The 57,671-nt window shown below is 42.2% G+C and carries 50 protein-coding genes, 1 tRNA gene and 4 pseudogenes (2 of these 55 only partly in view); 27 read left to right on the forward strand and 28 right to left on the reverse strand.

Annotated features, from left to right (window positions below):
* The 3 genes from yiaY to R7M92_RS08030 form a co-directional block, all read right to left on the reverse strand.
* Positions 1-895: the 5' portion of an L-threonine dehydrogenase gene (yiaY, locus tag R7M92_RS08020; RefSeq protein WP_318133076.1), read on the reverse strand. 254 nt of this gene lie to the left of the window's left edge; only the first 895 of its 1,149 coding nucleotides appear in the window; its start codon is at positions 893-895; the stop codon falls past the left edge of the window.
* A gap of 333 nt (positions 896-1,228) precedes the next feature.
* Entirely contained in the window at positions 1,229-1,879 is a 651-nt protein-coding gene (gene elbB / locus R7M92_RS08025; protein WP_138939597.1) for an isoprenoid biosynthesis glyoxalase ElbB, read from the reverse strand.
* Between the two features lie 12 nt (positions 1,880-1,891).
* Entirely contained in the window at positions 1,892-2,041 is a 150-nt protein-coding gene (locus tag R7M92_RS08030; protein WP_017634379.1) for a hypothetical protein, read from the reverse strand.
* 120 nt (positions 2,042-2,161) lie between these two features.
* On the opposite strand from R7M92_RS08030, the gene yddG reads away from it, so the two are divergent.
* Positions 2,162-3,064 carry an aromatic amino acid DMT transporter YddG gene (gene yddG, locus R7M92_RS08035; RefSeq protein ID WP_005389394.1) on the forward strand — a complete coding sequence of 301 codons (903 nt, stop codon included), beginning with the start codon at positions 2,162-2,164 and terminating at the stop codon, positions 3,062-3,064.
* Between the two features lie 151 nt (positions 3,065-3,215).
* Here the strand turns inward: yddG and R7M92_RS08040 are convergent, their stop codons facing one another.
* Both R7M92_RS08040 and R7M92_RS08045 read right to left on the reverse strand, forming a co-directional pair.
* A complete protein-coding gene (locus R7M92_RS08040) occupies positions 3,216-4,109 on the reverse strand; it encodes a cation diffusion facilitator family transporter (protein ID WP_154203938.1) in 894 nt (297 codons plus the stop codon).
* A gap of 176 nt (positions 4,110-4,285) precedes the next feature.
* Positions 4,286-5,164, reverse strand: coding sequence for a LysR family transcriptional regulator (locus R7M92_RS08045; RefSeq protein WP_053307827.1), 879 nt, complete (start codon positions 5,162-5,164; stop codon positions 4,286-4,288).
* Positions 5,165-5,335: 171 nt separating this feature from the next.
* On the opposite strand from R7M92_RS08045, the gene R7M92_RS08050 reads away from it, so the two are divergent.
* Positions 5,336-5,911 carry a class I SAM-dependent DNA methyltransferase gene (locus R7M92_RS08050; RefSeq protein ID WP_054728907.1) on the forward strand — a complete coding sequence of 192 codons (576 nt, stop codon included), beginning with the start codon at positions 5,336-5,338 and terminating at the stop codon, positions 5,909-5,911.
* A 155-nt stretch (positions 5,912-6,066) separates the two neighbouring features.
* Here the strand turns inward: R7M92_RS08050 and R7M92_RS08055 are convergent, their stop codons facing one another.
* Positions 6,067-8,034 (reverse strand): acetoacetate--CoA ligase, encoded by a 1,968-nt coding sequence (locus R7M92_RS08055; protein WP_318133077.1) that lies wholly within the window; start codon positions 8,032-8,034, stop codon positions 6,067-6,069.
* Between the two features lie 222 nt (positions 8,035-8,256).
* On the opposite strand from R7M92_RS08055, the gene phhA reads away from it, so the two are divergent.
* Together phhA and R7M92_RS08065 are read left to right on the forward strand one after the other, a co-directional pair.
* Entirely contained in the window at positions 8,257-9,051 is a 795-nt protein-coding gene (gene phhA, locus R7M92_RS08060) for a phenylalanine 4-monooxygenase (RefSeq protein WP_318133078.1), read from the forward strand.
* A complete protein-coding gene (locus R7M92_RS08065) occupies positions 9,041-9,379 on the forward strand; it encodes a 4a-hydroxytetrahydrobiopterin dehydratase (protein WP_005375563.1) in 339 nt (112 codons plus the stop codon). The genes phhA and R7M92_RS08065 overlap by 11 nt, the downstream gene beginning before the upstream one ends.
* 70 nt (positions 9,380-9,449) lie before the next feature.
* Here the strand turns inward: R7M92_RS08065 and R7M92_RS08070 are convergent, their stop codons facing one another.
* Positions 9,450-11,219, reverse strand: a complete 1,770-nt coding sequence (locus R7M92_RS08070) for a choice-of-anchor I family protein (RefSeq protein ID WP_318133080.1) — start codon at positions 11,217-11,219, stop codon at positions 9,450-9,452.
* Between the two features lie 199 nt (positions 11,220-11,418).
* Here R7M92_RS08070 and R7M92_RS08075 point away from each other — a divergent pair, with 199 nt between their 5' ends.
* A complete protein-coding gene (locus tag R7M92_RS08075; RefSeq protein ID WP_005375560.1) occupies positions 11,419-11,763 on the forward strand; it encodes a HopJ type III effector protein in 345 nt (114 codons plus the stop codon).
* A 38-nt stretch (positions 11,764-11,801) separates the two neighbouring features.
* On the opposite strand, the gene R7M92_RS08080 is transcribed toward R7M92_RS08075, so the two are convergent.
* On the reverse strand, positions 11,802-12,110 hold the full coding sequence (locus tag R7M92_RS08080; protein ID WP_080276966.1) for a cysteine-rich CWC family protein: 309 nt from the start codon (positions 12,108-12,110) through the stop codon (positions 11,802-11,804).
* Positions 12,111-12,254: 144 nt separating this feature from the next.
* Here R7M92_RS08080 and R7M92_RS08085 point away from each other — a divergent pair, with 144 nt between their 5' ends.
* Positions 12,255-12,470 carry a DUF3820 family protein gene (locus R7M92_RS08085; protein WP_005375557.1) on the forward strand — a complete coding sequence of 72 codons (216 nt, stop codon included), beginning with the start codon at positions 12,255-12,257 and terminating at the stop codon, positions 12,468-12,470.
* A 40-nt stretch (positions 12,471-12,510) separates the two neighbouring features.
* A complete protein-coding gene (locus R7M92_RS08090; protein ID WP_017821096.1) occupies positions 12,511-12,756 on the forward strand; it encodes a hypothetical protein in 246 nt (81 codons plus the stop codon).
* A gap of 240 nt (positions 12,757-12,996) precedes the next feature.
* Here R7M92_RS08090 and R7M92_RS08095 read toward each other — a convergent pair whose 3' ends face one another.
* The 3 genes and pseudogenes from R7M92_RS08095 to R7M92_RS25080 form a co-directional block, all read right to left on the reverse strand.
* Positions 12,997-14,391: a BspA family leucine-rich repeat surface protein gene (locus tag R7M92_RS08095; RefSeq protein ID WP_318133082.1), complete on the reverse strand. Its 1,395-nt coding sequence runs from the start codon at positions 14,389-14,391 to the stop codon at positions 12,997-12,999.
* A 918-nt stretch (positions 14,392-15,309) separates the two neighbouring features.
* A complete protein-coding gene (locus R7M92_RS08100; RefSeq protein ID WP_318133084.1) occupies positions 15,310-16,317 on the reverse strand; it encodes a DUF1176 domain-containing protein in 1,008 nt (335 codons plus the stop codon).
* Positions 16,318-16,497: 180 nt separating this feature from the next.
* Positions 16,498-16,632 (reverse strand): annotated as a pseudogene (locus tag R7M92_RS25080) (chromosome partitioning protein ParB); the annotation flags it as partial.
* Between the two features lie 351 nt (positions 16,633-16,983).
* Here R7M92_RS25080 and R7M92_RS08105 point away from each other — a divergent pair.
* The 3 genes and pseudogenes from R7M92_RS08105 to R7M92_RS08120 all read left to right on the forward strand — a co-directional run.
* Complete coding sequence (locus tag R7M92_RS08105) at positions 16,984-17,226, forward strand: hypothetical protein (RefSeq protein WP_318133086.1); 243 nt, start codon at positions 16,984-16,986, stop codon at positions 17,224-17,226.
* A complete protein-coding gene (locus tag R7M92_RS08110) occupies positions 17,207-18,127 on the forward strand; it encodes a leucine-rich repeat domain-containing protein (protein ID WP_318133088.1) in 921 nt (306 codons plus the stop codon). The genes R7M92_RS08105 and R7M92_RS08110 overlap by 20 nt, the downstream gene beginning before the upstream one ends.
* A 166-nt stretch (positions 18,128-18,293) precedes the next feature.
* A pseudogene (locus R7M92_RS08120) lies at positions 18,294-18,608 on the forward strand (thiamine biosynthesis protein ThiJ); the annotation flags it as partial.
* 458 nt (positions 18,609-19,066) lie between these two features.
* On the opposite strand, the gene R7M92_RS08125 reads toward R7M92_RS08120, so the two are convergent.
* The 4 genes from R7M92_RS08125 to R7M92_RS08140 form a co-directional block, all read right to left on the reverse strand.
* On the reverse strand, positions 19,067-19,495 hold the full coding sequence (locus R7M92_RS08125; RefSeq protein WP_318133090.1) for a hypothetical protein: 429 nt from the start codon (positions 19,493-19,495) through the stop codon (positions 19,067-19,069).
* On the reverse strand, positions 19,492-20,844 hold the full coding sequence (locus tag R7M92_RS08130) for a TcdA/TcdB catalytic glycosyltransferase domain-containing protein (protein ID WP_318133093.1): 1,353 nt from the start codon (positions 20,842-20,844) through the stop codon (positions 19,492-19,494). The genes R7M92_RS08125 and R7M92_RS08130 overlap by 4 nt, the downstream gene beginning before the upstream one ends.
* Before the next feature lie 4 nt (positions 20,845-20,848).
* Positions 20,849-21,646: a hypothetical protein gene (locus R7M92_RS08135; protein WP_171346317.1), complete on the reverse strand. Its 798-nt coding sequence runs from the start codon at positions 21,644-21,646 to the stop codon at positions 20,849-20,851.
* Between the two features lie 298 nt (positions 21,647-21,944).
* Positions 21,945-22,271 carry a hypothetical protein gene (locus tag R7M92_RS08140; protein WP_171346316.1) on the reverse strand — a complete coding sequence of 109 codons (327 nt, stop codon included), beginning with the start codon at positions 22,269-22,271 and terminating at the stop codon, positions 21,945-21,947.
* Between the two features lie 262 nt (positions 22,272-22,533).
* Here R7M92_RS08140 and R7M92_RS08145 point away from each other — a divergent pair, with 262 nt between their 5' ends.
* The 8 genes and pseudogenes from R7M92_RS08145 to R7M92_RS08180 all read left to right on the forward strand — a co-directional run bounded on the left by R7M92_RS08145 (position 22,534) and on the right by R7M92_RS08180 (position 33,520).
* Complete coding sequence (locus R7M92_RS08145) at positions 22,534-23,784, forward strand: HlyD family efflux transporter periplasmic adaptor subunit (protein ID WP_318133095.1); 1,251 nt, start codon at positions 22,534-22,536, stop codon at positions 23,782-23,784.
* Entirely contained in the window at positions 23,784-25,913 is a 2,130-nt protein-coding gene (locus R7M92_RS08150) for a peptidase domain-containing ABC transporter (protein WP_225474199.1), read from the forward strand. The genes R7M92_RS08145 and R7M92_RS08150 overlap by 1 nt, the downstream gene beginning before the upstream one ends.
* 1,212 nt (positions 25,914-27,125) lie before the next feature.
* Positions 27,126-28,106 carry a porphobilinogen synthase gene (hemB, locus tag R7M92_RS08155; protein ID WP_203498726.1) on the forward strand — a complete coding sequence of 327 codons (981 nt, stop codon included), beginning with the start codon at positions 27,126-27,128 and terminating at the stop codon, positions 28,104-28,106.
* A gap of 396 nt (positions 28,107-28,502) precedes the next feature.
* Positions 28,503-29,373 (forward strand): annotated as a pseudogene (locus tag R7M92_RS08160) (hypothetical protein).
* Positions 29,374-29,377: 4 nt separating this feature from the next.
* On the forward strand, positions 29,378-30,145 hold the full coding sequence (locus R7M92_RS08165; protein ID WP_080996661.1) for a CDP-alcohol phosphatidyltransferase family protein: 768 nt from the start codon (positions 29,378-29,380) through the stop codon (positions 30,143-30,145).
* A complete protein-coding gene (locus R7M92_RS08170; protein ID WP_017635765.1) occupies positions 30,138-31,070 on the forward strand; it encodes a phosphatidate cytidylyltransferase in 933 nt (310 codons plus the stop codon). Before R7M92_RS08165 ends, R7M92_RS08170 begins: the two co-directional genes overlap by 8 nt.
* 9 nt (positions 31,071-31,079) lie before the next feature.
* Positions 31,080-31,724: a lysophospholipid acyltransferase family protein gene (locus tag R7M92_RS08175; RefSeq protein ID WP_318133098.1), complete on the forward strand. Its 645-nt coding sequence runs from the start codon at positions 31,080-31,082 to the stop codon at positions 31,722-31,724.
* A gap of 545 nt (positions 31,725-32,269) precedes the next feature.
* Positions 32,270-33,520, forward strand: coding sequence for a DEAD/DEAH box helicase (locus tag R7M92_RS08180; RefSeq protein ID WP_318133100.1), 1,251 nt, complete (start codon positions 32,270-32,272; stop codon positions 33,518-33,520).
* 151 nt (positions 33,521-33,671) lie between these two features.
* On the opposite strand, the gene R7M92_RS08185 is transcribed toward R7M92_RS08180, so the two are convergent.
* Positions 33,672-34,088: a VF530 family DNA-binding protein gene (locus R7M92_RS08185; RefSeq protein WP_005375544.1), complete on the reverse strand. Its 417-nt coding sequence runs from the start codon at positions 34,086-34,088 to the stop codon at positions 33,672-33,674.
* A 418-nt stretch (positions 34,089-34,506) separates the two neighbouring features.
* Here R7M92_RS08185 and R7M92_RS08190 point away from each other — a divergent pair, with 418 nt between their 5' ends.
* Positions 34,507-35,964, forward strand: coding sequence for a DUF3360 domain-containing protein (locus R7M92_RS08190; protein ID WP_025768982.1), 1,458 nt, complete (start codon positions 34,507-34,509; stop codon positions 35,962-35,964).
* 131 nt (positions 35,965-36,095) lie between these two features.
* On the opposite strand, the gene trpB is transcribed toward R7M92_RS08190, so the two are convergent.
* The 4 genes and pseudogenes from trpB to R7M92_RS08210 all read right to left on the reverse strand — a co-directional run bounded on the left by trpB (position 36,096) and on the right by R7M92_RS08210 (position 39,061).
* Positions 36,096-37,319: a tryptophan synthase subunit beta gene (gene trpB, locus R7M92_RS08195; RefSeq protein ID WP_213871188.1), complete on the reverse strand. Its 1,224-nt coding sequence runs from the start codon at positions 37,317-37,319 to the stop codon at positions 36,096-36,098.
* 400 nt (positions 37,320-37,719) lie between these two features.
* Positions 37,720-37,917: pseudogene (locus tag R7M92_RS08200) on the reverse strand (hypothetical protein); the annotation flags it as partial.
* Between the two features lie 375 nt (positions 37,918-38,292).
* Entirely contained in the window at positions 38,293-38,505 is a 213-nt protein-coding gene (locus tag R7M92_RS08205) for a cold-shock protein (RefSeq protein ID WP_005375644.1), read from the reverse strand.
* Positions 38,506-38,812: 307 nt separating this feature from the next.
* A complete protein-coding gene (locus R7M92_RS08210) occupies positions 38,813-39,061 on the reverse strand; it encodes a hypothetical protein (RefSeq protein WP_005375646.1) in 249 nt (82 codons plus the stop codon).
* 289 nt (positions 39,062-39,350) lie between these two features.
* On the opposite strand from R7M92_RS08210, the gene pcp reads away from it, so the two are divergent.
* The 4 genes from pcp (at position 39,351) to R7M92_RS08230 (ending at position 42,964) form a co-directional block, all read left to right on the forward strand.
* Positions 39,351-39,989 (forward strand): pyroglutamyl-peptidase I, encoded by a 639-nt coding sequence (pcp, locus tag R7M92_RS08215; RefSeq protein ID WP_213910307.1) that lies wholly within the window; start codon positions 39,351-39,353, stop codon positions 39,987-39,989.
* A gap of 198 nt (positions 39,990-40,187) precedes the next feature.
* Positions 40,188-40,451, forward strand: coding sequence for a hypothetical protein (locus R7M92_RS08220; RefSeq protein ID WP_005375648.1), 264 nt, complete (start codon positions 40,188-40,190; stop codon positions 40,449-40,451).
* A gap of 63 nt (positions 40,452-40,514) precedes the next feature.
* A complete protein-coding gene (locus tag R7M92_RS08225) occupies positions 40,515-41,501 on the forward strand; it encodes a CobW family GTP-binding protein (protein ID WP_213893344.1) in 987 nt (328 codons plus the stop codon).
* 170 nt (positions 41,502-41,671) lie between these two features.
* Positions 41,672-42,964: a DEAD/DEAH box helicase gene (locus tag R7M92_RS08230; RefSeq protein ID WP_025768979.1), complete on the forward strand. Its 1,293-nt coding sequence runs from the start codon at positions 41,672-41,674 to the stop codon at positions 42,962-42,964.
* Positions 42,965-43,028: 64 nt separating this feature from the next.
* On the opposite strand, the gene R7M92_RS08235 is transcribed toward R7M92_RS08230, so the two are convergent.
* From R7M92_RS08235 to R7M92_RS08245, 3 genes are all read right to left on the reverse strand, one after another.
* A complete protein-coding gene (locus R7M92_RS08235; protein ID WP_318133103.1) occupies positions 43,029-46,055 on the reverse strand; it encodes a DUF6701 domain-containing protein in 3,027 nt (1,008 codons plus the stop codon).
* A gap of 306 nt (positions 46,056-46,361) precedes the next feature.
* Entirely contained in the window at positions 46,362-47,201 is an 840-nt protein-coding gene (locus tag R7M92_RS08240) for an arginase (protein ID WP_005375657.1), read from the reverse strand.
* 6 nt (positions 47,202-47,207) lie between these two features.
* Positions 47,208-47,942 (reverse strand): IclR family transcriptional regulator, encoded by a 735-nt coding sequence (locus R7M92_RS08245; protein ID WP_005386192.1) that lies wholly within the window; start codon positions 47,940-47,942, stop codon positions 47,208-47,210.
* A 348-nt stretch (positions 47,943-48,290) separates the two neighbouring features.
* Between R7M92_RS08245 and R7M92_RS08250 the strand changes: the two genes are divergently transcribed.
* A complete protein-coding gene (locus R7M92_RS08250) occupies positions 48,291-49,763 on the forward strand; it encodes an EAL domain-containing protein (protein ID WP_167415952.1) in 1,473 nt (490 codons plus the stop codon).
* Here R7M92_RS08250 and modF read toward each other — a convergent pair.
* Positions 49,751-51,205 carry a molybdate ABC transporter ATP-binding protein ModF gene (gene modF / locus R7M92_RS08255; RefSeq protein WP_318133105.1) on the reverse strand — a complete coding sequence of 485 codons (1,455 nt, stop codon included), beginning with the start codon at positions 51,203-51,205 and terminating at the stop codon, positions 49,751-49,753. The genes R7M92_RS08250 and modF overlap by 13 nt on opposite strands.
* Before the next feature lie 285 nt (positions 51,206-51,490).
* Between modF and R7M92_RS08260 the strand changes: the two genes are divergently transcribed.
* Positions 51,491-53,041, forward strand: coding sequence for a PAS domain-containing methyl-accepting chemotaxis protein (locus R7M92_RS08260; RefSeq protein WP_213916936.1), 1,551 nt, complete (start codon positions 51,491-51,493; stop codon positions 53,039-53,041).
* Between the two features lie 161 nt (positions 53,042-53,202).
* Here the strand turns inward: R7M92_RS08260 and R7M92_RS08265 are convergent.
* Positions 53,203-53,293: transfer RNA gene (locus tag R7M92_RS08265), tRNA-Ser, on the reverse strand.
* Between the two features lie 329 nt (positions 53,294-53,622).
* Here R7M92_RS08265 and R7M92_RS08270 point away from each other — a divergent pair.
* A complete protein-coding gene (locus R7M92_RS08270; protein WP_005375670.1) occupies positions 53,623-54,303 on the forward strand; it encodes a MaoC family dehydratase in 681 nt (226 codons plus the stop codon).
* Positions 54,304-54,366: 63 nt separating this feature from the next.
* Here the strand turns inward: R7M92_RS08270 and R7M92_RS08275 are convergent, their stop codons facing one another.
* Positions 54,367-55,191, reverse strand: coding sequence for a phosphate ABC transporter substrate-binding protein (locus R7M92_RS08275; RefSeq protein ID WP_017635752.1), 825 nt, complete (start codon positions 55,189-55,191; stop codon positions 54,367-54,369).
* A gap of 266 nt (positions 55,192-55,457) precedes the next feature.
* On the opposite strand from R7M92_RS08275, the gene R7M92_RS08280 reads away from it, so the two are divergent.
* Positions 55,458-55,811 (forward strand): DUF3024 domain-containing protein, encoded by a 354-nt coding sequence (locus R7M92_RS08280; RefSeq protein WP_017635751.1) that lies wholly within the window; start codon positions 55,458-55,460, stop codon positions 55,809-55,811.
* A 33-nt stretch (positions 55,812-55,844) separates the two neighbouring features.
* Here R7M92_RS08280 and R7M92_RS08285 read toward each other — a convergent pair whose 3' ends face one another.
* Positions 55,845-56,654 (reverse strand): helix-turn-helix transcriptional regulator, encoded by an 810-nt coding sequence (locus R7M92_RS08285; RefSeq protein WP_053307810.1) that lies wholly within the window; start codon positions 56,652-56,654, stop codon positions 55,845-55,847.
* A gap of 71 nt (positions 56,655-56,725) precedes the next feature.
* Positions 56,726-57,671, reverse strand: partial view of an exoribonuclease II gene (rnb, locus tag R7M92_RS08290; RefSeq protein WP_318133107.1) — the final stretch only. It continues 1,058 nt past the right edge of the window; the window shows 946 of its 2,004 coding nt (coding positions 1,059-2,004); its start codon lies off the right edge, out of view — the gene reads right to left on this strand; it ends in the stop codon at positions 56,726-56,728.

Here is a 57,671-nt window from a genome sequence, read left to right on the forward strand (position 1 = left end):
GACGCTCAGGACATACTTGCGCGTTGTAGCGCTGTACGTGAGGTAGAAGAATCGCGTTACAAACACCGTGTGGAAGGTCGTAGAAACCACCTAGCTGGTGTGCCATTGCGTGTACGTAACCTAGAGAAGCGTTGTTGAACGCCATACCCGCCATGAACTGTGCATATGCCATTTGTTCACGAGCTTCTAGATCTTCACCGTTTTTCACGGCTGTGCGTAGGTAAGCTTGGATAAGCTCAATTGCTTTAATTGCTACCGCATCAGTGATTGGTGTTGCCGCGATAGATACGTAAGCTTCAATCGCGTGAGTCAGCGCATCCATACCTGTTGCCGCAGTTAGCGAAGCAGGTTTAGCTAGCATTAGCTCTGGATCGTTTACAGAGATAAGCGGTGTCGTGTGCTTATCAACGATAGCCATCTTGATGTGACGCTCTTCGTCAGTGATGATGCAGAAACGCGTCATTTCAGATGCAGTACCCGCAGTCGTGTTGATTGCGATAAGTGGCATCATTGGTTTTGCAGATTGGTCTACGCCTTCGTAATCTGCGATTTTGCCGCCGTTAGAAGCAACAAGCGCGATACCTTTCGCACAGTCGTGTGGTGAACCGCCACCTAGAGAGATAACGAAGTCACATTCGTTATCAGTAAGAAGTGCCAAGCCGTCGTTAACGTTGTTGATAGTAGGGTTTGGTTGAGTGCCATCGAACACAACAGTTGCTACGTCGCGTTCTGTTAGTAGATCTTGAACCTGCTTTACTACACCGATTTGGTTAAGAATCTTATCCGTAACAATCAAACCTTTTTTAAAGCCTTGAGATTGGATGCTGTCTGCTGCGTCTTTCAGACAACCAGCGCCCATTAGGTTTACGGTAGGGATAAAAAATGCACTTGTCATATTGGATTGCTCCGTCGTTATTTTTAATAATCTTTCTTAATTTGCCATTTACTGTCGCACATTCGTTTCCAGATTGAAGTTGATCTGAGGCAAGTTTACCTACTTAGAGGTACTTGCAAGAGAAAAACTGTGACAGTGATCTTGTTGCACTGCGTATAAGTGCAACACTGATATAAAGTAGAACAAATATGAAACTATGGACGCAAACGATTGGCAGAAATTAACTTCTGACGCGGATATATCTCTAAATTCGACTAAAGTATAAAAAATCCCCATTAATAACTTAATTATCAATGGGGATAGGGAAGTGTTTTATAAGTTAACTACTAATAATTAAGCTATTTTAATCAGCTTTGATACTAACTTTTTGATACCTGAAGCCGCTTGAGAGATATTTTCTGCCAACATGTAAGCAGGGGTTGAAAGTACGAGGTGTTTTTCATCAAAAACGATGTCTTCGACAGGGCACGTGGTGTGTTCACCGCCCATTTGATTAAATGCTATTGAGACTGCCTCATCGTTGCCTACCGTTCCTTTCACGCCTTGCTCATAAATCATCGGAATAATGACAGGAGAAATACACAGATAGCCAGCTGGTTTTTTCGCATTAGCAAACGCGCGACAAGCTTGAGCTACGTGTGTGTTAATGGAGCACTCTGCACCTGAAACGGCGAAGTCGGTTAAGTTTTTCGCAGCACCAAATCCACCTGGAAGCAGTAGGGCATCGTATTCATCAACGTTAAGTTTGGCAACATCGTCAATGTTTCCGCGTGCGATACGAGCTGATTCGATCAAGACGTTACGGGTTTCATCCATTTCGTCACCAGTTAGGTGATTGATGACATGGAGTTGGTCAATGTTAGGTGCAAAGCAGTGCCAAGTTGCCCCTGCTTTCTCGATGGCGTAGAGCGCCAACACTGCTTCGTGGATCTCAGAACCGTCGTAAACGCCTGAACCACTTAAAATGACTGCGACTTTTTTCATGTTTGGATTCCTTTACTCTGAACGTTCCTTAGATTGCTCTTCGCTATCTAGACCATGCGTTTCCGAGTGTGTTTTAACGTTTTCACTCTCGTTGTCATCTTCATCATAGTAGCGCACAACAAAGGGTGTAAGCATAACACTAGAGGGCAGAAAATGTTTCATATCAACTCCAACGGCTTAATAGAATGATTTTTATACTGATTTTTATAAAACAGTACGTTGAACCTGATCATTTTTGAGTTAAGCTGACGTTTCCTTTGGCATTCGTGAGTGGTAGGTCACATGAAATCAGTGCAATTTCGTTTCACACTTTATGGTTGTATCGCGATTCTCTCTTGGAGTTGTCTGCTTGGCATCGCGAGGTTGGTTACGGAGAGTTTAGGTCCTGTAGGCGGGGCAGCCATGTTGTACTCTCTTAGCTCTGTTTTCCTTCTTATCGTGGTCGGTATTCCAAAGTTGTCTTACTTTTCTCCCAAGTATCTTGCGCTTGGTGGTGCGATGTTCGTCTGCTATGAAATATTTCTCGCTCTATCTTTGGGATATTCCAACTCGCGCGCGCAGGCAATTGAGGTGTCGATTGTCAACTACCTTTGGCCTGCACTGACGGTTTTATTTGCGGTCCTTGGCAGCAATAAAAAAACAAACTGGTTGCTTTATCCCGCAGTTACGCTGGCGTTTGTTGGGGTTGCTTGGACTGTGAGCGGTGAGAATGGCTTATCCATAACTCAGATCATGTCCAATGTTAGTAGTAACCCTCTGGTGTATTTTATGGCTTTCGCTGGCGCGGTTATATGGGCTTTTTATTGCAACTTAACCCAAAGGCAGCAATCTAAACATAATGCGATTACCCTGTTTTTCATTGCAACTGCTGTTTCGCTTTGGGTCAAATATGCGTTTACCGATGAGCCACCAATGACATTCAGTTGGGAAGCGATGGGGTACTTAGTGGCTTCTGCGGCTTTAATGGCTGGTGGTTATGGTTTATGGAACATCGCGATCGTTGGCGGCAATATGGTTTTTCTCGCCACCTTGTCTTACTTCACGCCCATTTTTTCCGCTTTATTTTCTTCTATTATTCTTGGCGTAACTCTGAGCCATAGCTTTTGGCAGGGCGTTGTGATGGTAACGGTGGGCTCGCTGATGTGTTGGTTAGTCACCAAAGAGAAGCGCGAAGCGGCTGGGTAAGTTACCAACGAGATCAGAGAATTTAAGTGAGCAACGAACAGATCTCCCTTGCGAGCTGTATTCGAATACGAAGCAACTAAATCGAAAAAATTAAAAAAGCTCCCGAGATTGGGAGCTTTTTATTGAGTTTTAACGGCTCTTTGGTGGCACTCTAATAAGCGACGTTCAAGTGTAGTTGAAGCTTGAATCTGTGCTTCGACAGTCGCTTGATAAGCTGCTTACGAGTGTGCTCTAGTGTATCAAGCTCCAATGTGTCGTCATCAATATGTACGTCCACATTTACTCGTAGCTCTTGGCCCACCTTCGTTACGCCAGCCAGTTTCAATTGATGCTCAGTCACTTTTTCAATCTCAAGAACATCTTTGCCAACGCTCTGACACAGCTCTTTGCTTGGTGTCATCATTAGTAGTTCACGTAGGGCACCTACTAGCATATCGAACGGTACTTTGAGGAAGTAAAAGCCCATTAAAACCATCATCATGGGGTCGGCATATACTGCATACTCAGAAAATGGCGTTAGTGAAACAGCCCAAGCCGAGATAAATCCTACGGTCACCGCCACACTCAACAAAGTATCCATTTGCCACTGTTTTTTCTCCGCTTCAATCAAGCCTGATGAGAAGCGGCGGCTGCGTTTCGCCATAAACCACCAAGCGTAACCACAGCCGATAACATTCACAACGCCGAATAAGGTCGCAATAGAAGCATCGACCTCACGACCTCCAGACATCAATGCTGATATCGCAGAGTAGAGAGAGAAGCTTACAACCACTAAAATGACGGCTGCTTTTATCGCAATAACGATTGGTTCTAAGACCGCTTTTCCAAATGGGAATACAGATTTTGAAGGCTTGTTAATATAGTAAGAAGCGGCCAGTGACAATAAAGTTAACAGTAAGCTGACCAAAGAGTAAACACCGTCAAAAACGATGACAATTGAGCCTACAAGCAAGCCAAGTACCATACCACCAGCAGCAAACCCAGATGCCAAAAGGGCTGAAATGGTTAGAATACGGTTTTCGTTTTTGCTTGTCCTGTCACACATAAAAGATGCCTTTGAATTTTAATACCTTACTATTCTTCGCTCATAAGGTAATTTAGGCAACCACAAAGTGACCAGTAACTAATCTAAAAAATTTCGTTTTTATTTATGTGATTATAAAACAAAGACTTACTGTGGTTCTTGGGTGTCAACAAAATTGACGCTCACTGATAAAATGTTTAGAAGTCAAATAAATACTCGCTCAATTTATCTGCTAACCACGTCATTGCAGGATGCTCAGCATGGCCGTTAGGTGAAAACATACAGTAGTCTTCTTGCGTCAATCCGTATGTGTGTTTGATAACGGCGAGCTTCTGCTGACGAAGGTAATGGCGGATTAATGGTTCAGGAAGCACGCCCCAAGCGTCTTCTTCTAAGATGGTGTTCAGCATGTAGTCAAAACTCGAAAAACCAATATATCGAGTCGAGAAAGGTTGCAGTTCAGGGTTGTCTTTCTCATTTAGGTACACCATTAGTGCTTGCATCTGACTACGTAGATCTTCGTCTGAGACACGGCGCATCTTACTTAGGCGGTGTTCTACACTGCATACTGACATCATACGTATCTTGCCTAAAGGGTTATATACGATACGAGGATCGTCTACTCGCTCATAATCAACGCCGAAAGCAAAATCTACTTGGTGGGTACTGACCAAGTTGGCTAAGTCGCCACTGGATGCCAAGATTAAGTTGAAGGTTGTTGAAGGAAAGCGGTTATTCAATGTATGAGATAATTCTTGCCAGAGATCATCAGGTAAGGAGTCGTCACGTGCTACCCAAACTTCCGCGTTAAACCCTTCCGAGATTTGAGCGCAGGTCTTTCTGACCCGTTGTGCGATGATAAGTAGGTGTTCGCAATCTTTGTAAATGGCTTTCCCTGCTTCAGAGAGGGTGAGCTGGTTGCCAGTTCGGTTAAACAATTCAACGTCGAGATCTTTCTCTAATGCCTTAATCGACATACTGAGTTTGGTGCGATTGCAGTCGAGTTGCCTTGCCGCTTCAGAAACAGAACCACACTCAGCGATGGTGCAGAAGGCTTCTACTTGAGTTAAGTTCATGATTTGACACAACCAATAAATGAATTCAAATAATTTGGGTATTATGCAGATGCGCTCCCAAAGCCATGAAAGATTATCGAAAAAAACGCGAATCCGCCAGATAAGTCTATGGTCTTTTAACGGTTTTGCGGTAATCTATGTGGGTTACAAAAAGTGAACATGGAGGCCACGATGGCACAAGATTGGGACGGCTTAGCAAAAAACTGGGAATCAAATCCAGCAACAGAGCAATTTGCGCAGTCGGTGTTTGAGCAGTTACAACAGCTAACTCAGCTTGATGGCATTAAAGTACTAGATTTTGGATGCGGAACAGGGCAGTTAAGTCAACGATTGTCACCGATGGTTAAAGACATCGTAGCATTAGACGCATCGGAAGCCATGATTGAGGAACTCGATAAAAAAGAGCTCGTCAACGTAGAACCTGTGGTAGATGCACTATCTCGCGGCTTGGTTGCTCAGCACCCTGCGTTTCGTGGACAGTTCGACTTGGTGGTTGCATCATCAGTTTTAGCGTTCGTGGAAGACTTAGACGCGTCATTAACGATCTCGCATTCTCTACTTAACCACGGCGGCTATTTTGTTCATTTTGATTGGATTGCAGAATGTGAACAAGACGGTTTTACCCTTGCGAAGTCTGAGCGTGCACTGAAAGAAGCGGGTTTTACTGAAGTTGAATCGCGACACGTTTTTGACATTACATCTGATGGTAAAACAATGTCGGTATTAATGGGGCTTGGTCGTCGCTAATACCGCTGAATAAAGAACGAAAATTGACAAAAGCGAGCTAACAAGCTCGCTTTTTTCTTATCTGCTGAGGGTATGTGTAACTTCACTTGCTCTAAACAAGTCGTCGTGGTGCAGGCAAGGACATACTCGAACAACTAAGTCTTCGGAGGTAATTTTTAGACGATTATCCTGCGTATCTCCTCCAGCACTTCAGGGTTGGCTATTGCGCCTAAATTTTCGACGTTTCGGTTGTTAACGACTTGCTTAACGGCTAACTCGACCAGCTTTCCTGAGCGTGTCTTAGGTATATCGCTTATTGCGTAAATCGCACTAGGTACATGCCTTGGAGAACATGCAGACTTTAGCTGTGCTTTGATGGAAGCGATCATCTCGTCATTGAGCTCTACCCCTTTGACTAATTGGACAAACAGCCATATTTGTTCGTTGCGATCGACTTCTTTTCCTACTGCGATCGAATCTAGAATACCGTCTATACAGTTCACTTGCTGATAGATTTCGGCCGTGCCGATTCTTACGCCACCGGGATTCAACGTGGTATCACTTCGACCATAAAACACGTATCCCCCAACGCTGGTCTGTTCAACATCATCGCCGTGGTGCCAAATATTGTCGAATTTATCCCAATAAGCGCGATGATATCTCTCACCGGTGTCGTTCCAAAAGCCAGCAGGGAAGTTGGGTAATGAATTGGCGCAAACCAACTCACCGCGCTCTCCCATTACGCTATTACCTTGTGGGTTAAAGACTCGGACATCGACCCCTAACCCTGCTGATTGGCACTCTCCCCGATAAACGGGAGAAATAGGGTTGCCTAATACAAAGCAGCCACAAATGTCTGTTCCGCCAGAAATCGAGGCGAGGTGTACATCTTCTTTAATGTGCTGATAGACATAATCAAACTGTTCTGGATACAGAACAGAGCCCGTTGAGCAAATGGTTTTCAGACTTGGAAATGCATCACTTTTCTGCGGAGAAAAAGATGCTTTTTCCAGCGCCTCTAGGTATTTTGCTGAGGTTCCAAACAGCGTCACTTCGGCTCGTTCTGCGAGGTCCCAGAGCACATCATGAGTGGGGTAAACAGGGCTACCATCAAAAATCACCAAACATGCACCGCTCGCGAGTGAAGAAACGTGCCAGTTCCACATCATCCAACCGCAGGTCGTGTAATAAAACACGCGTTCGTTCGGTTGAATATCGCAATGCAGTTGATGCTCTTTCAAGTGATTAAGCACCGTTCCGCCGACGGAATGAACGATGCATTTCGGTTTGCCTGTTGTGCCTGAAGAATAAAGCACAAATAGCGGATCGTTAAAATTCACACGAGTAAAAGTCAGCGCTTCGGGTGTGTATTGATTCAGGACGTTTTGCCAATCTTGGGTGCAGACATCGCATTCAAAAATGTGTGGTTTAAGGTAGCTAATTTGGCAAACTTGTTTAAGACCATCAAGATGATCCGCAATATGCTGGTTTTTCTCAGACATATCGAAAGTTTTGCCATTGAATGTATAGCCATCACAAGTAAACAGGATTTTGGGTTTCACTTGACCAAAGCGCTCCAAAACGCTTTCGACGCCAAAATCAGGTGAGGTGGAAGTCCAGGTCGCCCCTAAACTAGTGGTTGCTAGCATGGCTATCACCGTTTGAGGTAGGTGAGGCAAATAACCAGCGACGACATCACCTTGCTTAATTCCACATTCTTTCAACCATTGCTGCACACTCGAAACTTCTTCGCACAATTGTTTCCAGGTGTAGGTCTGTTTTTCTTCACGTTCATTTTCAAACCAAATCGCGAGATCATCGGGTTGGTGACACGCGTAGGTTAGCAAATTTTCGGCGTAGTTAATTTGCGCGTTTGGGAACCATTTTATATCCCTATTTTCAACAGGTTGCTGCCAGCGACTTTCTGCTCGCTCTTTTATGGTCTCTCCCTGAGTGCCAATGACGTCGCAGAATAGCCAAACTTCCTGCCAAAATTTTTCTACATGATCGAGTGACCATTGATGCAGATCAGCGAAGCTTTCAAGGGTATTTCCTTGTCGATTAATGTGTTCAATAAACTGTGTAATGTTGGCTTCTTCGATACGACTTTCGCTCGGTTGCCATACTTTGCTGCTCTCGCGCATAGGTCCCTCTATAACAAAGTGATAACAGGTTTTAGTTTGAGAGGAATACACGATAAAGTCAAACAAGCCAGATATTATATCGTGTCATAAAAATCATGCAGTTACGATGAGTTGTAAACAATATGTTACATCGGGATGATGCTGAGAAAATCGCGCAGGGATTGGAAGCTCTTAAGACTACAGATAGGCTTAATGTAAAGGATTTGTTAATGGAGATGAGCCATGACCCAGTATCGTTCTAAACCCGTAAACCAGGAAGGCAGGGTTGAATGGAGCCGTGAAGAAGACGCCATTTGGCGAGATTTGGTAACACGACAAATGGGTGTGATCCAAAACAGAGCTTGTGAGGCTTATTTACACGGTTTGACGCTGCTTGATTTACCTCAAGACCGCGTTCCTCAGTTGCCAGAAATTAATCGTGTCTTGATGGAGACAACAGGTTGGCAAGTGGAGCCCGTTCCCGCGCTTATTGATTTCGACCGATTTTTTAATCTACTCGGTAATAAGCGCTTTCCAGTCGCCACATTCTTGCGTACAAGAGATGAGTTCGATTACTTACAGGAGCCAGATTTCTTCCACGAAATATTTGGTCATTGCGCGATGTTAACCAACCCAGACTTTGCTGCATTTACCGAGCATTATGGTCAACTAGGGCAAGCCGCTACCTCAAAACAAAGAGCCTATCTCGCTCGCCTCTACTGGTTTACCGTAGAGTTTGGCTTGGTGAAAGAAGGGGACAAAACCAAAATTTACGGTGGTGGTATTCTCTCATCTCCTGGCGAAACCCTCTACGCATTAGAGAGTGATGCAGCAATTCGCGACCCATTTGAATTACAAACAGTGCTGAGAACGCCTTATCGTATCGACATCATGCAACCGAAGTATTACGTGATTGATGACTTTTCTCAGCTCTTTAAAATCAGTCAGTTAAATTTATTGAAACAAGCCGATCTAGCGATTGAAGCTGGACTGCTTCCTCCACTTTTTGAACCAAAGGAACCTGCTCATGTTGAATGAACAAAAATGCGAAGCTTGTAGTATCGATGCCATTGCACTAAGCAAAGAAGAACAACAATCTCTGCTGCTGCAATTGTCTGATTGGCAGATCATTGAAAGAGAAGACATACCTCAACTAGAAAAGGTGTATAAATTTAAGAACTTCAAACAAGCATGGGCTTTCAGTAACAAAATCGCGGAACTGGCAGAAGATGAGTTCCACCATCCTTCTATTTTGTTGGAGTGGGGTAAGGTTACCGTAACGTGGTGGAGTCACTCTATCAAAGGTCTGCATAAAAACGATTTTATCTGCGCATCAAAGTGTGACGCGCTAGCATCGGCAGAGTAGGACATTACCTCATACAAAAAACGCCCGGCTTACGTCGGGCGTTTTGGTTCTAAATGACTTTTACATTACTTTATAGATTGATTCGGAAGACGGATGTCGTGCCCGATACCTCATTGCCAACGACGATAAAATGACCACCGTTACGGGTAAAGTAATTAATGGACTCTGGACCTAAATCGCCTGCTTTTGGATTGTATGTGTCGTTCATGCATTCGCCATCTTCGACTTCTGTACATACTGGCTGATTGTAATCACGGCGGTTTACGTAATGCATAAACTGCGCTTGTTTCGGGTCTGTGATGTCATAAATCATGATACCGCCTTGACGCTCCAAGCCGATAAACGTGTAATGACGACCGTTAATTTGTGCTACTTCAATCGCCTCTGGCTCAATACCTTTATCATCACTTCGGTCATCCCCACTACTATTGTTATCGTTGGTGCTGTTGAAGTTCTTGCCTTCATTCAGCAGCGCGATAGTCGCGAAATCGTCACCACTATCGAAGACCAACTTGCCGTTTTCATCCCAAATCGAGAATGAACGCGCGCCAAATGATTGAACATTCTCTTGTGCAGAAAGCGTTTGTTCCGGCTTAATCACTTTTAAACGCGCGAGTTGTTTGTTGTCTTTTAGTGCCTCTGCCAATGGGTGTTCTGCTGCCACTTTCAGCTTCTTACCGCGCACTTCATCAATATGGCTTAAACAGGTTCCTTGCTCAGATGTATATTCATCTGTACCGAGGTAATCGTCTTCATCCCACATAAAGCCAGCTTTGTCGCACAGTTCTTGAGTGGTTTTGAATCCGTACTCACGCCCGTCGCCTTCATTTGCCGATACGATGTAAGTACTCCCATTCACTGAGTAGCTGTCGATGGTGTCAGGCATAAATAAGCCAACCAGTTGTGGGTAGCTTTTCAAGTTCCCAATGATTTTGTCTTTGTTGGATGCATCGAGTTTAGCGCCCGACCAAGACTTCTCACCTAAGCCAACAATTTTTTCTACCGATTTGCTCTCTGGATTGACGATTGCCATGGCGTTATTTTCTTGTAGCGCGACATAGATTTTACCGTTATCTGCAAAAGTGAGGTATTCAGGCTCTAGATCTTGTGCGACGGTGGCGTTTGGCCCCGAAATACGCACATTCATTGGGAGCTCTGCTTTTCGTGAACCATCAAATTCGTTAAAGCCAATTTGTGTCACTTCTGCTTGAGTAACACCAAGGCTCAGATCGATCAAAGTGATACTACCTTCAGGGTCAATGCTGTAATCGCTGTTTGGTTCTCCTTCATTAGCGGTTGCGATGTATCGGCCATCTTTTGAGAAGCCAACCATGTCTGGCAATGCGCCTGTTGGGAAAGTCGTGACTAATGACAAATCGCCGGAGCGGTACAAGCCAACAATACCATTCGCTTGTTTATTACTGTTTTCAATCGCAACTGCTACCAAACCATTGAATACAGCGACACTGTTTGCTGCGCCAATTTCAATGCCCGCTGCTTCGCCAGCGCTGTTGAGATCAATGAATGCGCTTTGCGTTGGTACGCCGTTGTCATCCATAGACATTACATCGATACGTTTTGCTTGAGCATTCACCACATAGAGCTTATCTGTACAGGCGTCATAACTGACGATTTCAGCTGCCGATGTGTCGAATGGAGCATCAGCAACGGATGTCCCGATAAACGTTAACCCTTGAATTGAAGTTTCCCCAGCAACGGGCGCAGTGGTAGGTTTGCATTGTGTAGCGAATGAAGCCACGGTATCTTCGGGTTGTGATGAACACGCGATGGCAAGTGATGACAATGCGAGTGCACCGATTGCCTTTAAAGGGGTGATCATGATATCTCCTTATCAATCCGATAGGTTGTCAATCAGCATGGGTTTTATGCTGCTGTCCATTTCCGCAACTGGAATGATAGAGCGCTGAATGACGTGTGATTTGGTAAGGCTCTGAATATATGTATGATTGATGACTCTTATATTGGCTTTTTATGAAACTAATGTGTCATCAATATGATGAGGTAGGGATAGAGGAATAATGGAATTAAAATCGTTTTTAGATTTATTGGCAGCGTCACCAGAGCAGGTCGAATTTGAAGCAACGATGGCGGTGATCGAAGATAACTATACGTTTGAGCCAACCGCTTTTGTAAATGGTGAGACACAAAACAATGCAGGCGAGAACAACGGTTCGTGTAAGATCTTCGCTTTCGGTTTGCTAAACAACCTAGACAAAGAAGCGACGCTAGCCTGCTTTGGCCGTTTTTATCGTGAAGATGTATTGCAGCATCCAGAGAACAGCGATCACCAGAATATTCGTAATTTTATGGTGACAGGGTGGGAAGGCATTAAGTTTGAAGCGTCCGCTTTAACCGCTAAATAAACACCAGTCAGAAAACGATGATCAGTAAGCCAGTCGTATTACGCGACTGGCTTTTTTTCTAGACATTTTCGGCACAAACACAGCTGGTTGGCGCTTGGCTTGGGTAAATCACGGGTTTCAATAGTAAAGCACCAGCATGTCTCTTTGCCTGCGGCGATATCACAATGGGCTTGAGTCCCGCATTCAGGACAACTGTGTGTTGAATCTTCTCCTGCGATTTGTTCGATAATCGCATCTCGTTGGAGATCGGTTTTGTCTTTCCATTGGATGATTTCATCCATCGTTCGGTGACAACCAGAGCATATTCCGGCGTTATTTTTACATGCTGCTCGACAAGGTGACTTCATTGCTTTCTCGTTCTCATTTTTTATGCCGCGTACTCTAGCATAAAGCGAGTCAAGGCCGCCAAAAATAAACGTGACTGCGATTTGCTGGTGAGGAGGGAGAACCAGTGTTACCCTTGGACGAGTTACCTTAACTCTCTGTCACTTATGTTAGAAAAAGAAAACCTCATTAAACTCGCTAGAATGCAAATGCCATTTGGGAAATATGCAGGGCGAGTGTTGATCGACCTGCCTGAAGAATACTTACTGTGGTTTGATAAAAAGGGCTGGCCAAGCGGCGAGCTAGGGGATTTGCTCAAGCTATGTTTAGCGCTCAAAATTGAAGGCTTAGATAGTGTCGTGAAGCCTTTGAAGCGTATGTAACTAGCCACAGAAACTCCCACTCTTGATGAAAAGACTTATTATGAATTTTGATATCGATGCACTGAAACACCACCAATTGGTCGAAGATGGTAAATTAGAGGGATGTTACATTCATCAGCCAGCTCAAGGTAGCCAGCAAGATGACAAAGCTGTTTTGGCAGAGCGCCAAGCGTTGGAAAAGTTGGGATATAAGGTAATACAGGTTAAAGCTAAAGGCGGGACAACAACGTTTGCCGAGGCGATGCAAAAGCTAGCGAAGGAAACTGGTCACCTGCCTAAGGAGTAAGTGAGTGTAACCTGCCACAGCCTTACAAGTTCTCCCACCAGACTATTTTTTCATTCAAAAGAGCCAGACCGTTAGGCTGACTCTTTTTGGGCCATTCAGTCCTAGCACTGTATCCTTTTGGTGTGTGTACCAATTAGATTATACCGTTTACAATTGAGAACGCTTATTTAGAGAAATAAGTATCCACGCAAATGTACATGCTTTATCAGTGATTTAACTATAGGAAATCTAGAGAAAGGATTAAAGAGTAGATTCTTCAGGATCTGCGTATAAAATAGAATCAAGAGCCCAATCGGATAAATCATAAGAGAAGGACTCTGTACCATGAAGCATTCCCCACATTGAGTTAATATTTCTTATATCCCAACTGCTTATGTCCTGATTAAAAGATTTGGCTCCGTAGAACATAATATAAGTACTATTCACTCCAGTAACATCCCAGTTGGAGATGTCTTGATTAAAATTCTCTGCTTGATAAAACATACCTTTCATGTAGTGCACAGAACCCGTGTTCCAAGATGAGATATCTCCATTAAATTTACTCGCTCCATGAAACATATACGACATATATCGTACACTAGTTGTATCCCATTCTGATAAGTCTTGGTTGAATTTTCTCGCCAGATAAAACATGTAGGACATATTTTCAACATTACTTACATCCCAGAGATTTATGCTATGATCGAATGATACAGCATTAGCAAACATACCTTCCATAGTCTTGACTTTGCTTACATTCCAGCTTGAGATATCCTGATCGAAAGACTTTGCCTTAGCAAACATTCCATTCATATCCTCAACCTTGCCAACGTTCCAGTTTGAAATATCTTGGTTAAAAGAGCTAGCACCACCGAACATAGTTCTCATATTGGTCACATTGGAGACATTCCATTTTGATAGGTCTTGATTAAAAGAGTCTGCTTTCCAAAACATTCCCGCCATGTTGGTTACATTACTAACATCCCAATTAGAAATATCCTGGTTAAAGGAATGCATTTCATAAAAAAGCTTACTCATATCTGTTATTTCAGAAGTATCAACGTTTGATATATCCTCCTTGAAGTAGAGCATCGCCTTAATATCATCGACAGTAACCTTCATTGGAAGAAATTTGGGTCTATGCTCATCCGTCAGCGCTGAAGTCATTTCATCATCATCGTAATTGAAAGTCATATAGTTGGCCACATTCAAGACATTCCAAGCACTCAAGTCCTGATTAAAGGTCCTAGCCGCAAAGAACATGGCTGTCATATCCGTCACATTACTAACATTCCACCCCGATATGTTCTGGTTGAAAGAATGAGTATGGCTAAACATATTGGTCATATTGGTAACGTTACTAACATCCCATCCAGAGATATCCTGATTAAACGCTTTAGCATCATGAAACATATAGGACATGTTAGTAACGTTACTAACATCCCATCTAGAGATATCTTGGTTAAATGTATGCCTATGAGCAAAAAGTCTACTCATATCTTTAATTTTAGAAACATCTACCTGAGTTACATCTCTACCTGCTTTGATCATTTCAACCAATTCTTGCCGCATAAGCGGATGTGTTGGGGTAGCTTCTTTTTCGCAGCCTGCCAGTAAAAATAATCCTATCAAAAGAATTGGCTGTAACTTCTGCATTATCTTCCCTTATTCAATAAAACTTAACCTGTTGTATATTATGTCTATTCTACTATAAAAAACAGACGAAGCTTTCCATATACAAGGTGCCCCTCTAAATTTTAGTTGACCACTACAACACAACTGTTCAGCATATGTTTTATTTTTAAACTCCATATCAGCAATGGCTAACATACTTACAGTATCTGTTTATATTAGCCTCAATGTTGTTTCTAATGACTTATCCCCAATCATCAAATGAATGATTGGTACGTTCACGTCATTATGTTCCAGTCATACTGCAAAAGTGCTTCTACCGATTAGTATGCTAGGATGCTCACCATCTTTTAACCGCAAAGAATTTTGTTAACTGTCCATTCTTCTTCACAATATCACGAACTTGGATGCGGTATATCTCTAGTGTTGTCATTCCACTATCCAAGAATAACCTCATTAGACAAGCATTTAGCTCTGGTATTTAGGTAATGACCTTGAAGAGTCAAGCTTTGCCTTTATCCTCGGTGAGCGTGGGTAGTGCCATGTGTGTTATTTCCTGTTTTACATCAAGAAACACACACGCTAGCAGTGGCAAGCTAAGAAATCAGTGATCTAGATATTGGTGTGATTGGCTTTAAGGGAAAACTGAATGATTGTCATTGCTCATTCATTTGCAATGAATAAAAATTTTTTATAGGCCAAAATTAAGTAACGTCAGGCGGAGCATGTGAACTAAAACGCTTTTGTCCAGAAATTTTACCGTGGGCAACTTCTAACGCAAAAGTGCCCCCAAATCGCTTAGAATCTTAACTCTATAAAACAGAGGCCGCATGTACTTGCCCTACTGAAAGTAATCCTTTTTTATACTCCACCGCTTATTGATGCGAACAACTTAGCAAGCCGCCACCAAGATCGACATTTAAACTCACCTCATTTACAAAATTATTGCTTAGAAGGAAAAGTTACATCAGTGATGTAGGTCGGCATAGGGTCAATACCGCCGGCAATACCTCGGCATGGACCCGTGCTGGATATTAAAGTGGGTACCATAGATTGCCCATCAAACACCCATGCCTGACTTTCCCAGCAATCGCCATATCCTCGTCCCTTGCGGTCTTGGCGCGCCATACCATCTATATAAAAACCATCACTTTCCAATGCAACCAACTGATTGGGGCCATTTTTATCCGCTAACCAATGGTTGCAAAGCGCGTTGTAAGCCATAAGCCAACAAGCACCAATAAAGCGTTTACCCTGACCCAGCTCTGCAGTTTCAAGTGATGCGCTCTGGAGTTCGAAATCCAACTCAGATGCTGGCACATTGGTGGTCAGCAACTGTAACACCTCATTATAAGTTGACGAACCGATTTCAAGGGTAACAGCGTTTGATAGCGGTGCTTGCACAGTCAAACTTGGTGGTACTTTAGCGGGTGGTACTTCGTTCTCAGATTGTTTACCTTTGGCAACCACAGCAAATGGTGTGTTGCTACGCCCTTGATACTCATCCATTTTGCGAAACACAGCGCTGGCGCCATTGTTCGAAATGCGCCAGCGCTGCTTGCCAGCGCCTACTTCAATTACCGCGTTAGTAGTAACCACCGCCAATAATGCCTGTACTTGCATGGCGCTCAGCTGACTCGTTTTATCCGTGTAGATTGGGCCGAGGTCTTGGTTGTCAATCAACAAAGTCACACTTGCTGGCAACGCCTGCTCATCATGTAGCTGCAGAAAAAGCTTTGCCGTGATCTGGGTTGCAGGTCCAGCTTCACGTCTAAACATCATTGCCATACCATAGCCAAGACCAGCTTGCGCGTACCCCGCTGCTCGGCAAGTGCCAGTATTGTCACAAGCCAAATACCAATCTTTGTGATCAAACCTAGCTCCGTCAAAAGCTTGGACAGAAAAAATCGCTACACTCAATGCGATTATAATTAGACGAATATAGCGCATTTTCTTATTCCTTTGAGATAATATATCTGTGAATGTCTGATGGATTCTATGCGTTGAATTTAAGTTAATTTGACTTATTCGAAGGCGATTTTTGACATGAACTACTCCAGCCAGACTGGAGTAGATAATGATTAATCTAAAACCAATCTCATCGCTTGAAATACATTAGTTTTACCAGCTGTTACGCCCCTTCAGGCGCTTGCGTGCAAACATCCCTATAATATTGAATTGGGTTAGGAGCGTAACTTCCGCTTGGTCTGAGCCTTTGTTCGCTTCCGCGACTTTTAGCTCGACTTTGATAGCCGCAGAAATTGCCCATCTCTAGTCTTCTTATGAATATTCATCTTGAATATGGATGATCAAATAGGCAACAGTTTTCTTTATTACAGGAAACTGTTGCCCCTATACTCATTAGATCAAATACCCTGCAAAAAGTTATCCGATAGAATGAAATTCAACACGATTTAAGCGTTTTATATGCTTGTTTGGCTTGTCAAAGTGCCTCTTTTGTTAGAGAAACTATCTAAGCATCTTTTTGGGAGTGATAATCCATTAAAAGTATTGTTATCATCCTTTTATCTCTGAGTAGAGCTAAATTTCTGTGAACATTTTATGCTCTTGCAGAGAAAGACCGATAACGGTCTAATTATAAACCCGAGAGTAGCAATGTCATTATCAAGAATAAAACTCAATAGGCTAACTGGCCAAATCTTTGGCATCTTGCTTAGTCTAGCCCTTCTAACAGGCTGTGAGCATGCAACGGAAGGGTTAGTCTATGCTAAAAAATTAGATGGCTCGCAGAACAAATCAATACTTGTAGAGTATACCGGTAGAGAGACCGATGTCATAATTTCAAGCTCGGTGACCATTATTGGTGAAGGCGCGTTTGTTGGTCACCAACATCACTAATGTAACCATACCGGATTCGGTTACCACAATTGAAGATGAGGCATTTAAGGACAATGAGCTCACCAACCTGACCATTCCAGATTCCGTGGTAGCCATTGGCAAAGGGGCGTTTAGTGATAACAAGCTTACCAGCGTTATACTCTCAGGTTCGTTGAATACCATTGGGGACAATGTGTTTAGTTTTAACCAACTTAATAGTGTGACCCTCCCAGATTCGATTACTATGATTGGTGAGATGGCGTTTGGTTACAACCAGCTTACTAGCGTTACCCTCTCAGATTCAACAACCATCATTGGTGATGAGGCGTTTATGTTCAATAAACTTAATAGTGTAATCCTCCCAGATTCGGTGGTCACTGTTGGAGCGTGGGCTTTTCATAATAACAAGCTCACTAGCGTAGCTCTCCCAGATTCGTTATCCACCATCGGTGCTGGAGGGTTCAATGGTAACGTGTTATCCACATTAAACAATATACCATCAGATGGCTTTATTTTTGCTCGTAATGATGATGGAAATGAGAACAAAAAGGTCGTTGTTTCCTACGGTGGAGCAAGAAGAGATATCGTTGTTCCTGACTCCGTGACTACTCTTGGGAAGGGGGCACTTTATGGAAATAAGCTCACTAACGTAACCCTTCCAAACACGTTGACTACCATTCGGGAGCTGGCACTTAGCCATAATGAGCTCACCAGATTAACTCTACCTGACTCAGTACTTACCATTGGGAGGAGGGCATTTGATGGAAACAAGCTTACTAGCATAACCTTTCCAGATTCGGTGACTGTCATTGGTGAAGAGGCATTTACTGATAACGAGATCACTAGTGTGATCATTCCTGGTTCGGTGCGCGCTATTAGCCCATGGGCGTTTGATCTTGGTGTAGTAACTAAGCGGAATTAAAGCTATTTTGGATGCTGTCGTCTTGAGCTGGTAAATAGCAACTATTGATAAGTTATCCTTGAAACCATATGTATTGAGGCACACAAAACGAGCACTGCCGAATAAAAGGCAGTAGTTCTTTTGACGGTTTGTTTGTATGAGTCTCGAAAAGGCGAAAGTACATAAATGTGCAGGGTCTTTTTTACACGAGCTTCGCTTGCTGAAAGGTAAAAAATTAACGACAGATCCACATGCAAAAGCTATTCAGTAGAGCACGGGAGGAGATGTTTAAGATCTTCCTTTTGTTTTGAAGGTAATATAGCTACCGTCGGAGACGCCTTTCAGTTATTTACTTAGTCGTTTGGGTAGCAGAAAGGCTTTGTGATTCAAACAAACGTAAAGCATACAAGAGCAGTTAACTCCCACAGGGCAGTTCGACTTATTTGGAAATCTCATTTCAGCAACATTTCGTCTGCTCAGTATTTTAGCGCTCATAAATTGAATGACTGTCAAGTGACCGCGCATCTTGGCGGATTTTTGATATCTTAAAAAACTATATTTATGGATCTATCCATACTTCTCCTAATCACCGCCAGCCAAAATAGAGCAGAAAGTTCAACAAGCTTCTGTCCAGAAACGTGTTTGAATGGGACCGCTCAATCTGTGGATGCTCAAGACAACCAGTTTGATACTTTATCACTCAGTTGTAGCGTGAGTCAGACTTTGTAGTAGGAAGTAGTATGAAACTTTATTCCTCTCCTACATATGCGCTTCACTAACGCTTCGAAATTTTCGGAGACATACGCCATGATAAAATAACTCAACAAACTAACAGGAATAGGCATACTCGAAACTCAGTATATCGTTTAAAATGCAGACAATTTTGTTAGTGTTCAATCTCAAGTTGAATTTCGCAAAAAATTCGCTTGGCTTTGAAACTAAACCACGCAATAAAGCACATTATATTTTAAAACAGTAGCTAAGACTTTGTGAGGAGACCCAAAAACTCATAAAGCGAGGACCAACACTGTGAATTTTTGAGCTGTATCCAGTGATATTATCTGCCTTTTTTCTAAGTACTTTGACATAAGAAGATGCTAGTTCATTGAGCGCTGTAATTTGGAACTCTTGGATTTGGTGATGCACAGTATTATCTAACAATTTCCATTGCCCTTTTACTGCTGTCTTGTATCGTAAAACCTCTCCACCGGGGACTTTTAATAGTAGTGTGAATATATCACTTTGAAAGGATTCTTGACTGTAGATGGTCTTATCAATAGTGGCTGCGGCGGGTCCGTCTTTGATGCATTTCCAACTGCCTAAAATGGACTTTTCGTTAGCATACGTATAACTGGAGAAGCTAAATATCAAAATTAGTAATAATCTCATTTATTCATCCAAGAAGAGTTTATGTGTTTGAGGGTGAACATAGTTTGCTCTGAATAAGAAAGACCAAACTGTCTAAGTTTAAAAGCATAGGAGATAGCACTGGGGCTTGCTTCGTTGTCTAGTTTGCACAATTGATAAGCACATCCAATCATGACTTCTAACAATAGTGATGGTCCAGTTAGTATAAGGGTTACTTCTTCATCAACTCCTTTTTTAAGTCCATCATAACGATAGTGCTGGAGTCTTCGGTAATAATCATCGTCATTCATCCTAGTATTAGATAACGCCTCAAATATGTAGCCGTGAGTTTCACAGTGTCGATAGCGTTTTTTCATTTCTCTTAATACTATCCCCAGCGCTTTTGAGTTTGGATGAGCAGCTATGAGATTATTATTAAATTCACCCAAACTGTTCTTAGAAGCTGATATCGATAAAAGGTGCCGGTGTACAACAGGATATTTAAACATTGAAAAATGCAGCCCCTTAGAGATGACTTGTTCTAACTCAGATAAGACCTTCGGGTGATGCGCATTGAGCAGCTCAATACAACCATCTAACTCAGGTTCATTCTTAGGATTGCTACCTAGCAACTGAGATGCGGCGGTGTGACTAAGTACAACATCAACTAAATTTAAAAGAGAAGGGGTCAGTTGGCTTGTATGTTGAAGTAATGTGGAGTTGTATTCCAATTTAGGAAGTGTATCCACATCAATATAAACACCACCATACAACTTAAGGATCAATATTCTTAATATATCGCTTGCAGCTGCGAAATTACCCCTTAAGATCGTTTCATACAAGTAGAACTTTTTGAAATCATCATCAAAAAAAATAGCTTCAAAATCTCCACGTATATCTTTGACTTCAAACTTACTTTCCAAAATTGATAAATTATGACTATATTTATCTTTCTCTAATTGAAGTTTGAATACTAATTCTGGGAAATAAATTTGAGAGTATGACTCTAATGTTTTATCTAAGCTTGAAATCCCATTTTTTGTTGCAAATTGATATAAAATATTTTGTGATTTTATAAGATTACAGCCATTTTTATTGCAAATTAAGGTCAATAATTCATTTCTCAAAGAAGAGTATTGTGTTTGACTGTCTATCCAAAGTGTCAAAGATGAAGTTTTTTTTTGCCAGATATTTAAGTAATCCAAGCTATTTAGGTTAAGGTTACCAAGCCAGATAAAATGACACGAATTTGGCACTTCATACATATTTAAGCTAGAAAGTTCTCTCGTTCTTATGTTTTCTTTGCAGATAATCTCATTGATTAGATCATAGTTCTCTTCATCTATAAATTTATCGAACGTGCAGACCGCTCGTTTAAATAAGTCGACCAATTAATTATCCTCGTACTTTCTCTAGCAATTTTTGCTTCTCTTGAGTAAAAGTAACCCATTGCCTGAGCACCTCACTATTGTTAGCTTCGTTTTGCACTCCACATTGCTGACCACCAATACTAATATCAGGGTTCGAATACAAACCAATCACAAAACCATCTTTTAGGTTCTCATTCATTACTGTACGGTAAGGTCCGCAATGGTAAGCGTGCGCTTGGGATTGTGCTGACTGAAACCATTGGAGTCCGCCTTTCTCATGACCTGCCATTGCAAGGTGGCCTAGTTCATGTTCAAGAACATATTGGTTACCATTTAGTGTAATAGCAGCCATTCGAGCAACGTCTCCAGGATAAGTGTAACCTTTATATTCTGATGGTAGAGTCTTAACGACAACAACTATAAAGTCAGTTAATGACCCTAGATGCTCTTGCTTTTCTTGGTCAGACAAATTGTTTATTAGGCGATCGTATAAAAGTGAAAATTCTTTCGCACTGTGCGGAGTGAAAGCATTATCAACAAAAGTAACACTAGTCAAGAGACGTTCAATAGGTATACATGAACGTTGCAAAACTTGATTGGAGGTGGCCACTAATTCGGAAATCTGGAGTAAAATCTCGTCTTCACTCATATCAATTGAGCGCTCGACGAAAAACTTTAAAGTGGTGGTTAATGTATCATTTTTACTACATTTATGCACTACTAGTTCATTCTCTCTAGAAGTATTTGCGTTAGAAAACAATAACCACGACAAGAAGAACAATAACGCAAAAAATCCCAAAAAGAAGAGTGATTTTTTTTTCATATTAAAAGTTATTAAAGTTTAATTACTTTGACGTAGATAAATCTAATTAGCTATTTGTTAACTAATAATTAATCCGTACAGTCAACCAAAAAATTTTTAGTCTCAATACCAAACAGTATAAGCCAAAGCCTAAAAATCTATAGAATAAGCCAAACTTGATTTGTAACTTTTGAAATGAGAAACATTTTCATATAAAGAACTAAATCAACTATATAATTAACAAAAACAACCTTATTTGGTAAAAATATGGAAAGTTATGGTACAGTTATATTTAAGTTTGGCTATTAGTTTTAAGTTTCTAAGATGCTTTAGCAGCGAAAACGCGAATTACATTTAGGCCAGAACCGCTACTCGAACTGCTACTTGAACCTCGACCTCTGCCACTGGCTCGGGTATTACAGCCTCCGGTTTTAATTGGAGTGCTTTGACCCATATCGTTACCTTTCTTAATGTTTGCTGCATTTGTACCAGAACCACCATACTGACCACCGCCTAACGCACTACCTACAATCTCATTTATTGCATTTGTATAATCATTTGGATTTCTGGGGTCAAAGCCGCCTACAACTTGATTTAAATCTTCTTCACTTAAAGTTTGAACTTTAGAGCAAGTCACTTTCTTCATTATTTATATCCTTGTCAATTTAACTTATATTAGCGTGACCTTAAAAAGCCGGTGCTTTTGCAAACAACACAATAAAACCAGTTTTGTTAATGAAATATTGCGCCGCTGTATGACTTATACGCTCTCAAAGTGAATGATTTCAACATAATTATTACATAAATTCATGATATGTGACATTTGGCACATGTTTTGTGAATTATTCACTATTCCATTTATATGATTAGGGCATACTATAGATATATCTAAATTCTATAATTTTGGAATGGAATCAATGCTGTTTAGGGATGAGGTTGTTAAATCTAAGCGAACCAGAATTACTGGGAATATAATAATTGTTCAGCCTATATCAATTTATACTTCTTCTTTAATGATATTCTTGATATTTATTTTGGTCGTAATGTTTCTCACACATTCTGAGTACTCACGTAAAGAGAAAGTTAAAGGGTACTTAATTCCAGAGAAAGGGTTAGTTAAAGTGTTCTCGGATAGAGAAGGTGTTGTAGATGAACTATATGTTCAAGAGGCCGAATACGTGACCGCTGGGCAACCATTAATCAAGGTCAGAAATAGTCAAAGTTTAGCAACTGGTATGGAACTATCTGATGCATTGAGTAAAGAAATTGGTAAGCAGATATCAACACTTCGGGTAGAGCTTAAGACAAGAGAGAAAATTTTTGGAAATGAACGGTTACGGATTGAGCGACAGATTGTACAATTAAATCAGAGTTTGTCTTCTGTGAAAAAAGCAAGAGCCACGAATAAAAGACGCCTGACTATTAAAGAAGAACAATACTTAAAAAACTTAAAACTATTTAAAAAAAGGTATATTTCTGATACACAGCTTTCTATGTTTCAAGAAGAATATCTCGAAACTAAGGAAACGAATGATCGTTTTGAGAGAGAAATAGCAATAACTATGGTTGATTTATCTAAATTGGAGTCTGAATTAGAAAGCTTGCCAGAAAAGATGTTAATAAAGAAAGCTCTATTAGAAAGACAAATTTCCGAATTGGAGACAAGGCAATACGAGTTAGAAAACCAATATGAATTTGTAAAAATGGCACCAGAATCAGGAGTGGTAACTGCAATTCATCCATCGTTAGGCATGCGTATAAATAACCAATCTCCCATTCTTAGCATCATTCCTGAGAATTCATCGTTGGAAATTGAATTACTACTTCCGACACGTTCTGCAGGTTTTGTTCAGAATGGAGATATAGTACAAGTTCGATTTGATGCTTTTCCTTACCAAAAATTTGGTTTGATAACGGGGGCGGTTGTGAATATGGATAAAGCATTGATCTTGCCAACAGACAAAGTGCTACCGGTTAAAATTAATGAAGCAGTGTACCGTGTTAGAGCAAAGATAAATCAGCAGTCAGTTACCGCCTATGGAAAAGAATTTCCACTTAAGGTAGGTATGATAGCTGATGCAGACATTATACTAGAGAAGAGAACATTGCTAGAATGGCTCCTAGACCCCATTTACGCGCTTAAAGGGCAATTAGGTTAATGGAAGTCTCAAATATATCTGACAAGATCACAACTCAATCCCTAGATCTACTTTCTTTCTCAGGTCTTAAGCGTGTACCTATCATATTACAGTCAGAGGTATCAGAGTGTGGTTTAGCATGCTTGGCCATGATTTCATCGTTCTACGGTCATAAAGTAAACGTTAGCTCTCTGCGTAGTCACATGAAGCTTGGATTACAAGGAATGAATCTCAAGCAAGTAATTCACATAGCAGATCAACTACATCTCGCGGGCCGCGGAGTCAAATGTGAAGCCGAAGATATCTCACACCTTGCATTACCATGTGTTCTACATTGGAATCTTGATCATTTTGTAGTACTTACGAAAGTCTCGTCAAGGCACGTTTATATCAATGACCCTGCTTTTGGTCGACGTAAACTCACTCTCGCACAGTTTAGTCAATCATTTACGGGTATAGCGTTGGAACTCACTCCTACCGCCAAGTTTGAGAAAAATGATACTAGTAAAACAATTCGTATCAATCAGTTGTGGGAAAAGGTGACAGGCCTTAAACGAACTTTAGGTACGTTATTGATACTTTCATTGCTATTACAATTTTCGGCATTGATTTCCCCCTATTACATGCAATGGGTGATAGATAATGTTTTACTCAGTAACGATAAACCTCTGCTATTTGTACTTGCTTCTGGGTTTGCATTACTCAATCTAGTCCAAATTCTAATCAGTGCGTTTCGGAGCTGGATCGTAATTCGCCTCAGTAGTGCCCTTAACATTCAAATGGGTGCAAATCTATTTCAGCATATGATACGTTTACCTTTGTTATATTTTGAAAAACGTCATGTCGGCGATGTTGTTTCACGCTTTAGTTCCCTCAATTCTATTCGAGAGTTGTTTACGACAGGTTTAGTCGAGACATTTATTGATGGTGTCATGGCTATAGTCGTTATTATCATGATGTATTTATATCACCCTATGTTAGCGACCTTAGTTTTAGGGTTTGTATTTACATCGTTTATTATTCAGGTTTTTTTTTACTATCCTTGCCGTCAAGTTACAGAAGAGTCGATTGTTGCTAGTGCGAAGGAAGATTCTAATTTTCTTGAGTCTATTAGGGCGATTCAAACTATAAAATTATTTAGCCATGAGTCGGTGAGGCAAAACAATTGGCTCAACCGATACGCGGAAGTTATCAATACTGACATTCGATTGGGTAAGCTACGTATCTCTGAAGGAGTGTTGGTCAACCTACTATCTGGACTTGAATCAATATTGGTTGTGTACTTTGGTGCATTAGCAACAATGGAGAACGAGTTGACAGTTGGAATGCTTCTAGCATTTATTGCTTACAAAGGACAGTTTACTTCAAGTATGTTCGCATTCATTGATAACGTAATCTCCTTTAAATTACTTGGGCTCCATCTTGAACGGCTCTCCGATATAGCACTAGAAAATCGAGAAAGTACCGATGCAAAAGCTGTCTTACCTACACAAATTCAAGGGCACTTGACAGTGGAAAACCTTGCCTTTCGCTATGCAGATAATACAGAGTGGGTTTTAAAGTCAGTGTCTTTCGATGTAAAACCTGGTGAATGTATCGCAATTACAGGGCCTTCTGGATGTGGCAAAACCACCTTGATGAAGCTTTTATTAGGGTTACTAAAGCCTACTCAAGGGAAGATCTTTCTTGATGGCATTGATATCACTGCTTTTAACTTGAGTGAGTATCGATCCTGTATTGGTTCTGTGATGCAAAATGATAGCTTGTTATCCGGTACGATTGCAGAAAATATTACGATGTTTGATTCTAGCCTTGATGAAAAAAAGATGCTCGATTGCTGCAAAATGGCTTGTATTTCGGATGATATAGACTTAATGCCAATGGGATATCACTCTTTAGTAGGGGACATGGGGAGCGCGTTTTCCGGCGGGCAGTTGCAACGTTTGTTTTTAGCCAGAGCATTGTATAAATCACCAAAGTTATTATGTTTAGATGAATCCTCAAGTCATTTAGATGAAAACAATGAAATTTCGGTCAATAATAACTTAGCTCAACTTGGAGTTACTAAGGTCGTAATAGCACATCGAAAGCAAACTATCGAACGAGCAGATCGTGTTATAGAACTTTCTAAAATTAATGTTCTGTCGTAAAGTTTTTGGGTTTAGGTTTAGGTTTAGGTTTAGGTTTAGGTTTAGGTTGATATTTGTTCCATTATCACCTCAAACTCCAGAATTCAACTTTGTTTTAATTAGCTTAAGCACAAGGCTTAACAGAAGTCGCCCTAATCTTCGAACATGGTTTTCAGTTATTGACCTGTTTTGACAGGCTTTTAGAATCATTGAAACATATTATAACTGAAAGACGTGGAAACAACTCTCCTGAACTTAACTAGAAGGTAGCATTGGCGACAGCTAAAGGTGGCAATAATGTTGTTGAGTAGGTACAGGAATACAACAAAAGTTTATGCACATTTTGAGTACATGTACTAAATCCAGCGTTGCTTTTAGTATTGGCGCTCAAATATACGACACGAAAAGTGTGGAATACCAAAACTGGAGTTAAATTTTGGTATTAGTTTTAAATCATAATACTTTGGGTTGGGGGTACTTCAATTAAGATGTATGTACTCTATATGCGTTGTCCGTTGATAGTGAAGAGGTCCCCTTAATGCAACGTGAGGTAAAAAGCTGCTATAACATAGTTGTTAATGGCGTCGATTAATGCGGTAGAGCGGCACTTCACAATCCACTTTATGACTTTAATGATGAAATTTGGGGGGGCAGATATGTGTTATTGGCAAACGTTTGTGGAACAGTAGCTAGCTAAGTAATCACCTCTGGGAAAAGGGCACTGGCAAAACCTCTGATATGCCTGTGTCACAATGTTTGCGAGTTTGGTTAGTTTCGAGTTGCATTTGTGTATAGACACACTTAAGCAATGTTGTTGAACTAGAGCTCTAGTGGACTTTGAGCTGTGTTATCAAACACGATCTACTTTCCATGCTTTTAATAAATTCATTGCTTGTTAATATTCAAATTCCCGTAAATGATTTCTGTCCAGAACCTTTACAGTTGGCACTTCGTAGCACAGAAGTGCCCCAAAATCATTTGGTGCAAATACTCTTTTAAACTTTGAAGGCATATGTTTTCCATACTAAAAGTTATACGAATCCTAAATATAGAAAAGTATTGCGTTGTGGGCTGCCACCTCATTTCTTAAATAACTATTGACTGATTTTGTATTGAAGAGCAGAGTGAAAAAACTGCATTCTTAGATCAAAAAGTGATTTGTTGCTAAAGAGAAATCATAAGATCTGACTAACGAATCTTTTCATCGAGTAACTTAAATTAGGATATGATATTTTGAATACGGCCCCAATACGACGCCTTAGACGCCTCCGCAGTTCCGAAGCTATGCGAGATTTATTAAGAGAAAATTATGTGCAGCTAGGTGATTTAATTCATCCTATATTTGTCGAGGAACATATAGAGCGAGCTGTGCCAATTTCTACTCTACCTAACATAAGCAGAATCCCAGAGTCTCATTTAGCGGATGAGGTCCGAGAACTTTATGCTTTAGGTATACGCTATGTGATGCCTTTTGGTATATCTCATACTAAAGATGCGCAAGGAAGCGACACATGGAATGATCATGGTTTACTTGCACGTATGATTAAAATAATAAAGTCTGCTGTGCCAGATATGATGGTCATTCCAGATATTTGTTTCTGTGAATATACTGATCATGGACATTGTGGAGCAATAAAGAGTAGTAAAGTGTGTAACGACCTTACGGTTGAAAACTTGGTCAAGCAAGCTTTAACAGCAGCTCGAGCGGGTGCTGACATGTTAGCCCCTTCAGCAATGATGGATGGTCAAGTAAAAGCGATTCGTCTGGGTCTTGATGCTGCCGGTTATCATGACGTGGCAATTTTGGCACATTCAGCTAAGTTTGCTTCTTCCTTTTACGGGCCATTTAGAACGGCAGTAGATTGTGAACTCAATGGTGATAGGAAAGACTATCAACTTGACTATGCCAACGGTCGACAAGCTTTACTCGAAGCTTCACTTGATGAAGCTGAAGGTGCTGATATCCTTATGGTCAAACCAGGTACACCTTATTTAGATGTGCTTTCCCGCTTAAGACAAGAGACTCATTTACCGTTAGCGGCTTATCAAGTAGGTGGAGAGTATGCGAGTATTAAATTTGCGGCTCTGGCTGGTGCTCTAGATGAAAAGTTAGTGGTGAACGAAACTTTTATTGGGCTAAAACGAGCTGGAGCAGATTTAATTGTCAGCTACTACACCAAGCAGTATGCGAAATGGTTAAGTGAAGAAGTTTAGCTGAATATTTGACTATGAATTTTAATAAGTAACATAAGCTCTCTGCCTCAACAGGACTGTGGACTAAAGGAATGCTCTTTGTCCACATTATTCAACTTTCAGATTTGGCATATTCGCAAGTGTTTAAAGCTTTAAGGTTTCAGCCCGTTCTGGCTGAAACACTTCTGCCCCAAAACTCGCTAGACCAAACACTCTAGAAGATCTGTGTCGTTCATTTTACCCTACGAAAAGTTATCCGATAGAATGTAACCCAACACTATTGAGCCTTCATTGTGCCTGTTTGGTCTGTCAAATTGTCTATTTAACTGGTTAAATCATCAGGTAATCTTTTTGAGGATGATAAATAACTGAAAATATTGTTATTATCCTTTTTATTTATCAGTAAAACCGACTCCCATGAGATATGAATCCGCTCCGTAGCCCAAAAAGAAAGACAAGAAACAACTAGAGAACGAGTAGCTCGCCAACGTCGAGAGCGCAGGAAGAGGGAAGAGTTGAGGTATACCGCGAGCGATGAAAAGCGAAGGACAGAAATTAGAGAGAGGGTTCTTAGAGATAGACAAGAGGCTGGATTAGGTCAAATCTCTCAAGGTTTAAAAACGCCTCAAATTCTAAGCGATTCTATCGGGCTACAGTGTTCACTTGACGATGAAATGGCGAAGAATCATCAGCATGTACTTATTACTGATTTAGAAGATGCGCACAAGATATTGCATAACGTTTGGCTAGATTCTGGTAAAGACGTTGCAGCTCTTGCAGCGAGTATTAATACAGCAAAATCATGGTTCAACCACACAGAGCCGATGTTTGACGCCGCGTCTATTGCTAAGCAATTCGGGGATATGAACATTAAGGCGGATCTTGTTGAGAGCAGAGGAAAAATCATTGTCGCATTCAATGGGACAGATCAGAACGGGAAAGCACTCAAACATGCGTTTGTGAATGGCGCTCGTATCAACATGAACCGAAAAAATACTCGCTTAACTCGTTTAAAGCAATGCAACCGGGTTTTAGCCCGAAATCTAGGGTTGCAAACTTTAAAGGTGCAGGAGCTTTAACGTTTGTTGTATCGGCGAGTATTGCTGCCAGTGACCTAGTGTTTAAAGATGATTACCACCTAGTGTATTGGTTTGGGAATGTTCGCTCTGACATGTTCAAATTTATACTCCAGAGCGCACATGGTGAGGCCGCGTTGTTTGCTGCTGCTTTCTTAGGTCAACCGATAATTATATGTGCAATTGCTGTAACAGCGACAAAACTTATTTAAGGACATGGACTGCATGGAATCCAAAAACGAGTCTAATCGACGCCCTCTTGCAGTGCGTAAAATCTCAGTTATCAAACGAATTGCTATTTGGCTGAGCCAAAAAAACATTACCCCTAACCAAATCTCACTGATGAGCATCCTCTTTGCCGCTATTGGCCTTGCTTTTGCAGCTAGTTATCGCTTCTGGCCTACGCCAATTTGGTTAGTGCTGTTCGCTCTGATGGTTCAAATGCGGTTATTGTGCAATCTATTTGACGGAATGGTCGCTGTAGAAGGTGGGAAGAAAACCCCTGCTGGTGAGTTGTTTAACGATGTTCCAGACCGTATTGCCGATCCGCTGTTGATTATCGCTGCTGGTTTCGTTGCTCATTCAGCATTTTCTATGCCTCTAGCTTGGATTGCGGCACTATTAGCGGTACTCTCAGCTTACATTCGCGTTTTGGGTGTTAGCATGGACTGCTCGGCCGACTTTCGAGGACCAATGGCTAAGCAGCATCGAATGGCCCTACTCACAGTAACTCTTTTAGTAATGGCGATTAACCATTGGTTTACGTTATCACTTGGCATTTATTTGATGGACATATCGCTTGCAATCATGGTAATTGGCTGTGCTGTAACTTGTTGGCGTCGTTTGGTATGTATTTTTAATGCTAAAAAAGAACTCGCTAACTTATTATTGAACCATGAAAAAAATCATCAGGCCAAGCATTCTAAGTCTCTAACAGCCAACGAGACAATCGATAAGGCGGTAGGTGAAACTAACCATGATTAATATCCCTACGCATTCGTTATACATGATGGCCGCCATCACACTCGTACTAGTGATTGGCACTTTGGTTTACCTGTATTTGTCACGCCATAATCTTAATAAGGATTACCACGAGCTTAAACTTCGCATTCGTTCTTGGTGGTGGATGATCGGAATCGTCTTTGTTGTGCTCTATCTGCCCACTCAATACACGCTGATTTCTGTCGCCTTTTTGAGTTTTATGGCGCTGAAAGAGTTTCTCTCTGTAGTACCAACGCGCATGACAGATCGACGTGTGATCTTCTGGGCTTACCTTTCGATCCCGTTTCAATACTACTGGTTATCAATCGGTTGGTATGGCATGTATATCATCTTTATTCCTGTCTTCACCTTCCTCTATCTTCCAATGGTCGCGGTGCTGATTGGTGATACCAAAGGTTTCATTCGCTCAGCAGGTATCATTCACTGGGCGCTAATGCTGACGGTATTTTGTGTTAGTCATATGGCATATTTATTGGTATTGCCCAGCAAGAATCCAGAGACCGGTTCAATGGGAATGCTACTGTTCTTATTGGTATTCACTCAGTTTAGTGATGTTTGTCAATACGTATGGGGTAAGAGCTTCGGTAAACACAAAATCGTACCGAAAGTCAGTCCAAACAAAACATGGGAAGGCTTTATTGGTGGTGCGGCAACCATCATCATCACTAGCTATTTTGTGGCACCTTACCTGACACCATTAACTTCAGTTCAAGGTTTAGTTGCAGGGATGATTATCGCCTTGAGTGGCTTTATTGGCGATTTGGTAATTTCATCGGTTAAACGTGACTTACAAATTAAGGATACCAGCCAGTTTATCCCCGGCCATGGCGGCATTTTAGATCGTATTGATAGCCTGATGTTCACCGCCCCCTTATTCTTCCACTATATTTATTACCTCTACTACTAAGAAGACAATATGAAAATTTTAAAAGTTTTGTTCGTCTTGCTGTTTGTGAAACCACTGGTGTTTGTTGGTTTGGGGCTCAACATCATTAATCGGCAAAATCTGCCAAGCAATGGTCCTATGGTGGTCGCGGCTAACCACAATAGTCATCTCGATACTTTGGTATTACTGGCACTCTTTCCTATCAGTATGGTACATAAGGTGCGTCCTGTGGCAGCAGCCGATTACTTTCTCAAAAACAAAGTATCAGCATGGTTATCACTCAATATTTTGGGCATTATTCCCATCCATCGTTCACCGAGTAAAAGCGAGCGGCATACTGTATTTGATGAGTGCCATAAGGCACTTAATCAAGGAGATATCTTGATTATCTTTCCTGAAGGTAGTCGCGGTGAACCTGAAACTATGAGCGTGTTAAAGAAAGGGATTTATCACTTAGTTAATGAACATAAAACTTGTCCTGTCATTCCGGTGGTGATGCGCGGATTAGGTCGAGCGCTCCCTAAAGGAACAGCGATGCTTGTTCCTTTTAACTGTGATGTTGTATTGGGAGTGCCAATCGCGAGGTTTGAAAATGCAGATGACTTTCTAATAACCATGCAAGTTGAATATCAACAGCTTGCACAAGCATGTATTGTGACTAACCACGAAGAGTAGATACGTTCTAGCTCGACAGTACTCCATTATCGTTTAAAGCAAGAGCCCCAAAAACTTAGGGAATCCGTTTGTCTTACTAGATCCGAACCAGCAATTTTGGACACTGAATTAAGTAATTTTCTATACTTGAAGTTACTCGTACATTACTAATTTAAGTAGAAGTTCTAAGTAACTTTGCCCACCTGCAAGCTATGGTATTTTCTCAAGCTATATTAAGCTCTCAAAACCACAGAGCTTAAATAGTGTGGTTAAGCCTTTGATTCGGATGTGGCCTGCCTTTGTAATCTCTTTCCCCAAAATACAATGTGTTTTGTTTTACAGGAGTCAGAATACCTGGCTCCTTTTCCCTTTGCTTGTCGTGAGAGCTACCACTTTGGTCGTAGAGTATTGGTTACCGAAACCATTAACTCATGTTAGTGAAAGGAAATTCCTGAACCCTATAGTGCTTCTTTCACCAATCTTCTGTTTGGGCCATTATCTCTAACATCCAGACGCGAAATAGCATAAGATACACGGCCTTTACTAGCACTGAGCCACTCATCGTAATGACAGATAAAACACAGCAAGCGACATTTGCCGATCTTGGCCTGATTCCAACATTAGTCGAGCGACTAGAAGCGTTGGAATACAGCCAACCGACGCCTATTCAATCCCGTTCTATTCCTGATATCCTTGAAGGGAAAGATATTATTGGTGGTGCCAATACGGGTTCTGGTAAAACCGCTGCTTTTTCGCTGCCAATCTTGCAAAAAATTGTTCAGCAAGACGGAGCAAACAATCGCCGTGGCAACTTCGTTTCCCACCTGATTTTAGTGCCAACTCGTGAGTTGGCATCACAGGTGGCATACAACGTCAAATCTTACTCATACCATCTTAGAGATAAGATCAAAACGGTTGCCGTATTTGGTGGTGTATCGGTGAACCCACAAATGCTAGCGCTTCGCGGTGGCTGTGACATTATCGTAGCTACGCCGGGTCGATTACTTGATCTGGTATCCAGTAACGCGATTAAGTTGAACCAAGTAGAAACGCTCGTCCTTGACGAAGCCGACCGAATGTTGAGCCTCGGATTTACCGAAGAACTGAATAAGATTCTTGCGTTACTGCCAGAGAAGAAACAGACGCTGTTATTTTCTGCAACTTTCCCTGATAAAGTCACGACGCTGGCTCAGCAGTTGCTCCGCGACCCTGTTGAAGTTCAGTTGCAGAGCGCAGAAGCCAGCACTTTGGTGCAGCGCGTGTTTAGCGTAAATAAAGGTGAGAAGACGGCGGTACTCGCGCACTTAATCAAACAGCATCAGTGGCGACAGACTCTGATTTTTGTGAACGCTAAGAATGCCTGTAACCATTTAGCTCAAAAGTTGTCAAAACGCGGTATTACCGCTGAAGTTTTCCATGGTGATAAAGGGCAGGGCGCTCGTACTCGTGTCCTTGACGGTTTTAAGTCTGGCGAGATTCAAGTTCTTATTGCCACCGATATCGCAGCACGCGGCCTTGATATTGAAAAACTTCCAGTGGTGATTAACTTCGATCTTCCGCGTAGCCCTGCTGATTATATGCATCGAATCGGTCGTAGTGGTCGTGCTGGTGAAGTAGGTTTAGGATTATCTCTTATCGATTACGACGACTACCACCATTTCAAAGTGATAGAAAAGAAAAATAAGTTCCAACTTGAACGCGAGCAGGTAGTCGGTTTTGAAGTGGAAGACGATCAGAGTGAAGCCTACTTTTTACCAATGAAGCCGCGAGCGAAGCCGGCAGGTACGGGTAAAAAGAAGAAAAAGCGTAATCAATAGAAAACGTAAACTACATGTGAGTTTACTTACGGGAGTTGTTAGAGAAAGGGAATGCTCACTAGCTTGAGTCTTCGCTTCTAGCCATTCCTTTAAAGAACAATAGAGCCCTGCTGGAGCTACCAGTAGGGCTCTATTGCTTTTCAAGATAGTGTTATTGGCGACGAGCAGGGCGTCCGCGAGGTGAACGCTTTTTAAATGCAGACGCTGCTTTGGCTTGTGACTTAAGAATAGAGTCAACGGTTAGCGGCATTGGCTCTTTAGGTTCAAGGCCATGAGGGAAGGTACGAGCTCTTGGTGGTAAGTTGTATTCTTCTTCGCTCGCGCGTGGCATGCGCTTAAAGCGATAAAGGTAAAAGTTTTCTAATTTTTCTCTCGCCCATTCGGTTTTCTTTAAATACTTCACGCTACTTGCAATCGAAGGCTTAGTGTTAAAGCAATTAAAACGCATTGCTGTATCTAGAATGTCCCAGCCGTAAAAATCCACTAACTCTTGCAACATAGTCTCTAGCTTTAATCCGTGCAGTGGATTGTTCTGTTGCAGCTCGATTCTCTCTTCGTCAGTCATCATTTTTAAGGGCCTTACTCATTAAAGGGCGGAGTTTAACAAAGTATACAATGCAGAGATATCTATAGTTACTTTGCGATGGATGCGAGCACAGTGATCTCTACCTTGAAAGTATAAATCGGAATTGGCCGTTCTACTTGGCTCTCTGCTCAAAAATGACTCATAAAAGTTCAAGCGCCCTAGTTCGATGTTAAATTATTGTGTAATAAGTGAGATTTTTGTTGTTTTTTTACTAATGTCTAATATTCCTACCCATAGCAACACATGCTTAATAAGCTCAAAATCAAAATTGGTTCATGCCGCTTTCTTAGTATGGCCTAGAAGTTTGATGTGGGTGTTGTCTCGTATTGGTCGAAGGCCTGTCTACCAAGCGAAACTCTAGTTGACGTAGTTCAACGTTGAAACATAAAAGGATGACTCAATGTCTGACAAAAGTAAGACTTTTTACAGGGATGTGCGCAAAAAACCGCATGAATTTGAAAACCGAGAAGACTTTCTAAATCATGATTTAACCGTCATGAGTTTCCGTCGCTGGGGAATTCATTTGCCCTCACGTGATTACAGTATTGAAATCGAAGACTGGGTACCGGCATTAGCAGCAACCATTGGTAAAGTGGTTATGGTCACTGCCATGGTTTCCGCTTTTTCTGCTCAGTTTGGTTTATCTCCGGAATTCATTGCAGAAAACGTGCGTTACGAATTACTTATCGCTGGAGCCCTGTTCGTCATCCTGTTTTCTGCCATCCTAAACCCGAATGCAAACTTAGCGGGAACCCATGGCCCAATGATACCGCTGATTCCTATGATTGCAGCTGCAGGAGGGCACCCTCTCGCGCTAGGTTTGATGGTATGTGTTTTTGGGTTAATTCTCGCCTTAACCAAAGGTGGCTCTAAACTCATGACTCTGACTGGTATCGGGGTTCGAGGAGGGTTGTTGATCTACCTTGGTGCTGTTGGGTTGCTCGGGCAAATTAATAAGACGGAAGCGTGGGCTGCAAGTACGGACCAAGGTTACATTTCGTTTGTGGTCATAGGCCTAACCGTTATGGTTTACGCTTACTTAGCCAAGATCAATAAACGTTGGCTCGCTATCCCATTGTGCTCTGCACTCGCGGGTATTGTTGCTTATTTGATGGGCGCTGAGTTTGCTTTTACCACAGAGCCGGGCCTGCCTAATTTCAGTCCATTCTACTGGTGGGGGGAAGATACAGGCTGGCAGCTAGGCTGGCCAACCCTAGAGCACTTTATTGCCGTGACTCCATTTGCTCTACTGGCAGTCGCTATGTGGTCCCCTGATTATCTCGGCCATCGTGTGTTTCAAGAACTTAACTACCCAAAAGAAGCGAAAGGTGTACTCATGGATGTCGACGACACGATGGTCGGAGCATCTGTTCGTCAGGGGGTTGGTTCACTCTTAGGGGGCGGAAACCTAGCTTCTTCTTGGGGAACGTACATGATTCCTGCCGCAATTGCCAAGCGTCCTATTCCAGGTGGCGCTCTGTTGACGGGTTTCATGTGTATTGCGGCGGCGGTAATTGGCTACCCAATGGATCTAGCAATGTGGGAACCTGTTCTGCGCGTTGCTTTGATTGTGGGTGTATTCTTACCACTCCTTGAAGCGGGTATGCAGATGATCCATAAGCATAAAGATTCACTCAGTGCAGGTATCTGTATTTTTGCCTGTGCATTCGTTAATCCAGTCTTCGGTTGGGCAATCACGATGCTGTTGGATAACCTCGGGCTTATCGGCGACCATGAGCGTGCTAACGAACTATCGCGCAAAGATAAATATCTGATTCCTGGCACTGCGTTTATCGTTTGTGCAGGCTCCCTTGCTATTGTTGGTCAGCTTCCAGGCATTCCAGCTCTTATCGGTTAATCGAATTATGCTCTAAAGGTATAGTGAGAGCAGTGAGTAAAGGGACTTGCTTCTTAAAATAGTAGACAAAAACAAAAAGCTACCTAGTACCAGGTAGCTTTTTGCATGTAGGGTTAGGCTACGGAGTTAGGCTATATGAGTGATTCAATGCCGTATTTTGCGCCGTAGTGTTCAACGACAAAATCAATGTCTTTGTCACCACGGCCTGATAAGTTGATCAAAATCGAGCCGGTTTCTCCTTGCTGTGCGAGTTTAATTGCGTAAGCGACAGCGTGTGAGGATTCAATAGCAGGGATTATTCCCTCTTCACGAGACAGCTCAAAGAAGGCATCAATCGCTTCGTCATCACTGATTGAGCCGTAATTGACACGGCCAATGTCTTTTAAGTAACTATGCTGAGGCCCAACCGATGGGTAATCCAAGCCACTTGCTACAGAGTACACTTCCTGAGGTTCGCCTTGCGCATCTTTAAGCATGTAAGACTTAAATCCGTGCATGATACCTGGCTCACCGAGTGTGAGTGTTGCAGCATGCTCGCCAACCTTTTGCAAAGAGCGGCCCGCAGGTTCAACGCCGTGAATGGCGACTTGTTCATCCTCTAAGAAAGCAGTAAATAGCCCCATCGCGTTAGAACCACCTCCAACGCATGCGACGAGATTATTGGGTAACTTGCCGGTCATTTCTTTGAATTGAACTCGTGCTTCGTTACCGATAATTGATTGGAAATCTCGTACCATTTTAGGGAATGGGTGAGGGCCAACGACAGAGCCTATCGCATAAAGTTGTGTATCAGGATCTTTCAGATAAGCTTCGAATGCAGAATCTACCGCTTCTTTGAGGGTTTTGCGCCCATGAGTGGCAGGAATGACATTAGCACCAAGGATTCTCATGCGGACGACATTCGGATGCTCTTTGGCGATATCAACTTCACCCATGTAAATATCGCATTTCAAGCCAACCAATGCCGCGGCTGTAGCAAGCGCAACACCGTGTTGTCCTGCGCCAGTTTCAGCAATCAGTTTCTTCTTACCCATCTTTTTAGCGAGAATGGCTTCCCCTAAGCAGTGGTTAATTTTATGTGCGCCTGTATGGTTTAAGTCTTCGCGCTTTAGGTAGATGTCTGCTCCGTATTTTTTAGACAAGTTTTCCGCATGGAAGATTGGGCTAGGTCGTCCAACAAAGTGCTTATACAGACGAGCGAGTTCCGCTTTAAATTCAGGATCTTTGCTGCATTCCTCATAAGCTGCGTTGATGTTATGCATGATTTGTTCAAGCTCAGGTGGAACAAAGCTACCACCGTATTCACCAAAGTATCCTTCTTCGTTGGGCATAGTGAGATCAAACGAGTTTTTCATTATTTACATCCTAGTTAACGAAAGTATTGATACTTTTATACCCAAAATTTGGAAGAGGTTGTGTGATCAGTTGCTTAAATAACAATTGTCGATCTAGTGAACTAGTTAAAAAGTACAGCTTGTGTAGGGGATAATAGTTGTGATGTAGAATCAGGTGGTTTGAATAGGTGCAAAAAAGCCTCGAGAGATCCTAGGCTGTCATAAGAACCTCTCGAGGCAAACTGAGTGCTGGAAATACACTCTGCGATGGTGTCTGGAAACAAAAATTAGATTCGTTTCCTTTGTCAGATATTAGGGTTTTAGAATGAGTCGATGTCAGCGAAATGTCACAAGTTAACTGCGGTATTAAAAGCTTATTTTTTATTTTTGATTAATGGATTAGAAAGTAACCTAAAACAGGCTAACCTACCGCGTGTTCCGCGTCTTTTAAGTTGAACATGATCTTTCTTTGTCTCGAATCGGCGTCTTTAACCAACACGTGCACTTTGGTCCCTAAAGTAAACGTGGCGCTCTGGCTGGAAATTTTTTGTTTGACTGCATCAAATTCGAACTCACCATTTTGGAAACTTGATAAAGGAATGAGACCTTCGATTCGGTTCCTCTAACTCAACGTCTCAGCTAGGGATTATGTCCTCGTAGTTATTAGAATTTATTGATTGAGCAGATATATTTAATTTCATTTTTTCTCTTATATTCGCCAATCGCTTTTATTTTATAAACTTTATTTTTATGAGCAAAGCATGAGGCGAAGTGATTCAGATATGAATGAGATTAATTTAGTTCCAAACTGGAATTGCAAGGTAGGCCGTGTGATTACCTAAAGATGTATACCAAAGTGACTTTATTGAAAGTGATTAATGATGGTGTGGGAGAGGTAAGTGATTTGGGTATATAAACTTAGATAGAGAATAGTAAGGGCAGTAATAAGTGGAAGGGGATTGTGGCACCAACAACATTGATGCCACACAAAGAATTACAGTGCAGTTACTTCAGCTGCTTGTAGACCTTTGTTACCTTGTTCAACAACGAACGATACTTTTTGGCCTTCAGTAAGAGTTTTGAAGCCTTCAGAAACAATAGAACGGAAGTGAACGAATACGTCATCACCGCCATTGTCTTGAGAAATAAAACCAAAACCTTTAGTTTCGTTGAACCATTTTACTGAACCAGTTAATTTATTAGACATAGATACCTCTATATTTGATTGTTTTAAATATTGAATTTTTAGCTAATATCAAGTGCTACTATATGATTTTAGAGATAACTATTTTGTCGCAGGAACGTAAACGAGGAATTCGATGTGGAACTGAGAGAAACTTTGATCTTTAATTACATTAATAGCTCTTTCCGTAAGAGCTGATGTGCAGTATACCGACAAAATTAATAAAGGCTAGCCTTTTCTTTTTTATTTTTTTGAGTACACCAAGCGCATTGCTTTCAAAGCATACGCTTGGTGTATAAGACGGCGTGATGTTATAGGTGGCGTCGAGCGCTTAGTGTTTTCTGGTTGGGCCGTTACGAACGATGTCTTTACCATTGTCATATACGTGCTGCGAAACCCAGCGGCCAAGGAGCAATTGGTGCTTTTCTCCTAATACGGCAACAAATGGACGGCCATCGGTATTAGAGGTGGCTAGCGCAACGCCAGTGACACCTTCAAGACCCAGAGCGCCGCTTTCTACTAAATGCAGAAATGCCTCTAACTCTTCAATCGTTTCGATTACATGGTTATCAATATTCATTGTATTCAATCTCTTCGAATTGCATTGCGGTCGCGTACTCTACCTAAGTTAAGCGTGGAAACCAAGCTTCTACGTGCGTCATGTAATGAGAGAACCTTGCCCTGCCACTAATCATCAATAAGTTAGTCTCGATAGTCCGGAACTTGCCTAGATTCAATGAGGCAGAAAACACTCTCTGGTTAGACATGAGTCACATAATGTTGTCTGGTTTATCTCATCAATACTTTTGCTATTGGATGGGGTGAAGGGGAGTGCAATAATTTGTAAAACTCTTTTCCTAAAGGCTGTTATGAAGAAAGTCCTGATTACCGGTTTTGAACCTTTTGGTGGTGACGCCATTAACCCCGCCTTAGAAGCGGTCAAGCAATTAGAGGCTGCGGCCATAAAAGGCGGTGTGATAGTTACTTGCCCAGTCCCCGTAGTTCGATATGACTCGGTGAAAGTCGTTATTGAAGCAATAGAAGCGCACCAGCCAGACTGTGTAATTACTGTAGGGCAAGCGGCCGGGCGTAGCGCGATAACCCCAGAACGTGTCGCAATTAATGTCGATGATTTTCGTATTCCAGATAACGTTGGTTATCAACCGATTGATGAACCCGTGGTGGCTGATGGTCCTGATGCTTACTTCTCGACACTACCGATAAAGCGTGTTGTGCAAACATTGCAAACGCAGGGTATACCTAGCCAGATTTCCAACAGTGCTGGAACATTTGTATGTAACCATCTCTTTTATGGGATCCAACATTACTTGAAAGACAATCCGATTCGTCACGGGTTTGTTCATATTCCATTATTGCCAGAACAAGCAGCAGATGGCAGTCAGCCTTCTATGTCTTTGGACATGATAGTCGAAGGGCTAAAGCTGGTGGCGCAAGTTTGTATTGCCAATGATAACGATATCCTGGTAAGCGGTGGAACGATTTGCTAGTAAGTGTTTTAAAGTCCAGTAAGTATCTGAAAGATAATAATAAGCTCGTCGTTTGATGTTGTAGTAAATGTTAGCTTTGTCAAATTTCACAAGTAGCGAAAGGAGTAGCATTGAATAGTCAGGTTGGATGTTGTTCAAACTGACATTCCTCTAGTACAGGAGGTGTTAGGGGGCTAACTTTACGAAAGGCGAGTTATTATGAAAAGCAACAAAAGTAAGTCAATCGCACTTATCTCTGTCGTTGTTTTCGCGTTGGCTATTGCTGCGCTTAAATTCGAAAACACGCTCGGAGTTCTTCCCATCGTAGTCGCTATTATCGCGTTTTTTACTTGCGTTATTTATACCAGTAGATACCTGTCTGATATGAAGCGTTCAGAGTTGATAAGTCAACCCAAACAAGCTCGAAAAATGTGTTCCAACGCATCACGCAATGAGCTTGATGCGTGCGATAAAAAGCGTTGAAGCGAGTCACATTCTCCGTATACTTTGCTGGAGCATTAATGCACTAACGTGTCGGAGATAAGCATGTCAAATCGAGTACCAACCAACATACTGACCGGATTTTTGGGTGTCGGTAAAACGACCACGATTTTAAATCTACTGAAGAACAAACCGGAAAAAGAAAACTGGGCGGTTTTGGTCAATGAATTTGGTGAGATTGGCATCGACGGTGCATTGATGACCGACCAAGGCGTGTTGATTAAAGAAGTGCCGGGTGGTTGTATGTGCTGCACTGCGGGTGTGCCGATGTCGGTAGGTATCACCGCATTATTGCGTCAAAAACCGGACCGTTTATTGATTGAGCCGACAGGCCTTGGTCATCCAAAACAGGTTATCGCGACGCTTACCTCACAGCAGTATGAACCTTACGTTGATCTTAAAGCGACGATTGCCTTGGTTGATCCGCGTAACTTAAGTGATGAAAAGTATCTTTCTAACCAAAACTTCGTGGACCAGTTAGACAGTGCAGATGTGGTTATTGGTAGTAAGGTTGACCTATGTTCCAGCCACGACCTTGATGTGTTTAATGACTGGGTGACGGACCAATCCCCTTCAAAAGTATTCAGTAAGCTTATTCATGACGGTGAGTTGCCGATAGAAGTCTTGGATATTGAGCGGGTTTACGGCAGCGCTTCTTCCCATATCGAGTCACATCATCATGACCATGCTCACCAAGAGCCTCAATTCCAGTTGGCGCCTGGTGAAGCCTTTGTGCGCAAAGAGAACAAAGGGCAGGGTTATTTTAGTTGTGGGTGGTTGTTTGGGGCAGAGTATAAGTTTGATTTTGAAAAGCTTTTCTCTATGCTGTCGGACTTGACCGCAGAGCGTGTTAAAGCAGTGGTCAATACGGATCAAGGTTGTTACGCGTTTAATGTTGCCAACCGAGTCGTGTCGGTGAATGAAATCAGCTTAGAAGGCTTTGAATCACGATTAGAAGTGATAGATTCTCAGCTGTTGCCATGGGATGAGCTTGAGCGAATTCTCCTTCAGTTATCTGGCATCAAACATTAAATCGCGCAAAGGTTAAACGAAAACGGTGAACCACTAATATATCTGTGCTCACCGTTTTTTCTTTTGTAGGATTTCAATGAGAAAAGTGAGATAAATCACTCAAATTCGGGTATAGTGCACGGCTAAATTTTTAAAGCTATTTTTAGTGGTTTGTTTAAGGAATACGCTCAATGTCATTTTCATCTCAAGGTTTTGCGCCAGAAGTGGTTAAAGCACTGGCAGAATGCGGTTATGAAAAGTTAACGCCAATTCAACAGAAGGCGATTCCAATGGCTCGCAAAGGCCATGATATTTTCGCTACAGCACAAACAGGTACTGGTAAAACGGCTGCGTTTTCTCTGCCTATGATTCAGCAGTTGCTAGACAGTAACCGTAGCGCTTCTCGTAAGACTGCTCGCGCACTTATCTTGGCTCCAACTCGTGAGCTTGCTGAACAAATTGCTGACAACATCAAAGCTTACACGAAGTACACGAACCTGTCGGTGGCTGCGATTTTCGGTGGCCGTAAAATGTCTTCTCAAGTAACGGCATTAGAAAACGGTGTAGATATCCTAGTGGCTACACCTGGTCGATTGGAAGAGCACATTGAACAAGGTAATGTCTCGGTCGCACACTTAGAGTTTTTAGTGTTTGATGAAGCAGACCGTATCTTGGACATGGGCTTTATTCACGCAGTACGTAAGATCATGCTAGATGTGGATACTGATCCGCAAATTATGATGTTTTCCGCAACGACTTCGAGCCAACTAAATCTGTTAGCAAAAGATATCCTGCGTAAGCCTAAGCGTATTGAAGTTGAGCGAGCGAATACGACAGCACAGACAGTTGCTCACGTGTTATATCCAGTTGATCAAGAGCGAAAAACGGAACTGCTTTCGGAGCTGATTGGTCGTAAGAACTGGAAACAAGTGTTGGTATTTGTGAACTACAAAGAGACCGCAAACGACGTTGTAAAAGAGTTGAAACTTGATGGTATCAAAGCGGTGGTTTGTCATGGTGACCGTGCTCAAAGTGCTCGTCGTCGTGCGTTAGAAGAGTTCAAGTCCGGTAAAGCACGTGTCATGGTGGCTACCGATGTCGCTGCTCGAGGTCTAGATATTGAAGATTTACCTCACGTTGTGAACTATGACATGCCTTTCCTAGCGGAAGATTACGTTCACCGAATTGGCCGTACAGGCCGTGCAGGTAAACAAGGCCATGCCGTTTCATTTGTAAACCGAGATGAAGAGCTCACGGTTGTTCAGGTTGAAAATCTAATCCAGCAGCGAATTCGCCGTATCGAGCTTGCAGGCTATGAACCAAAACAGCGTGAATCTTACATTGAAAAGCTGCACTCAAAACCAGCATTCAAGAATCGTCAAGGTCGTCGTAATAACCCGAACCAGTCGGCAACAGACCAAGGGTCGGCAGAGCGTCGTCTTGCTATGGTGAAGCGCCTGAAAGCGCGTCGTGGCGCAAAGTAAATTACACAGTCTGTGTGAAAAGAGCCCCTCAATTGAGGGGCTTTTTTTGTTTTGTCGTTTCGCGTTAATTTAGGCCAAGCATATTGGGCTCACCACGATAAATAATGCGATCGTTTCCTCGGTGAATACCAAACGTAACAATGACGGGTGGGTTTTCCTCTTCACTTGTAGAGCGATCCCAATCGTATTTCAGCCAAGGGATGCGATTGCCTGAGCTGTCTAAATCTAGGTGGAATTGTATTTGCTCGCGCGCTGAGTCAATTTGGCTTGCAACGATATCGGTTATCCTGCCAATACTCATCGTTCCAACGCCAGAAAGCAGGGCGTTGTTTGCTGGCGCATGAGACCAAATTGGCGTGCTGAAGTAATATTCACCATTCGCCGTTGTTGAGCTGTCATCGAAGTTAGTTGTAAATCGACCGTTTTGCCAAATTTCCACATCAAGTGGCACTTTGATCACCATGCCTTGGTTGCCACCTACATCTTGAAAGTTCAAACGACCGAATCGAATGTCTGGTTGTTTTGTGAGCACTTCGCTATCGTCGAAGAAGTTTACCTCATCAACGGCTTTTACTGAGACTAAACCTATTTGGCTGATATCACTATTAGTCTCGGTATTGAATGGACCATCAGGATATTGCTTATCTGTCGTGTTCTTTTTCCAGCATGGGCTATTGTTACAAGTCGCATTGGTCGAGGGCTTCTCTATAACAAACGTTCCAACACTCGCGCTACCCAGTAGTTTCCAGTCTACCTTCTTAGGCTTAGGCGGCAAAAACCGATCGGAGTATGAGCTTAGCTCGCCTAAATCGAAATGTTGTTGAAGGTTAGACGAAAAGTGGACGTAATTCTTCACGTTTTCCTTATTCGCATTGAGTGCGACAACATCGTAAGTGACTTTCTCAAAAGGTTGATTCATGTAAGTAAAAGTTTGGCCATGTGGGTAGTGCCATTCTTGGTCTTGCACTTGAAAATATTTTGGGTAAAAACGACCAACGTAACGATAGCCTTCGTTCACAGTCATACCTAGATATTTACTTTCTAGGTTTGCTTTTACTCTCAAGCTCCCGACTTCTTCCCAATATAATCCATTAAAGACGAATTGATCATTCTTGGCTGAATTATGCGCCTGAGCCAGTGAGTCACTACTTTTTAGCAATTTTGAGGTTTGGTTCGTTGTCTCTGATGGCGTATGTTGTTCACTCGACAAGACAACCGATGCTGCTGGAGCGTCATCAAGCATAAAATTACGGGTGATAGAAGCATCACAATAGCGTGCTGATTCAACAGACCCACTTACAGAGCCGTCAGGTTGCCAAATGATTGGTTTCACTGTTAGAGAGAAAAGTTCTCCAGCAGCGATAAACCCATCTCCCTGTTTAGAGGTACCAGAAGGCAAAGCACGTTGGTTGTCACAGATAGCCAGTGTCCATGGTCGCGAGTGCACATTAAATGTTCCTTTCACTTCCACTTTGCCTTCTTCTGGGCACTCTTCAAATCCCTCACATTCAAAATGATCGGACAATGTCACTTCAAATATGCCGGATTCGTTCGTGATAAGGCCATGTTCAGACAAGCCACCTTCAAATTCTGCTGAATAGCTAAAGTTTCCTTCACTTCCTCCTAATGGTTGAACCAATGGATGAAAAACCTTAGGAGTACCATTGTAGTTGCTTGCGACTACAGGTTCGCCGGTGGAAGCACAAGCAAGCAATCGCGTATGCACGTTTTCTGGTTTACCTGCAATAACGCGTATTTCATTTAAAGTGGCGCTTTTCGTCTTTGAGTAGGCCTCAAACATAAATGGCGTAAACATAAAGCTAACCGTTTGATGTTTGCTGGTGTCTTCTGCCATAGTGAAAGTCAGCGTGTAGTTAGTACCTAACGCGATGGTATCAATATCGTTCGGGACCACTCGAACAACGAGCTCACCATTGTCGTCAGACATAAATTGGTTTGCTTTTAATGTCTGCTGACCTTTGATCACCTCTAAAGTGAACAAGTCAGGGTGTGATAGGGCTGCACTGACTTCTGCGCTTACAACTTCTCCATTATTGGTTGTCATTGCTGTAAATTGCGGAAGATCGTCGCCGCACATCAGTGCCATGTCGTCCGATGGTGTGACGCTGAGGTTTAAGTCGTTCTCCGATGGAGGCTGCATGCTGCAATTCGGAACATCTTGAGGGGTGATTGGACAGATTTGGGAAGAGTAGTGACAATCAGCCTGGTCAAATCCACAGTATTGCGTGTATGTGTTGTCTTGTGCTTTCGTTTGTGCACTTCCTGGCGCTTGTTGGATTTCACCACAAACTTGACTAGGCTGATTTGGAGCGTTGTTGAAGTTCAATGTTTGGAAGTATTTAATTGCTGCGGTGGAACTATAGAATGAGCCACTTAATGTAGCTGACGATCCTACAGATTCAGCCGTACCATAGATCGACATATCTTTTATAATCAGAGAGTTGTGCGCAGAAACATCACCGACGACAAAATGGTCTTGTAAAGGATGGTTTGTTTTTAGGTGTAGTGTTTCGCCTTGTGATTCGACCTTACCACAGATGTTTGTATTAAGTATATTGGTCGTGCTGTGTGTCGAAATATCACCAATAATGGTGTTGTACGTTCCATCAATGTTAAGTGTCGAACCTGTTAGCTTAATATTCCCGTCTATGAGAATGTTATGCAGCTTTGTTGGGTATGCCGATAGAAGATCACCATAGATGACAGTGTGTTTGTTTTGGTAATCGTCGAGGTTTGATGCTTTCTCATTGTTAACCGTTAATCCGGTAGCGAGGGCGTGTAGAGAGATACGTTTATTGGGTTCACCAATCGTATTATTCCCCTCTAACACAATTCCATAATCTGCTTTTAACGTTATCTCTTTTTCCGGTAATGAGGAGACAATTTTATCACCCGCGGGTAGGACTAGTTTCCCTGTACAGCGATAAGTCGTGCCATCGCTTTCGATACTAAAACTCTTGTGTGAGCAAAGTTGACCTAACTCAGATAGATCTTTTACGTCATAGGTGGTGGCGTGTGAGGTTAGCGGTAAAAAAAGAACCGCAGTGAAAATACTGCAAAGACGCATCATCAAATGTCCTAATGAGTGGAACAAGATGGCATCAAGCGAGCGTGAGCAAATGCTCACTGAAATTGGAATAGCTGCGGTACTTTTTGTTTTGAAGCCGCTTAGTTATTGAACTTTGGTTGTTTTTTATTTCGTATGTCATACCAAAGTTTAGCGGCCTTATTACAACGTAAGTGTCAGGTTAGTTCAAGAGGCAAGTGTGATGTGTGTCGATTTATATGTGTAACTATTTGTTAGTTAAGGATAATAAGTAAGCATGTTGGTTCAGAATCAGGAAGGACGCGATCCTGATTCTGAATGTTTATAACGCTAGGCAGCGTGAACGATGAGTGGAGCCATCTGATATAACTCTTCTAGTATGGCTTTCGTTTGTCTCGAATAGACCAGGCAATCTCGATCGCCAACGAGCTGAATTGCTCTCACTTTACCTGCAACCAGACATTGCCTAATCGTGCGTAGAACCATTTGGATATCAATTTCTGACGCGCCATCAAGGCTGTTTTTGGTTTTTAGAGATCCAAGGTCGATACTAATGATTATTTGGTCGCAGTGGTCTAGGTAATTGCCGATCTGTTGCTTAACGTTATTACGATGACGAAAAGAAAACTCTTTCTCGGTCACCCAATCACAACCTTGATCTTCCGCGTATTCCCACGTTTCCTGCTTCGTCTCTTGTTCACTGACGCCAGCAAAAAACAATCGTACGTTTTGATAGCGAGAAAGAGCAAAATGGAATGCAGAGCCTAAGCGTGGCTCAAGTGTCGGTTTCAAGTTCATGTTATGCCCGATATTTACCACACCCACTTCGTCTCGATAGGACACGACCACAGGTAACATGGACAAGATTGCCTCGGTACAGTTAGTTACTAAAACAGGAATTGAGTGGCGAGAAAGCGAAAGGCTTAATGCTTCTTGAAACTCGCCATTCTCCAGTTTGTCGTGGTTGAAGTGCCCATAGTTCTCAGCGGTTTCATGATCATGTTGTTGGTAAAGCCAATCACTAGCATTTTCCAAACTTTGATCAGCTAATTCAAACGCGCCCTTAGACATGGGTGGCAAATACTCACACACTGTCATAAAAGAAAAAGGGTAATGCTGCGGCTGTTTCACGGTGTGGTGGAGTTTATAGCGTTTGAAAAAGCTTAACATGATGAATTACCTTTCTGGTGGTAGTGCCCTTGCCGCTTGCAGTACATGTAAAATAATGCGCTGCTTGTCCTTTTCGACTCGGTGGGCCGGAGCCATCACCGAGACTGCGCCAATCAGTTTGCTTCCTTTCATTACCGGTGCGCTAATACCTGACACACCAGGGTCAATCTCAGAAGTACTGACGGCATATCCGTGTTTACGGATGGTTGTGAGCTCTTTTTCCCACTCGTCGCGTCGGTGATCTTGATTAAAATATCTCAAGATTTTCTCGCATCGACTTTGAGGCATAAAAGCGAGCATCACTTTAGATGAGGCACCGCGCAGCAGAGGTTGACTTTGACCCTGGACGAAGCTGCAACGCAGCGCCTGCATACTTTCTTTCTGTCTGACACAAAGCGCACGATAACCAGCTGGTACCATATAAGCGGCCATTTCCCCGGTTTGTTGTACCAACCTAGCCAGTATGGTTTCGACCATGTCGAGCCCATGTTGCGCGGTCTCATAGCTGTGCATGAGTAATAATGCCGCCGGACCAACGACAAATGTCTTGTCGTGAACGCTTTCTTCGATCAAGTTCCACTCTTTAAGCAGTTTTAAGTGTCGGTAAAGGCTGCTTAAAGGAACGTTCAATTGTTCGCTTAGCGTTTTCGCAGAAACTGGGAACGGACTAACTGCAACTTGCATTAACAACTGCAGTGATTTTTCGTTTACCTGGTTAGCATTAGCTTTGTTTGTCGTCATGAGAGTGTTGTAACGTGTTGTAGGAGTTACGACAAATATAATTCTTAATCACTGAGAAAAGAAAAATAATTTTAATGGGTAATTCTTACATGATGAGAAACAGACAGGTAAAGACTTTCGCAAGTACCGATAGACATAACATGGTGTCGAATTAAAGTCTCAGGTTTGAGGCGCTTGATACTAAATTGGAACAGGAGTGAATAAGACATTGTTTAGTTTGCGGTATTACTCAGCGTTTCGCATACTGAGTTAATCCAAACAAATAATGTTAAAAAACGTGAGTTGCGAGCGGGTATCGGAATCGAGGTACCATCTCAGTAAATCGGTTTTATAAAAGGTTACTTTTATATGCTGAATAAGGCGATTTTTAAAAAAGCCATCATTTTTCTTCTGCCTATTCCCTTGGTTATTGGAGAAGTTTTGTATTTAGCTCGTGAAAGCGTGCAAAACAATCTTAATCATTTATTAGAAAAAAATGTGCAAATTGCAGATGAAATTTTATTCCAAATAGAGACAGAAAACCGCACGGCGCTGCTACACCCTGAACGATGTGAAGAGCTCCAGCAAAGCTTAATGTTTGAACGAGATATTGAAGAAATGCTCATTGTGAAAGAGGGAGTCATTACTTGTTCTTCGAAATTGGGAAGTATCTCTAAACCGTTAGCTGAGCACATCACCTTTCCTAAGGGACAAACGCTAGCGTTTGGTAGTGTTGATAGCTTGTACGATCTGTTCTTGCTTGTGGTAACGGAAGGAGAGCGGGGTTATCAAGCCGTAACGATTATCGATCATGACTACTTTAATGCGACAATAGGGTTTAACAACGATTTACGCCTAAAACGCTCTGCGCTGTTTATCCATGAGCAAGTTTCACCCGAAGGAGCATTAAGAGCGGGAAGTAATCCTATCGGTATCAAATCGTCGCAAATGTTTGAGTATGAAGCTTTGAGTGAAGCCAGCGATCTTTTCGTCAAACAGAGAACACTTTCCTATTTTTTGTACTCAATTCCAATTATTTTCGTGATCTACCTTTGTTTGTATGCGTTGAATAAATTTATTGATCCTCATCGCAACTTGATACTGGATCTTAAAAGAGCAATAAAAAGAGGAGAGTTGACCCTGTATTACCAACCGCAAGTTAACGTTGATACCGGCCAGTTATTCGGGTTTGAAGCGCTAGTGCGATGGGAGCATCAAAGTAAGGGGTTCATTTCTCCGGATGAGTTTGTCCCTGCGGCAGAGCAAAGTGGATTGGTTTTTTTACTTACTGATTTCGTTCTGGATAAAGCGGCAGAGGACTTCAGTAAATTAGGCTTTGATCAGCCTGTCCACCTTGGTATTAACGTGCCTCCTGGTTATTTAGTTGGACCAAACGCGATCAGAAAAATTCAATTGCTCGACAGACAGCTGAGCCGAAACAAAGTCTCATTAGGGGTTGAGATAACAGAGCGTCAGCTCATTGATTCAGAGGCGAGAAAATGCATTGCAGCGCTGCGAGTGCATGGTATTGATGTGCTGATCGATGATTTTGGAACTGGCCAAACCTCGTTAGCATTTCTACAGCACATGCGCATAGATTACTTAAAAATCGATAAGTGCTTTGTCGAAACCATTGGTATTCCTAGCCTTAGTGCTTCTGTCTTAAAAGCGATGGTTCACTTCGCGGAAGAATTACAAGTACAATTGATCGCTGAAGGCGTGGAAACCATAGCGCAAGCTGAACACTTAAAGCAGATGGGAGTGAGATATCATCAGGGATACCTGTACTCCAAACCATTACCCTATGAGCAGCTTGCGCAGCGAAGTCATTATGATTGGTAGACGTTAGCTCTGTAACACTGAGCATTTTCATCAAACACAAACTCTAACTCATTTTTGATGCTATCTAAGCGGTCTTCTTGGTAGTGAGACACATACAATAGTTGGCTTAAATTCTCTCTAGCGATGAGTTCAAGTGTGTTCTTAACTAACCGTCTACCCAAAAAATCTAACCCTTGATACGGCTCGTCCAAAATCAATAATGTGGGTTGTTTCACGATGGCTCTTGCAATCAGTAACAGTCGCTGCTGACCGTACTCTAATTGCTTAAATGAGGTTTTTTTGTACTGGCTCATATGTAAGATATCGAGCCACTCGTTTGCAATATCCATTTCTTTGCGAGTTGGCTGGTTATACAACCCAATCGAATCGTAAAATCCTGACAAAATGACTTCTAATGCGCTGCAATTGACTCGATATTGGAGGTGTAGCGCTGAAGACACCATACCGATATGCTGCTTAATTTCCCAGATTGTCTCGCCAGTACCACGCTTTTTACCAAAAATATCAATGTCATTGCTGTAGCATTGCGGATGATCGCCAAAGATCAATCCAAGTAAGGTACTCTTTCCACAACCATTTGGACCTTTGACCTGCCAATGTTGGCCCTTGTCTATGCGCCAGTTCAAGTCAGTAAAAATCTTCTTATCGGTGTATTCGACAGCCCCATTCTTTAGTTCAAATATTGGGTTGTTGAATGGCGTAGAGTGCTGATGCTGACGTATCAAGCTCATCATTTCGTCACTCTGTTGCTTTGACTGAGATTTAATTTGTCCAATGATTGGATGATTATCCCAACTGGACTTATCCATTGTACTATCAAGCTTTCCTGCACTGAAAAGCGCGATGCTATTGATCCACTCAGGCATGTCAGATTCGCGAGAGAAGGTTATGAGTAGTTGCACATTTTGAGAAAGCGAGTGTAAATAGCGAGCGAGAGCAGCTCGGTGCGCAATATCTAAGCCAGTAAATGGATTATCTAGTAATACTAAGTCAGGTTGTGTGGCTAAAGCTCGGGCGAGCATTACTCTTCTGGTTTCTCCGGTAGAGAGAACACGGAAGCCACTATCTTTAAGATGACTTAGGTCGAGATCATTAATTAGCTGTTCAGTTAAGTTGGTGTCTTGGCTCTGCTCTAGGATTAATGAATAAACAGTGCTCCCTTGGTCGATACGATCAAGAAAATCCGTATCATCCTTTTCTAATTCTCTTTCCAGTAATCGCTGTTGCTCTGATAACGACACTTGCGCAACGGACAGCCCATTTAGCTCAATTTCCCCACTATCTGGTGACATTTCATCACAAATAAGGTCTCCAAGCAGAGAGCCAATATCTCCATCCGCGCTGAATATCCCCCAAGACTGCTGAGTGTTAATTTTCCAATCGTCAATAAACAAGTGTGTCGTGTTTCTCTTAGCTGCAAGCTGACGAAAGTGAATAGTCATTGCGTTTGTCTTCCTTGTTTTCGTTTTAGTGGATTACTTATAACAATTTACGAACTCAGTACGGAAGCGCTTTTGTGTATTAATTTTGAACAGTGCTCAGTCTTGTGCATATTAACGAAGCCTTGTATTAGAGGATAAAAATGCGACTAGAGTCATTAAGTAACAAGTAAACTTGTCAATAATTTTGTTTTATTTTTGAATCAACCTATCATTATGCGTGTATATGTTATGCTGATAAATTCATATTTGCCGTTTGTTAATTAATCAATGTAAGGACACATGTTTATGAGTGAAACGGAATACGATTACCCCTCGAGTTACAGCCTAGTTTCCATTACCGATACCTCCAGTTACATCAAATATGCCAGTGAAAACTTTAATGAAGTCGCGGGGTTTGATGAAGGGGAGCTTATCGGTAAACCCCACAATGTTGTGCGTCATCCTGATATGCCAAAACAGGCTTTTAAAGATTTATGGACTCACCTGAAAACTGGCAAACACTGGATGGGAATGGTCAAAAATCGACGTAAAAACGGCGGCTATTATTGGGTTGACGCGTTTGCTTCTCCTATAAAATCTAATGGTGAAGTTGTGGAATACCAATCAGTGAGATTTAAACCTGAGCGTATACACATCCAGCGAGCGGAAAAAGCGTATTCGAAGCTTCGAAATAATCGTAAGCCGTGGAAAATGTATCTTCCTCGTACACGTTTGTGGATGAGATCGGCCTTCTTCCTTTTAATTTCAAACCTTATTGGCTTACTCATTCTACAAATGAATCAATCACCAGTGATAGCGTTTGGCGTTGTTGCGTTACTTTCCGTTTTCTCTATTTATGTATTAACCAGACCAGTTGAGAAGCTCGCTAAACAGGCTAGGCAAGACTTCAACAATCCACTCATGGAATATATTTATTGCGGAAGAATCAACGATCTGGCTGAGATTGAGCTGGGTATGAAGATGCGTAAGCAATTTGCCAATGCGCTACTGGGGCGCGTTGGCGTGTCTGTAAAAGACTCTTGCGAAGAAACGCGCGCAAGTGCTAATAGTGCTGCGACAAATAGCCAGCAAGTGACGGAGAACTTAAGCGCACAGAAAGTGGAGATTGACTCGGTCGCAACAGCGGTCAACGAGATGCAAGCCTCTTCATCTGAGATATCAAATAATGCTCAAGCGACCGCCGAGGCTACGTTAGAAGCGCAAAATACGATGATAGACAGCCGTAGCGTTATCGATAATGTTAACCAATCGGTTTTAGAGTTGGTTGATGAGCTCGGCGAAATATCTAAAGTGGTCATACGTTTGAACCAACAAACCGAGCAAATTGGAACCGTTGTTGAAGTCATCAACGGTATTGCCGAACAAACTAATTTATTAGCGTTGAACGCTGCAATTGAAGCCGCGAGGGCAGGCGAACAAGGCAGAGGGTTTGCCGTTGTAGCAGATGAAGTGAGAACCTTAGCTAAAAGAACTCAGGAATCGACAACAGAGATTAAATCGGCCATTGAAGGAATTCAAAATGGGAGCAAATCAGCGGTTTCTGCGTTAGAGAAAGGTAACGAAATGTCGACCGGAACGGTAACATTGTTAGGTACTGCTTTGGATAGCATTCAACAACTGGAATCCCTTGTTCAAGACGTTGTCGAACGAAACCAACAAATTGCGGTCGCGATAGAAGAGCAGGTTTATGTAACGGATGAAATAAATGAAAACATCCAGTCGCTTAATTTAAAGTACAGTGAATCGTATGAACTGATGACTGAAACGAATCATATGAACACCAAAGTGCAAAATTGTACCAATGACCTGTCTGAAATGATTAAGAAGTTTGCTTAAACTTTAGAAAATCGAAGTTAAAAGCCCGCTAAACATTAGCGGGCTTTTAACTGGAATATAGTGAAGTGCTGGATTCGTTTACGAGCGAGGATTTATAAATCTCGTTTTTGTAAGAGCTAAAACGAAGAAAGCTCGCAATAAATGCGAGCTCTCTAAATAGGTGGCGGAGAGATAGGGATTTGAACCCTAGATACGCTATTAACGTATGCCGGTTTTCAAGACCGGTGCTTTCAACCACTCAGCCATCTCTCCGTTGTGGGCGGTATAATAAGGAGCATAGCCCGACTTGTAAAGTGCTGAATTATAATAGAAGTACTGTTTGCTTGTTTTATGATCACTGATGTGATGTTGGACAGTTTGAAAACGGAGTGAAAAAGGGACAAAAAGTACCAATTTATAGAGTTTTTACTTTATATTGGCGCACGTCAATAAAATGGTGTTTTATTGTTATCTTGCTGATATATAAGACATAACATGCTTTTAGGGTACATGTGTTCGCCCGAAAGTATTTGCAAGACTTTGTGAACTAATTCAAAATTAACTGGTATAGCCAGTTGTGCTTAGAATTCTTAAGGGTGTTTATGAAGGTCACAAATCTATTTAAAGACAAAGTTGATGCGATTTCTGCTCATCAATCCGAGTTTATGAATTGGATGTCTCCAACGTTACGCGATTATTGGAGTGACTTTTTGGGGAAAGCTCAAAATAGCTTTCTTTTCTCAAAAGTTCGTGATCACCAGCAGCCAGCCGTCAACGAAGAAGTTGCACCTCAACCTGCACCGATCGTAATGGCACCTGAGGCTCAAAAGCTTTATGACGAGTTAAGTGAAAAAATTGGCGAAGTTATTCACACTGGTGATTGGGTTCATGTGTCTCAAGAACGTATTAACCAATTTGGTGCGGTAACGGAAGACATGCAATGGATTCATACTGATCCAGAGCGTGCTTCAACTGAATCTCCATTTAAGACAACTATCGCTCATGGCTTTTTAACATTAGCATTGCTGCCTAAACTGACGGATTCAGTTGATCCAGACAAGCCAATGTTCCCAACAGCTAAAATGGTAGTTAACTTGGGTTTAAACCAAGTCCGTTTCCCTTACCCTGTCAAAGCAGGCAATAATGTTCGTGCAGTCAGCACGTTAACAAAAGTAACGCCAATCAAAAAAGGTTTGGAGATTGAGCGCGAAATTAAAGTGGAAATTGAAGGTATTCGTCGACCTGGTGCGGTTGTGGTCTCTGTAATTCAACTGCATTTCTAATTCCGAAACCGGAGAGAACACTACATAGGAAAAGAGAGCATCAAGGTGCTCTCTTTTTTATTTTTACTGATTAAAGTTTTTTACTGGCGTATAACCGTAATCTGCAATCGCTTTTTGTCCCTGCTCTGAACGAAGGAAAGCGATAAAACCTTTACCTGCATCGCTAATCTTATCTACTTTGTATAGCACTAGGAATGGTCGCGCCAACTTGTACTTATGATTGCTAATGTTTGTCGAGGTTGGGTCAATACCATCTAACTGAATCGCCTTGATCGAGCGATCTACTGACCCTACAGAGATAAAACCAATGGCGCGAGTGTTATGGTTAACAATGGTTTTTACCATGCTGTTGCTGTTTACAACCAAGTTGTTTGGGCTGATATCCGAGACAAGGCGATCATTAACGATTTTGGTCAGTCCCAGCAAGCTTTCGAAGCTGTAACGTGAACCTGAAGACGCTTCTCTAGTAACCACCGCGATAGGCTGATCTGCGCCCCCGACCTCTTTCCAATTCTTAATCTTACCTTTGTAAATATCAAACAGCTGTTGCTGAGAAAGGTTTTCTACAGAGTTGGTACGGTTTACAACAACAGCGAGGCCATCATAAGCGATAGGGTATACATTGAGATCTTCACCTTTTTCGCTTTCAGTCAGATAGCGAGAGCTCATGCCTATTTCGGCTACTCCTTTATTGACCATGGTGATACCAGCACTCGAACCAATGCCCTGAACAGCAACGTAATCGTCTGGGTGTGTTTTGTTGTATTCCTCAGCAAGTACATCCATCACACGAGCAACCGAAGTTGAACCCGAGATGTTGATTTCTTTTGCAATGGTAGGGAGGGAGACTGCTATGGCCAATAACGTCGCCACAGTAAAACGTAACATATTAAACTCCATATACGGGATAAAGCAGAGTTTATGATATTGCGTTCAGGTTACACTTTTGTGAACTGTTAGCGCTAAACAGGGGAATTGTTTCTAGTCAAGAGGTGATGGAGCTAGCGTTTCCAAGTGGACTGAGATGATAATCTGGGCAAATGATAATATAGCTATCTTATACTTGAGTTAGGTAGATAACTACCATCGGTGATGATGTAAAGGTTATATACTAGGATCGGCAGCTCTAACTATCATCCATCGGGAGAACGTTGATGTCAGTGTCCCAAATGGCGACAAGTCGTTTATACAAATCAGTTCAATCGCTCTGCTCTGCGCGTAATGCTAACTTGCCTGTCGAACAGGGCAAGTGCCTCTATGAGCTAGTAGAAAATGGCGTTGAGCTTCATCGGGCGCATTTTCTCCTCGACTCCCAGCATAGCGAGTATACTTCTCCCGTCGCGAAGATCATGTTTGATGAGGACAACCAACTTTGGTATTTCTATGTTCCCACATATCACAACGAGCTGTTAAGGTGGGTGCCTTATAAGCCACTTCCATTTAGCCGAATGCTTGAGGACTTACTCAACGAATTGGAGCGTGATCCTCAAGCGTGTTTTTGGGAATAGGGTGAGCCCAACGGATGCGAATGCCGACATGATTTATACTTTAGGCTTAACGACTTGGTTTCTAAAGTCTTTGGGGGTCATGTTGTAAACGGATTTAAATGCTGTACTGAAATGCGCTGCACTTTTAAAACCAGACTCAAACGCTATTTCTGTTATTGATTTTTCTGACTTGCGCAGTTGGGTTGCTGCGAAGTTTATCCGTTTCACCTTTAATATCTGAGAAAACGAAAGATCATCTGCGGCGAGGCGACGTTTTAAGGTCGCGATGGACATGCTCATATGAGCCGCTAAGCCTTCTAGCGTGATGTCTTTTTCAATATTACCCTCAATGTACTTAATGGCTTTTTGAGAGTCGCTCAGGCTACTTGCATCATCTATGATAGATAGGATGTTTGGCTCTACCTCAACCATCAACGACAGCAATGCCATTGCGATATGGCTTTGTGTGTAGTCTGGAGCGTTGCGACTCGCTAACTTAACCAACATGTCCTTCAATTGTGCTACTTCGCTACTGGATTGCGTTGAAAAAGGATAGAAGCGCCTTTCTTCCGTTTTGGAACGTAGCATCGGGTGCGCTTTCTTAAAGTCACAGAATATATTTGGGTTGAAGACTAAAGCCAATGCTTTAAAGCCTCCGTCACTAGAGACGGCTTCTGCACTGCTCAGATCTGCGGAGTTATAGAGTGTGAAATCTCCGGCTTTAAGTTCAAATTGCTCACCATTAGGTTGATGAACTAATAGGGCACCTTCTTCAACAATATATAACCCATTATGTGTTGCAGTGTAACGCTCACTTTTGCGCGCAGTGAAGTGATTAAAGCGAATGATCTCAATGTTCGGCATACTCGTTCTTATCGTTTTACATAACAAATAAAAAAGGCGCTCAATAGAGCGCCTTTTAACTTCATTCGGTATTATTCACTTACAGTCTGTTCTGTTTGTGCTGCTGGTTGTTCAGCGAATACCTGGGTTGGCTTTGCAACTAAACTGCGGTTTTCTTGGTTTACGTCCGCAAGGACAATTTCCAATGTATCCCCAAGTTTGTATACGACCTCTTTATCGATAGAGATGGTACCGTTGTCGCCATTGCACTCAATTCTTTCTTTATTATCAAGAATTAGTGCACCAGGAATAAAGGCTGCTGCGCCATTTTCGAGAAGTCGGACACGTGCGCCTGCACGATTAACATCGAAAATCTCACCTGTGAAACAAGTTTTCTTGCTCGGCTCATCAGCAAGCGTGCGTGCATATAGCCAATCTGAGACATTTCGCTCAGCGATTTTATGATGTTTACGATGTAGAGCTAGCTCTTCGCCTACTTGGTCATCTGGTTTTTGTACAGGTTCTTTACCAAGGATGACGGCCTTCAACATACGGTGGTTGATCATATCACCGTATTTACGAATTGGTGATGTCCAAGTTGCATAGATGTCTAAACCCATTGCGTAATGAGGCAGAGGCTGATTACCCACTTCACTGTATGCTTGGAACTTACGAATACGGTTATCTAGGTAAGACGTTTCTTGAGCAGCCAACCAGCGGCGCAATGCAGCAAAGCCTTCTAGTGTAGCAATAGACTCCGCTGTGAACTCCAACTGGCCTTCTGGATTGACAAGTTGAACCACTTCTTCAATCTTCTCGTTCTTGATACCTGCATGCGTATTGAAGACACCTGTTTCAAATTTATCGCGTAATGTACGACCTGCACAGATGTTTGCGGTAATCATGGATTCTTCAACAAGACGGTTTGCACTGCGGCGCATGTCTGCGTGGATAGCGATTACATCGTTATCTTCACTGAGCTCAAAACGGTAGTCAGGACGATCAGGGAAGACCACTGCGTTTTTCTCACGCCATTCA

This window comes from Vibrio sp. Vb2880, from assembly GCF_033337975.1.
Taxonomy (GTDB): Bacteria; Pseudomonadota; Gammaproteobacteria; order Enterobacterales; family Vibrionaceae; genus Vibrio; species Vibrio alginolyticus.

Coding starts and splice junctions, on each gene's coding strand:
- elbB (WP_138939597.1), bottom strand. CDS start 1,879: ATGAAAAAAGTCGCAGTCATTTTAAGTGGTTCAGGCGTTTACGACGGT.
- R7M92_RS08030 (WP_017634379.1), bottom strand. CDS start 2,041: ATGAAACATTTTCTGCCCTCTAGTGTTATGCTTACACCCTTTGTTGTG.
- yddG (WP_005389394.1), top strand. CDS start 2,162: ATGAAATCAGTGCAATTTCGTTTCACACTTTATGGTTGTATCGCGATT.
- R7M92_RS08040 (WP_154203938.1), bottom strand. CDS start 4,109: ATGTGTGACAGGACAAGCAAAAACGAAAACCGTATTCTAACCATTTCA.
- R7M92_RS08045 (WP_053307827.1), bottom strand. CDS start 5,164: ATGAACTTAACTCAAGTAGAAGCCTTCTGCACCATCGCTGAGTGTGGT.
- R7M92_RS08050 (WP_054728907.1), top strand. CDS start 5,336: ATGGCACAAGATTGGGACGGCTTAGCAAAAAACTGGGAATCAAATCCA.
- R7M92_RS08055 (WP_318133077.1), bottom strand. CDS start 8,034: ATGCGCGAGAGCAGCAAAGTATGGCAACCGAGCGAAAGTCGTATCGAA.
- phhA (WP_318133078.1), top strand. CDS start 8,257: ATGACCCAGTATCGTTCTAAACCCGTAAACCAGGAAGGCAGGGTTGAA.
- R7M92_RS08065 (WP_005375563.1), top strand. CDS start 9,041: ATGTTGAATGAACAAAAATGCGAAGCTTGTAGTATCGATGCCATTGCA.
- R7M92_RS08070 (WP_318133080.1), bottom strand. CDS start 11,219: ATGATCACCCCTTTAAAGGCAATCGGTGCACTCGCATTGTCATCACTT.
- R7M92_RS08075 (WP_005375560.1), top strand. CDS start 11,419: ATGGAATTAAAATCGTTTTTAGATTTATTGGCAGCGTCACCAGAGCAG.
- R7M92_RS08080 (WP_080276966.1), bottom strand. CDS start 12,110: ATGAAGTCACCTTGTCGAGCAGCATGTAAAAATAACGCCGGAATATGC.
- R7M92_RS08085 (WP_005375557.1), top strand. CDS start 12,255: ATGTTAGAAAAAGAAAACCTCATTAAACTCGCTAGAATGCAAATGCCA.
- R7M92_RS08090 (WP_017821096.1), top strand. CDS start 12,511: ATGAATTTTGATATCGATGCACTGAAACACCACCAATTGGTCGAAGAT.
- R7M92_RS08095 (WP_318133082.1), bottom strand. CDS start 14,391: ATGCAGAAGTTACAGCCAATTCTTTTGATAGGATTATTTTTACTGGCA.
- R7M92_RS08100 (WP_318133084.1), bottom strand. CDS start 16,317: ATGCGCTATATTCGTCTAATTATAATCGCATTGAGTGTAGCGATTTTT.
- R7M92_RS08105 (WP_318133086.1), top strand. CDS start 16,984: ATGTCATTATCAAGAATAAAACTCAATAGGCTAACTGGCCAAATCTTT.
- R7M92_RS08125 (WP_318133090.1), bottom strand. CDS start 19,495: ATGAGATTATTACTAATTTTGATATTTAGCTTCTCCAGTTATACGTAT.
- R7M92_RS08135 (WP_171346317.1), bottom strand. CDS start 21,646: ATGAAAAAAAAATCACTCTTCTTTTTGGGATTTTTTGCGTTATTGTTC.
- R7M92_RS08140 (WP_171346316.1), bottom strand. CDS start 22,271: ATGAAGAAAGTGACTTGCTCTAAAGTTCAAACTTTAAGTGAAGAAGAT.
- R7M92_RS08145 (WP_318133095.1), top strand. CDS start 22,534: ATGGAATCAATGCTGTTTAGGGATGAGGTTGTTAAATCTAAGCGAACC.
- R7M92_RS08150 (WP_225474199.1), top strand. CDS start 23,784: ATGGAAGTCTCAAATATATCTGACAAGATCACAACTCAATCCCTAGAT.
- R7M92_RS08165 (WP_080996661.1), top strand. CDS start 29,378: ATGGACTGCATGGAATCCAAAAACGAGTCTAATCGACGCCCTCTTGCA.
- R7M92_RS08170 (WP_017635765.1), top strand. CDS start 30,138: ATGATTAATATCCCTACGCATTCGTTATACATGATGGCCGCCATCACA.
- R7M92_RS08175 (WP_318133098.1), top strand. CDS start 31,080: ATGAAAATTTTAAAAGTTTTGTTCGTCTTGCTGTTTGTGAAACCACTG.
- R7M92_RS08180 (WP_318133100.1), top strand. CDS start 32,270: ATGACAGATAAAACACAGCAAGCGACATTTGCCGATCTTGGCCTGATT.
- R7M92_RS08185 (WP_005375544.1), bottom strand. CDS start 34,088: ATGATGACTGACGAAGAGAGAATCGAGCTGCAACAGAACAATCCACTG.
- R7M92_RS08190 (WP_025768982.1), top strand. CDS start 34,507: ATGTCTGACAAAAGTAAGACTTTTTACAGGGATGTGCGCAAAAAACCG.
- trpB (WP_213871188.1), bottom strand. CDS start 37,319: ATGAAAAACTCGTTTGATCTCACTATGCCCAACGAAGAAGGATACTTT.
- R7M92_RS08205 (WP_005375644.1), bottom strand. CDS start 38,505: ATGTCTAATAAATTAACTGGTTCAGTAAAATGGTTCAACGAAACTAAA.
- R7M92_RS08210 (WP_005375646.1), bottom strand. CDS start 39,061: ATGAATATTGATAACCATGTAATCGAAACGATTGAAGAGTTAGAGGCA.
- pcp (WP_213910307.1), top strand. CDS start 39,351: ATGAAGAAAGTCCTGATTACCGGTTTTGAACCTTTTGGTGGTGACGCC.
- R7M92_RS08220 (WP_005375648.1), top strand. CDS start 40,188: ATGAAAAGCAACAAAAGTAAGTCAATCGCACTTATCTCTGTCGTTGTT.
- R7M92_RS08225 (WP_213893344.1), top strand. CDS start 40,515: ATGTCAAATCGAGTACCAACCAACATACTGACCGGATTTTTGGGTGTC.
- R7M92_RS08230 (WP_025768979.1), top strand. CDS start 41,672: ATGTCATTTTCATCTCAAGGTTTTGCGCCAGAAGTGGTTAAAGCACTG.
- R7M92_RS08235 (WP_318133103.1), bottom strand. CDS start 46,055: ATGATGCGTCTTTGCAGTATTTTCACTGCGGTTCTTTTTTTACCGCTA.
- R7M92_RS08240 (WP_005375657.1), bottom strand. CDS start 47,201: ATGTTAAGCTTTTTCAAACGCTATAAACTCCACCACACCGTGAAACAG.
- R7M92_RS08245 (WP_005386192.1), bottom strand. CDS start 47,942: ATGACGACAAACAAAGCTAATGCTAACCAGGTAAACGAAAAATCACTG.
- R7M92_RS08250 (WP_167415952.1), top strand. CDS start 48,291: ATGCTGAATAAGGCGATTTTTAAAAAAGCCATCATTTTTCTTCTGCCT.
- modF (WP_318133105.1), bottom strand. CDS start 51,205: ATGACTATTCACTTTCGTCAGCTTGCAGCTAAGAGAAACACGACACAC.
- R7M92_RS08260 (WP_213916936.1), top strand. CDS start 51,491: ATGAGTGAAACGGAATACGATTACCCCTCGAGTTACAGCCTAGTTTCC.
- R7M92_RS08270 (WP_005375670.1), top strand. CDS start 53,623: ATGAAGGTCACAAATCTATTTAAAGACAAAGTTGATGCGATTTCTGCT.
- R7M92_RS08275 (WP_017635752.1), bottom strand. CDS start 55,191: ATGTTACGTTTTACTGTGGCGACGTTATTGGCCATAGCAGTCTCCCTC.
- R7M92_RS08280 (WP_017635751.1), top strand. CDS start 55,458: ATGTCAGTGTCCCAAATGGCGACAAGTCGTTTATACAAATCAGTTCAA.
- R7M92_RS08285 (WP_053307810.1), bottom strand. CDS start 56,654: ATGCCGAACATTGAGATCATTCGCTTTAATCACTTCACTGCGCGCAAA.